This is a genomic window from Pseudarthrobacter sp. TAF60_1, assembly GCF_052113505.1.
Classification (GTDB): domain Bacteria; phylum Actinomycetota; class Actinomycetes; order Actinomycetales; family Micrococcaceae; genus Arthrobacter.
In genome coordinates, this window is the sequence record NZ_JBFRDI010000002.1 from 226,583 (window position 1) to 284,253 (window position 57,671).

The 57,671-nt window shown below is 65.0% G+C and carries 50 protein-coding genes (2 of these 50 running past the window's edge); 37 read left to right on the forward strand and 13 right to left on the reverse strand.

Annotated features, from left to right (window positions below; translation table 11 throughout):
• The 13 genes from pyrR to AB4Y73_RS03380 all read left to right on the forward strand — a co-directional run.
• Positions 1–26, forward strand: partial view of a bifunctional pyr operon transcriptional regulator/uracil phosphoribosyltransferase PyrR gene (pyrR, locus tag AB4Y73_RS03320; RefSeq protein ID WP_441868412.1) — the 3' end only. The gene continues 562 nt to the left of window position 1, outside the view; 26 of the gene's 588 nt are visible here — the last part of the coding sequence; the start codon falls outside the window, past its left edge; the stop codon is at positions 24–26.
• Positions 23–1,063, forward strand: coding sequence for an aspartate carbamoyltransferase catalytic subunit (locus AB4Y73_RS03325; RefSeq protein WP_441868415.1), 1,041 nt, complete (start codon positions 23–25; stop codon positions 1,061–1,063). The genes pyrR and AB4Y73_RS03325 overlap by 4 nt, the downstream gene beginning before the upstream one ends.
• Entirely contained in the window at positions 1,063–2,415 is a 1,353-nt protein-coding gene (locus tag AB4Y73_RS03330) for a dihydroorotase (protein ID WP_441868418.1), read from the forward strand. Before AB4Y73_RS03325 ends, AB4Y73_RS03330 begins: the two co-directional genes overlap by 1 nt.
• Positions 2,415–2,945 (forward strand): PH-like domain-containing protein, encoded by a 531-nt coding sequence (locus tag AB4Y73_RS03335; RefSeq protein WP_441868421.1) that lies wholly within the window; start codon positions 2,415–2,417, stop codon positions 2,943–2,945. Before AB4Y73_RS03330 ends, AB4Y73_RS03335 begins: the two co-directional genes overlap by 1 nt.
• On the forward strand, positions 2,926–4,191 hold the full coding sequence (carA, locus tag AB4Y73_RS03340) for a glutamine-hydrolyzing carbamoyl-phosphate synthase small subunit (protein WP_441868607.1): 1,266 nt from the start codon (positions 2,926–2,928) through the stop codon (positions 4,189–4,191). The genes AB4Y73_RS03335 and carA overlap by 20 nt, the downstream gene beginning before the upstream one ends.
• Complete coding sequence (carB, locus tag AB4Y73_RS03345; protein WP_441868424.1) at positions 4,191–7,514, forward strand: carbamoyl-phosphate synthase large subunit; 3,324 nt, start codon at positions 4,191–4,193, stop codon at positions 7,512–7,514. Before carA ends, carB begins: the two co-directional genes overlap by 1 nt.
• Positions 7,507–8,376 carry an orotidine-5'-phosphate decarboxylase gene (pyrF, locus tag AB4Y73_RS03350; protein WP_441868427.1) on the forward strand — a complete coding sequence of 290 codons (870 nt, stop codon included), beginning with the start codon at positions 7,507–7,509 and terminating at the stop codon, positions 8,374–8,376. Before carB ends, pyrF begins: the two co-directional genes overlap by 8 nt.
• A 142-nt stretch (positions 8,377–8,518) precedes the next feature.
• Positions 8,519–8,836, forward strand: a complete 318-nt coding sequence (gene mihF, locus AB4Y73_RS03355; RefSeq protein WP_441868430.1) for an integration host factor, actinobacterial type — start codon at positions 8,519–8,521, stop codon at positions 8,834–8,836.
• 45 nt (positions 8,837–8,881) lie between these two features.
• A complete protein-coding gene (gmk, locus tag AB4Y73_RS03360) occupies positions 8,882–9,457 on the forward strand; it encodes a guanylate kinase (RefSeq protein WP_441868433.1) in 576 nt (191 codons plus the stop codon).
• A gap of 36 nt (positions 9,458–9,493) precedes the next feature.
• Complete coding sequence (gene rpoZ, locus AB4Y73_RS03365; RefSeq protein ID WP_026264487.1) at positions 9,494–9,754, forward strand: DNA-directed RNA polymerase subunit omega; 261 nt, start codon at positions 9,494–9,496, stop codon at positions 9,752–9,754.
• Positions 9,755–9,781: 27 nt separating this feature from the next.
• Positions 9,782–11,029, forward strand: coding sequence for a bifunctional phosphopantothenoylcysteine decarboxylase/phosphopantothenate--cysteine ligase CoaBC (gene coaBC, locus AB4Y73_RS03370; protein WP_441868436.1), 1,248 nt, complete (start codon positions 9,782–9,784; stop codon positions 11,027–11,029).
• 79 nt (positions 11,030–11,108) lie between these two features.
• The gene (metK, locus tag AB4Y73_RS03375; RefSeq protein WP_441868439.1) at positions 11,109–12,344 is read left to right on the forward strand and encodes a methionine adenosyltransferase; all 1,236 of its coding nucleotides are present in this window, start codon (positions 11,109–11,111) and stop codon (positions 12,342–12,344) included.
• Between the two features lie 88 nt (positions 12,345–12,432).
• Positions 12,433–14,601 carry a primosomal protein N' gene (locus AB4Y73_RS03380; protein WP_441868442.1) on the forward strand — a complete coding sequence of 723 codons (2,169 nt, stop codon included), beginning with the start codon at positions 12,433–12,435 and terminating at the stop codon, positions 14,599–14,601.
• 11 nt (positions 14,602–14,612) lie between these two features.
• Here the strand turns inward: AB4Y73_RS03380 and AB4Y73_RS03385 are convergent, their stop codons facing one another.
• From AB4Y73_RS03385 to AB4Y73_RS03400, 4 genes are read right to left on the reverse strand one after another with little or no spacing between them, the layout of a single operon-like run.
• The gene (locus AB4Y73_RS03385; protein WP_441868445.1) at positions 14,613–15,704 is read right to left on the reverse strand and encodes a glycosyltransferase family 4 protein; all 1,092 of its coding nucleotides are present in this window, start codon (positions 15,702–15,704) and stop codon (positions 14,613–14,615) included.
• On the reverse strand, positions 15,701–16,630 hold the full coding sequence (locus AB4Y73_RS03390; RefSeq protein WP_441868448.1) for an alpha/beta fold hydrolase: 930 nt from the start codon (positions 16,628–16,630) through the stop codon (positions 15,701–15,703). The genes AB4Y73_RS03385 and AB4Y73_RS03390 overlap by 4 nt, the downstream gene beginning before the upstream one ends.
• A gap of 12 nt (positions 16,631–16,642) precedes the next feature.
• On the reverse strand, positions 16,643–17,512 hold the full coding sequence (locus AB4Y73_RS03395; protein WP_441868451.1) for an aldo/keto reductase: 870 nt from the start codon (positions 17,510–17,512) through the stop codon (positions 16,643–16,645).
• 10 nt (positions 17,513–17,522) lie between these two features.
• Entirely contained in the window at positions 17,523–18,497 is a 975-nt protein-coding gene (locus AB4Y73_RS03400) for a sugar-binding transcriptional regulator (protein ID WP_441868453.1), read from the reverse strand.
• A gap of 162 nt (positions 18,498–18,659) precedes the next feature.
• Here AB4Y73_RS03400 and AB4Y73_RS03405 point away from each other — a divergent pair, with 162 nt between their 5' ends.
• The 9 genes from AB4Y73_RS03405 to holA all read left to right on the forward strand — a co-directional run bounded on the left by AB4Y73_RS03405 (position 18,660) and on the right by holA (position 31,673).
• Entirely contained in the window at positions 18,660–20,447 is a 1,788-nt protein-coding gene (locus AB4Y73_RS03405) for a glycerol-3-phosphate dehydrogenase/oxidase (protein ID WP_441868456.1), read from the forward strand.
• 91 nt (positions 20,448–20,538) lie between these two features.
• Positions 20,539–21,288: an MIP/aquaporin family protein gene (locus AB4Y73_RS03410; protein WP_441868459.1), complete on the forward strand. Its 750-nt coding sequence runs from the start codon at positions 20,539–20,541 to the stop codon at positions 21,286–21,288.
• A 42-nt stretch (positions 21,289–21,330) separates the two neighbouring features.
• Entirely contained in the window at positions 21,331–22,845 is a 1,515-nt protein-coding gene (gene glpK / locus AB4Y73_RS03415; protein ID WP_441868462.1) for a glycerol kinase GlpK, read from the forward strand.
• Positions 22,846–23,183: 338 nt separating this feature from the next.
• On the forward strand, positions 23,184–25,715 hold the full coding sequence (gene leuS / locus AB4Y73_RS03420; RefSeq protein ID WP_441868465.1) for a leucine--tRNA ligase: 2,532 nt from the start codon (positions 23,184–23,186) through the stop codon (positions 25,713–25,715).
• 56 nt (positions 25,716–25,771) lie between these two features.
• Positions 25,772–26,773, forward strand: a complete 1,002-nt coding sequence (locus AB4Y73_RS03425; RefSeq protein ID WP_441868468.1) for a DegV family protein — start codon at positions 25,772–25,774, stop codon at positions 26,771–26,773.
• Positions 26,774–26,822: 49 nt separating this feature from the next.
• Entirely contained in the window at positions 26,823–27,710 is an 888-nt protein-coding gene (locus AB4Y73_RS03430; RefSeq protein WP_441868470.1) for a helix-hairpin-helix domain-containing protein, read from the forward strand.
• Between the two features lie 151 nt (positions 27,711–27,861).
• A complete protein-coding gene (locus AB4Y73_RS03435; RefSeq protein ID WP_441868473.1) occupies positions 27,862–29,589 on the forward strand; it encodes a ComEC/Rec2 family competence protein in 1,728 nt (575 codons plus the stop codon).
• A gap of 187 nt (positions 29,590–29,776) precedes the next feature.
• Entirely contained in the window at positions 29,777–30,499 is a 723-nt protein-coding gene (locus AB4Y73_RS03440) for an AI-2E family transporter (RefSeq protein ID WP_441868476.1), read from the forward strand.
• A 157-nt stretch (positions 30,500–30,656) separates the two neighbouring features.
• On the forward strand, positions 30,657–31,673 hold the full coding sequence (holA, locus tag AB4Y73_RS03445) for a DNA polymerase III subunit delta (RefSeq protein ID WP_441868479.1): 1,017 nt from the start codon (positions 30,657–30,659) through the stop codon (positions 31,671–31,673).
• Positions 31,674–31,744: 71 nt separating this feature from the next.
• Here the strand turns inward: holA and rpsT are convergent, their stop codons facing one another.
• Positions 31,745–32,005: a 30S ribosomal protein S20 gene (gene rpsT / locus AB4Y73_RS03450; protein ID WP_255768956.1), complete on the reverse strand. Its 261-nt coding sequence runs from the start codon at positions 32,003–32,005 to the stop codon at positions 31,745–31,747.
• 169 nt (positions 32,006–32,174) lie between these two features.
• Positions 32,175–32,732, reverse strand: coding sequence for a type II toxin-antitoxin system PemK/MazF family toxin (locus AB4Y73_RS03455; protein ID WP_441868482.1), 558 nt, complete (start codon positions 32,730–32,732; stop codon positions 32,175–32,177).
• 172 nt (positions 32,733–32,904) lie between these two features.
• Here AB4Y73_RS03455 and lepA point away from each other — a divergent pair, with 172 nt between their 5' ends.
• Complete coding sequence (gene lepA, locus AB4Y73_RS03460) at positions 32,905–34,758, forward strand: translation elongation factor 4 (RefSeq protein ID WP_441868485.1); 1,854 nt, start codon at positions 32,905–32,907, stop codon at positions 34,756–34,758.
• Between the two features lie 36 nt (positions 34,759–34,794).
• Positions 34,795–36,024 (forward strand): radical SAM family heme chaperone HemW, encoded by a 1,230-nt coding sequence (hemW, locus tag AB4Y73_RS03465; RefSeq protein WP_441868488.1) that lies wholly within the window; start codon positions 34,795–34,797, stop codon positions 36,022–36,024.
• A 3-nt stretch (positions 36,025–36,027) separates the two neighbouring features.
• Here hemW and AB4Y73_RS03470 read toward each other — a convergent pair whose 3' ends face one another.
• Both AB4Y73_RS03470 and AB4Y73_RS03475 read right to left on the reverse strand, forming a co-directional pair.
• Positions 36,028–36,438, reverse strand: a complete 411-nt coding sequence (locus tag AB4Y73_RS03470) for a DUF4870 domain-containing protein (protein ID WP_255768960.1) — start codon at positions 36,436–36,438, stop codon at positions 36,028–36,030.
• Positions 36,439–36,585: 147 nt separating this feature from the next.
• Positions 36,586–37,434 (reverse strand): DUF3097 domain-containing protein, encoded by an 849-nt coding sequence (locus tag AB4Y73_RS03475; protein ID WP_441868491.1) that lies wholly within the window; start codon positions 37,432–37,434, stop codon positions 36,586–36,588.
• A 172-nt stretch (positions 37,435–37,606) separates the two neighbouring features.
• Here AB4Y73_RS03475 and hrcA point away from each other — a divergent pair, with 172 nt between their 5' ends.
• The 3 genes from hrcA (at position 37,607) to AB4Y73_RS03490 (ending at position 40,609) form a co-directional block, all read left to right on the forward strand.
• The gene (hrcA, locus tag AB4Y73_RS03480) at positions 37,607–38,620 is read left to right on the forward strand and encodes a heat-inducible transcriptional repressor HrcA (RefSeq protein ID WP_441868494.1); all 1,014 of its coding nucleotides are present in this window, start codon (positions 37,607–37,609) and stop codon (positions 38,618–38,620) included.
• 73 nt (positions 38,621–38,693) lie between these two features.
• On the forward strand, positions 38,694–39,821 hold the full coding sequence (gene dnaJ / locus AB4Y73_RS03485; RefSeq protein ID WP_441868497.1) for a molecular chaperone DnaJ: 1,128 nt from the start codon (positions 38,694–38,696) through the stop codon (positions 39,819–39,821).
• Between the two features lie 2 nt (positions 39,822–39,823).
• The gene (locus AB4Y73_RS03490) at positions 39,824–40,609 is read left to right on the forward strand and encodes a 16S rRNA (uracil(1498)-N(3))-methyltransferase (RefSeq protein WP_441868500.1); all 786 of its coding nucleotides are present in this window, start codon (positions 39,824–39,826) and stop codon (positions 40,607–40,609) included.
• A 37-nt stretch (positions 40,610–40,646) separates the two neighbouring features.
• Here AB4Y73_RS03490 and AB4Y73_RS03495 read toward each other — a convergent pair whose 3' ends face one another.
• Positions 40,647–41,600 carry a GerMN domain-containing protein gene (locus AB4Y73_RS03495; protein ID WP_441868503.1) on the reverse strand — a complete coding sequence of 318 codons (954 nt, stop codon included), beginning with the start codon at positions 41,598–41,600 and terminating at the stop codon, positions 40,647–40,649.
• Between the two features lie 371 nt (positions 41,601–41,971).
• Here AB4Y73_RS03495 and AB4Y73_RS03500 point away from each other — a divergent pair, with 371 nt between their 5' ends.
• The 5 genes from AB4Y73_RS03500 to AB4Y73_RS03520 all read left to right on the forward strand — a co-directional run bounded on the left by AB4Y73_RS03500 (position 41,972) and on the right by AB4Y73_RS03520 (position 47,476).
• Positions 41,972–43,057, forward strand: coding sequence for a PhoH family protein (locus AB4Y73_RS03500; RefSeq protein WP_441868506.1), 1,086 nt, complete (start codon positions 41,972–41,974; stop codon positions 43,055–43,057).
• Positions 43,054–43,527 carry an rRNA maturation RNase YbeY gene (gene ybeY / locus AB4Y73_RS03505; RefSeq protein WP_441868509.1) on the forward strand — a complete coding sequence of 158 codons (474 nt, stop codon included), beginning with the start codon at positions 43,054–43,056 and terminating at the stop codon, positions 43,525–43,527. The genes AB4Y73_RS03500 and ybeY overlap by 4 nt, the downstream gene beginning before the upstream one ends.
• On the forward strand, positions 43,524–44,855 hold the full coding sequence (locus AB4Y73_RS03510) for a hemolysin family protein (RefSeq protein ID WP_441868512.1): 1,332 nt from the start codon (positions 43,524–43,526) through the stop codon (positions 44,853–44,855). The genes ybeY and AB4Y73_RS03510 overlap by 4 nt, the downstream gene beginning before the upstream one ends.
• A complete protein-coding gene (era, locus tag AB4Y73_RS03515; protein ID WP_441868515.1) occupies positions 44,839–45,813 on the forward strand; it encodes a GTPase Era in 975 nt (324 codons plus the stop codon). The genes AB4Y73_RS03510 and era overlap by 17 nt, the downstream gene beginning before the upstream one ends.
• A gap of 97 nt (positions 45,814–45,910) precedes the next feature.
• Positions 45,911–47,476, forward strand: a complete 1,566-nt coding sequence (locus tag AB4Y73_RS03520) for an LCP family protein (protein ID WP_441868518.1) — start codon at positions 45,911–45,913, stop codon at positions 47,474–47,476.
• A gap of 72 nt (positions 47,477–47,548) precedes the next feature.
• Here the strand turns inward: AB4Y73_RS03520 and AB4Y73_RS03525 are convergent, their stop codons facing one another.
• Entirely contained in the window at positions 47,549–49,501 is a 1,953-nt protein-coding gene (locus tag AB4Y73_RS03525; RefSeq protein WP_441868521.1) for a M13 family metallopeptidase, read from the reverse strand.
• Positions 49,502–49,757: 256 nt separating this feature from the next.
• On the opposite strand from AB4Y73_RS03525, the gene leuA reads away from it, so the two are divergent.
• From leuA to AB4Y73_RS03540, 3 genes are all read left to right on the forward strand, one after another.
• The gene (gene leuA, locus AB4Y73_RS03530; protein ID WP_441868523.1) at positions 49,758–51,500 is read left to right on the forward strand and encodes a 2-isopropylmalate synthase; all 1,743 of its coding nucleotides are present in this window, start codon (positions 49,758–49,760) and stop codon (positions 51,498–51,500) included.
• 83 nt (positions 51,501–51,583) lie between these two features.
• Positions 51,584–52,336, forward strand: coding sequence for a DNA repair protein RecO (recO, locus tag AB4Y73_RS03535; protein WP_441868525.1), 753 nt, complete (start codon positions 51,584–51,586; stop codon positions 52,334–52,336).
• Positions 52,337–52,338: 2 nt separating this feature from the next.
• Positions 52,339–53,163: an isoprenyl transferase gene (locus AB4Y73_RS03540; RefSeq protein WP_441868528.1), complete on the forward strand. Its 825-nt coding sequence runs from the start codon at positions 52,339–52,341 to the stop codon at positions 53,161–53,163.
• On the opposite strand, the gene AB4Y73_RS03545 is transcribed toward AB4Y73_RS03540, so the two are convergent.
• Positions 53,124–54,164 carry an alpha/beta hydrolase gene (locus AB4Y73_RS03545; protein ID WP_441868610.1) on the reverse strand — a complete coding sequence of 347 codons (1,041 nt, stop codon included), beginning with the start codon at positions 54,162–54,164 and terminating at the stop codon, positions 53,124–53,126. The genes AB4Y73_RS03540 and AB4Y73_RS03545 overlap by 40 nt on opposite strands.
• Positions 54,165–54,211: 47 nt before the next feature.
• The gene (locus AB4Y73_RS03550) at positions 54,212–55,249 is read right to left on the reverse strand and encodes an alpha/beta hydrolase (protein WP_441868531.1); all 1,038 of its coding nucleotides are present in this window, start codon (positions 55,247–55,249) and stop codon (positions 54,212–54,214) included.
• 76 nt (positions 55,250–55,325) lie between these two features.
• On the opposite strand from AB4Y73_RS03550, the gene AB4Y73_RS03555 reads away from it, so the two are divergent.
• Positions 55,326–56,396: a quinone-dependent dihydroorotate dehydrogenase gene (locus tag AB4Y73_RS03555; RefSeq protein ID WP_441868534.1), complete on the forward strand. Its 1,071-nt coding sequence runs from the start codon at positions 55,326–55,328 to the stop codon at positions 56,394–56,396.
• Positions 56,397–56,477: 81 nt separating this feature from the next.
• On the opposite strand, the gene AB4Y73_RS03560 is transcribed toward AB4Y73_RS03555, so the two are convergent.
• Entirely contained in the window at positions 56,478–57,080 is a 603-nt protein-coding gene (locus AB4Y73_RS03560) for a DUF3043 domain-containing protein (RefSeq protein WP_441868537.1), read from the reverse strand.
• 53 nt (positions 57,081–57,133) lie between these two features.
• Between AB4Y73_RS03560 and AB4Y73_RS03565 the strand changes: the two genes are divergently transcribed.
• Positions 57,134–57,671, forward strand: partial view of a dipeptidase gene (locus tag AB4Y73_RS03565; protein ID WP_441868540.1) — the beginning only. 923 nt of this gene lie beyond the right edge of the window; the window shows 538 of its 1,461 coding nt (coding positions 1–538); its start codon is at positions 57,134–57,136; the stop codon falls past the right edge of the window.

Sequence of the window (57,671 nt, forward strand, 5' to 3'; positions counted from 1 at the left end):
AAGTGGTCATCGAGGGCGGCTTGTGAAACACCTCCTCTCCACTGAAGACCTCAGCCTCACCAATGCCATCCGTATCCTGGATACCGCCGAAGAGATGGCGGCAGTGGGGGACCGCGAGGTCAAAAAGCTTCCGGCCCTCCGCGGCCGCACGGTAGTGAACCTTTTCTTCGAGGATTCCACCCGCACGCGGATCTCCTTCGAAGCTGCGGCCAAAAGGTTGTCCGCGGACGTCATCAACTTCGCCGCGAAGGGCTCCTCGGTCTCCAAAGGCGAATCCCTCAAGGACACGGCCCAGACGCTGGCAGCGATGGGTGCCGACGCCGTCGTGATCCGCCATTGGGCCTCGGGCGCACCGCACCGGCTGGCGGCTACCGACTGGATCGACGCCGCAGTGATCAATGCCGGCGACGGTACGCACGAGCACCCCACGCAGGCCCTCCTTGACGCCTTCACCATGCGCCGGCACTGGACTAAGCTGTCGGGCCAAAAGTCCATCGGCGCCGACCTCAAGGGCATGCGCGTCGCCATCGCCGGCGACGTCCTGCATTCCCGCGTCGCACGCTCCAACGTCTGGCTGCTCCGAACCCTGGGCGCCAAGGTGACCCTTGTGGCGCCGCCCACCCTGCTGCCCATCGGCGTCGAGCACTGGCCCTGCAAGGTCAGCTACAACATGGACAAGACCCTCGAGAAGGGAGTGGACGCCGTGATGATGCTGCGGGTGCAGGGCGAGCGGATGAACGCGTCCTTCTTCCCGTCCACCCGCGAATACTCGCGCCGGTGGGGCTTCGACGACAACCGGCTCCGGGCACTGGACACCCTCGGGCTGAAAGACACCATCATCATGCACCCGGGCCCCATGAACCGGGGCCTGGAAATTTCCGCAGCCGCCGCCGATTCGCCGCGCTCCACCGTGCTTGCACAGGTGCGCAACGGCGTCTCGGTCCGCATGGCCGCGCTATACCTGCTGCTCTCCGGGGACACCCGCGAACCAGCCACAGTGGGCGGAGCCTCCAACAGCACTGCCCGCACCAACGCAGCACGTTCCACAGAGGAGAGCAACTAATGGCAGACAACAACGGAACGTACCTGATCCGCGGTGCGGCCATCCTGGGCGGCGACGCCGAGGACTTGCTCATCCGTGACGGCGTCATTGCCGCCCGGGGCGCCGGCGCGGCCAGCCACCAGTTCGCCGCTGAAGCCACCGTCATTGAGGCGGCCGGCCTGGTGGCGCTGCCCGGCATGGTGGATGTGCACACCCACCTCCGCGAACCCGGCCGCGAAGACGCCGAAACCGTGGAGACCGGTACCCGTGCCGCCGCGCTGGGCGGCTACACCGCCGTCCACGCCATGGCCAACAGCAACCCGGTGGCGGACACCGCCGGTGTGGTGGAGCAGGTGCACAGCCTGGGCCGCGCAGCCGGCTGGGTGGACGTCCGCCCTGTGGGCGCCGTGACCGTTGGGCTGGCGGGGGAGCAGCTCGCCGAGCTGGGCGCCATGGCTGATTCCCGCGCCCAGGTGCGGATGTTCTCCGACGACGGAATCTGCGTCCACGATCCTGTGCTGATGCGCCGCGCCCTGGAGTACGTCAAAGCGTTCGACGGCGTGGTGGCCCAGCATGCGCAGGAACCCCGCCTCACCGCCGGGGCCCAGATGAACGAGGGCGCCGTCTCCGCAGTCCTGGGACTCACAGGATGGCCCGCAGTCGCCGAAGAAAGCATCATCGCGCGCGATGTGCTGCTGGCACAGCATGTGGACTCGCGCCTGCACGTGTGCCACGTCTCCACCGCCGGTTCGGTGGAGATCATCCGCTGGGCGAAGGAACGCGGCATCAACGTCACGGCCGAGGTCACCCCGCACCACCTCCTGCTGACCGATGACCTGGTCCGCAGCTACAACCCCGTCTACAAGGTCAACCCGCCGCTGCGCACGGACGCCGATGTGCAGGCCCTGCGGGCCGGCCTGGCCGACGGCACCATCGACGTGGTGGGCACCGACCACGCCCCGCACCCCAGCGAGCACAAGGAATGCGAGTGGGCGCAGGCGGCGATGGGCATGACCGGACTGGAAACGGCGCTGTCCGTGGTCCAGCACACCATGATCGAGACCGGTCTCATGACCTGGGCCGACTTCGCCCGCGTGACGTCCACCGCGGCCGCCAAAATCGGCCGGGTCGCAGACCAGGGCCGCCCCTTGGAAACCGGCGAGCCCGCCAACGTCATCCTGGTGGACCCTGCTGCCCGCTGGACCGTTGATCCCGCCACGATGGCAACCATGGGCCGCAACTCCCCGTTTGCCGGCCTGGAGCTGCCGGGCAAGGTGGTGGCCACCTTCTACAAAGGCCACCCCACCGTCCTCGACGGCAAGCTCAACACCCCGTACCGGGAATCGGCGGCGGCTGCGGCAGGCGCCGCCTGATGGACACCCAGACACTCTCGCTTGTCAGCACGGTGGCGATTATCGCCGTCGTACTGGTCCTGATGGGGATCGGCTGGCGGAACCGCCTCAGGCGGCAGGCCGACGTCGACCCCCTACCTCCGGTGCCCGCGGAACCCGGGGCGCCAACCGCCGAAGCGGACGGCCAGTACGTAGCCTCCACCACCGCCGGTGACTGGCTTGACCGGATCGCGGTCCACAGCCTCGGCATCCGGACTAATGCGGTCCTCAGTGTTTACCCCCACGGTGTCCTCCTGGACCGCTCCGGCTCCCCGGCCGTCTACATCCCGGCCGGAAGCCTGACCGCAGTCCGGCAGGAGAGCGGAATGGCCGGTAAGTTCGTGGAAAAGGACGGCCTCCTGGTCCTGACGTGGGACCTCGGGACCCATTCCCTGGACACCGGCTTCCGGACCCGCAGGGCCGCCGACAAGGATGCCCTCTATGACTCCCTTCAGCAATTGATCGCCGCAGCCCCCCAAGAACATTCCCAGGATCCCCAGAGTGGAAAGTAAGACAGTGACAGAAACAGACACCCAGCAGGCAGCGGCACCGGCCGCCACTTCCACCGTGATTCCCACACCCGCCGTATTCGTCCTCGAAGACGGCCGCATGTTCCGCGGCACCAGCTACGGCGCGCAGGGCACCGCCCTGGGCGAAGCAGTATTTGCCACCGGCATGACGGGCTACCAGGAAACCATCACGGACCCCTCCTACGCCCGCCAGCTCGTGGTGCAGACCGCGCCGCACATCGGGAACACCGGCGTAAACAGCGACGACGCCGAGTCACGCCGCATCTGGGTGGCCGGCTACATTGTCCGCGACGCCGCCCGCCGCCCTTCCAACTGGCGTTCCGAGCGCTCCCTGGACGAGGAGCTCGTTGACCAGGGGATCGTGGGAATCCAGGGCGTGGACACCCGCGCCATCACCCGGCACCTGCGCGAACACAAGACCATGCGCGCCGGAATCTTTTCAGGCGACGCCGCCAAAGCCTCGGACAAGGAACTCGTCGACGCCGTCCTGGCCAGCGCCCCGATGGAAGGCGCCCGGCTGGCTGAGGAAGTCAGCGTTGACAAGGCGTACGTGGTGGACCCCAAGGACCACGGCTGGGACGGCGACGCCCGCTTCAGCATCGCGGCGATCGACCTTGGCATCAAGGCCATGACCCCGGTCCGCTTCGCCGAACGTGGCGTCCGGGTGCATGTGCTGCCCGCCACCGCCACCCTTGAAGACGTCAAGGCCATCCATCCGGACGGTTTCTTTATGTCCAACGGCCCCGGCGACCCCGCCACCGCCGACGCCCAGGTCAAGCTGCTGCGCTCCGTCCTGGACGAGAAACTGCCGTACTTCGGCATCTGCTTCGGGAACCAGATCCTGGGCCGTGCGCTCGGCTTCGGTACCTACAAGCTCCGCTACGGCCACCGCGGCATCAACCAGCCCGTGATGGACCGCCGCACAGGCAAGGTGGAGATCACGTCCCAGAACCACGGCTTCGCCGTGGACGCCCCGCTCGACGGCGCCACCCAGGCCCCTGAGGAGCGGTACGGCCGCGTTGAAGTAAGCCACATCAGCCTTAACGACAACGTCGTGGAGGGCCTCGCGTGCCTGGACATCCCTGCTTTCTCGGTCCAGTACCACCCGGAAGCTGCCGCCGGCCCGCACGACGCCGCCTACCTGTTCGACCGTTTCATCGACCTGATGGCGGAAACGAAAAATGGCGCAAAGAACACCACCGATTCCAAGACTGAGGACAAGAAGTAATGCCGAAACGTACAGATCTCAAGAGCGTCCTCGTCATTGGTTCCGGCCCGATCGTCATCGGCCAGGCCGCGGAATTCGACTACTCCGGCACCCAGGCACTGCGTGTCCTCAAAGAGGAGGGCCTCCGGGTCATCCTGGTGAACTCCAACCCGGCCACCATCATGACGGACCCCGAGTTCGCCGACGCCACCTACGTCGAGCCCATCACCCCGGAGGTGGTGGAGAAGATCATCGCCAAGGAGCGTCCCGACGCCATTCTGCCCACCCTCGGCGGCCAGACCGCCCTGAATACCGCCATCGCCTTGGACAAGAACGGTGTGCTGGAGAAGTACAACGTGGAGCTTATCGGCGCCAACATCGCGGCCATTGAGCTCGGCGAGGACCGGGAGAAGTTCAAGGGCGTCGTGGAACGTTGCGGTGCGGAATCGGCCCGCAGCCACATCATCCACACCATTGACGAGGCCCTCAAAGCAGCCGAAGACCTCGGCTACCCGATGGTGGTCCGGCCCTCCTTCACCATGGGCGGGCTCGGCTCCGGCCTGGCCTACGACGAGGGCGACCTCCGCCGGATCGTCGGCCAGGGCCTGCAGTACAGCCCCACCAGCGAGGTGCTGCTTGAAGAGAGCATCCTCGGCTGGAAGGAGTACGAGCTTGAGATGATGCGCGACAAGAACGACAACGTCGTGGTCGTCTGCTCCATCGAGAACTTCGACCCCGTCGGCGTCCACACCGGCGACTCCATCACCGTGGCACCCGCGCTCACCCTCACCGACCGCGAATACCAGCGGCTGCGCGACATCTCCATCGCCGTCATCCGTGAAGTAGGCGTGGACACCGGCGGCTGCAACATCCAGTTCGCCGTCGAGCCGGACACCGGCCGTGTGGTGGTCATCGAAATGAACCCGCGCGTTTCCCGCTCCTCGGCACTCGCCTCAAAGGCCACGGGGTTTGCGATTGCCAAGATCGCCACGAAGCTCTCCCTCGGCTACACCCTGGACGAGATCCCGAACGACATCACGCAGAAGACCCCCGCGTCCTTCGAACCCACCCTGGACTACGTGGTGGTGAAGGTCCCGCGGTTCGCTTTCGAGAAGTTCCCGGCGGCGGACGACACCCTGACCACCACCATGAAGTCGGTCGGCGAAGCGATGGCCATGGGCCGCAACTTCACCGAAGCCCTGCAGAAAGCTCTCCGCTCCCTGGAGCAGAAGGGCTCGCAGCTGGACTTCAGCTCCGTCCCGGAATGGGAAGTCCCGGAGCTCATCGAAAAGGCCAAGCGGCCCACCACCGAGCGCCTGCACCAGGTCCAGCGTGCCCTGCTTGGCGGCGCCACCGTCGAACAGCTCTTCGAGGCCACCAAGATTGATCCCTGGTACCTTGACCAGCTCCAGCTGCTCAACGAAATCTCCCGCGAGATCCGCACTGCCGGTTCACTGACTGTGGACATGCTCCGGCGCGCCAAGCGCCATGGCTTCTCGGACGAGCAGATCGGTACCCTGACGCACAACTCCGAGGCTGTGGTCCGCGGTGTCCGCCAGGCCCTCGGCATCCGCCCCGTCTACAAGACCGTGGACACTTGCGCCGCCGAGTTTGCCGCCTACACCCCGTACCACTACTCGTCCTACGACGAGGAGGACGAGATTGCGCTGCACGCCAAGCCGTCAATCCTGATCCTCGGCTCCGGGCCCAACCGCATCGGCCAGGGCATCGAGTTCGATTACTCCTGCGTGCACGCCTCCATGGCGCTGCGGAAGGCCGGCTACGAGACCGTGATGGTCAACTGCAACCCGGAGACGGTCTCCACCGACTACGACATCTCCACGCGCCTGTACTTCGAGCCGCTGACCCTCGAAGACGTCCTGGAGGTCATTGCCGCTGAAGAGCGCACCGGGGGCGTCATGGGAGTGTTTGTGCAGCTGGGCGGCCAGACCCCGCTCAAGCTGGCGCAGCAGTTGGCCGACGCCGGCGTGCCCATCCTGGGCACCTCGCCGGAAGCGATCGACCTCGCCGAGCACCGCGGCGAATTCTCCCGCGTCCTCGATAACGCCGGGCTGATCGCCCCGAAGAACGGCACCGCCGTGTCCTTCGAGGACGCCAAGAAGATCGCTGACGAAATCGGCTACCCGGTCCTGGTCCGCCCGTCCTACGTTCTGGGCGGCCGCGGCATGGAAATCGTCTATGACGAGCCCAACCTCTCCCGCTACATCGCCAATGCCACCGAAATCACCCCGGACCACCCGGTACTGATCGACCGGTTCCTCGAAGACGCCGTTGAAATCGACGTCGACGCCCTCTTCGACGGCACGGACATGTACCTGGGCGGCATCATGGAGCACATCGAGGAGGCCGGCATCCACTCCGGTGACTCCGCCTGCGTGCTGCCCCCGATCACCCTGGGCAACAACGTGCTCGAGCGCGTCCGCACCGCAACCCGGGCCATCGCCGAGGGCGTGGGCGTCCGTGGCCTGATCAACATCCAGTTCGCGCTGGCTTCGGACGTGCTCTACGTCCTGGAAGCGAACCCGCGTGCTTCCCGGACCGTGCCGTTCGTCTCCAAGGCCACCGGCGTGCAGATGGCAAAGGCCGCGGCCCTGATCGGCACCGGAGTCACCATCAACCAGCTGCGCGGCGCCTACAAGATGCTGCCTGAGACCGGCGACGGTTCCACTCTGCCGCTCGACGCACCGGTTTCAGTCAAGGAAGCAGTGCTGCCGTTCAGCCGCTTCCGCACGCCTGAAGGCAAGGTGGTGGACTCCCTGCTCGGGCCGGAAATGCGTTCCACCGGCGAAGTCATGGGCATTGACAAGCACTTCGACACCGCCTTCGCCAAGAGCCAGGCAGCCGCGAACAACGCCCTGCCCACCGAAGGCAAAATCTTCGTGTCCGTGGCCAACCGCGACAAGCGTGCCGTCATCATGGCGATCAAGCGCCTGTCTGATCTTGGCTTCGAAATTGTGTCCACCGGCGGCACCGCCGATGTCCTGCGCCGCAACGGCATCCAGGCCAGCACCGTGCGCAAGGTGGCCGAGGGCAGCAGCGCCGAAGGCGAAGGCACCATCGCGGACCTGGTCATTGCCGGCGAGATCGACATGGTGTTCAACACGCCCTCCGGCGGGGAAGCCCGCAGCGACGGTTATGCCCTGCGTGCCGCCGCAACATCCATCGGCATTCCCTGCATCACCACGGTGGCCGAAATCAACGCCGCGGTGCAGGCCATCGAGGCGATGCGCACCTACGAGTGGTCGGTGACCAGCCTGCAGGAGCACGCCGCCGCACTGGTGGCGTCCCAGGCCGCTGCCGCGCTGGTTGCGCAGCATGCCTGAGTCCGGCTCCGCACCTTCGGGCGCCCCCGGCCGGGAGTCCTTCGGCTCCCGGCTGGGGGCGGCCATGGCTGCCCGCGGCCCGCTGTGTGTCGGTATTGACCCGCACCCCGCACTGCTGAAGAGCTGGGGACTGGCCGACGACGCCGCCGGACTGAGGCGGTTTTCGCTGACCGTCCTGGAGGCAGTAGGTTCGTTCGCTGCCGCGGTGAAGCCGCAAGTGGCGCTTTACGAACGCCACGGCTCGGCCGGCATGGCGGTGCTGGAGGAAGTACTGGCCTCGGCCCAAGGCCAGGTGCTCACTATCGCGGATGCCAAACGGGGCGACATCGGCTCCACCATGGCCGCCTACGCTGACGCGTGGCTCCGGGACGGCTCAGCGCTGGCCGCTGATTCGGTGACACTGAGCCCTTACCTCGGGTTTGAGTCTCTCCGGCCGGCACTGGACCTGGCGGCTGAATACGGACGGGGCGTCTTCGTCCTCGCCCTGACCTCCAACCCGGAGGGCGCCTCTGTCCAGCACGTTGGCGGCAGCGATTCGGTAGCGCGCAGGATCACCGAAGCAGCCGCAGCGGAGAACGGCCGTTATGAAGGACCCCTGGGCTCAGTCGGACTGGTAGTCGGCGCCACAGTGGGCTCAGCACTGATTGACCTTCAGCTGGACCTTGAGGCCGTCCACGGCCCCATCCTTGCCCCGGGGCTGGGCGCGCAGGGCGCAACCCCGGCCGATCTTCGCCGGACGTTCGGCGCAGCGTACCCGCAAGTGCTCGGAACATCGAGCCGGGACATCCTCGCTGCCGGCCCCGGTGTCCAGGGGCTGCAGGATGCGGCCCAGCGAACGCTGGACGGACTTCGGGAAAGTTGACCTGGGGTTTGGCGGTTTCACCCCTTCGCCGTACCGGATAATACCGGCGTCCATTGATTCAAGGGGCACCAAAGGGTAGTTTCAGGACAAGTCCAATGGCGGCCGCCATGGATGCATCTGAAAATTCCCGGGGGTGTCCTCCATGAGCCTGCGACCCTTATCCGCGTCAGAACGCGCTGATGCCCTGCAGAAGGCCGCCGCCGCCCGGGCAGCCCGTGCCGCGGTTAAGGAACGGCTCAAGAACGGCGAGACGTCGGCGGCAGACATCATCAGTTCGGCGGCCGGAGACGATGCCCTGGCGCGGATGCGGGTGGCCGAGCTGCTGGAGGCCCTGCCCGGCATCGGCAAAGTCAGGGCAGCGGCCATCATGGAACAGTTGGGCATCGCGGCTTCCCGGCGGGTCCGCGGCCTGGGCATCCACCAGCGCCAGGCGCTGGTAGATTTTATAGACGAGAAATAGGGCGAACCACTCTTCGTCGATCCATACACCGCCGCAAAGGAATACGTGAGCAAGAAACCGGGACTGACAGTCCTCGCAGGTCCGACGGCTGTTGGCAAAGGCACCGTGTCCACTTACATCCGGGATAACTACCCCGAAGTCTGGCTTTCCGTTTCGGCCACCACCCGCGCTCCGCGCCCCGGTGAGCAGGACGGCGTGCACTACTTCTTTAAGACCAAGGATGAGTTCGAAGCGCTCGTGGCAGCCGGCGAGCTGCTGGAGTGGGCCGTTGTGCACGGTCAGAACACGTATGGCACGCTCAAAAGCACCGTGAACCAGGCCATCGCAGACGGAAGGTCCGTGCTCCTGGAGATTGACCTGCAGGGCGCCCGCCAGGTGAAGGAGGCCGTGCCGGACGCCCAGTTCGTCTTCCTGGCACCGCCCACCTGGGACGAAATGGTTCGCCGGTTGGTGGGCCGCGGCACAGAAAGTGCCCAGGAGCAGCAGCGACGCTTGGAAACCGCTAAACTGGAACTTGCCGCTGAACCGGAGTTTGACCACACTGTCATTAATGATGACATTCGCCGGGCAGCGGACGAGCTTGTTTCACTCATGGGGCTGACCCCGCACCCGCATCAGTAGCCGGTATCAGCCAGCCCGTTAGAATTTGGAGAATTCGTGTCCACGAACCTTGAAGGCATCATCAACCCGCCGATCGACGATCTGCTGAAGGTAGCTGATTCCAAGTACGGCCTGGTGATCTTCGGTGCCAAGCGTGCACGTCAGATCAACGCTTACTACGCCCAGCTGCATGAGGGCCTGTTCGAATACGTCGGCCCGCTCGTCGACACCAAGCTGAACGAGAAGTCGCTGTCCATCGCCCTGCGCGAGATCAACGAAGGCAAGCTCGTTTCCACGCCGATCGAAGCTGCAGAGTAACAACAGACGGCTGTTGACGGAGGTCACGTGCGCATAGTCCTCGGAGTCGGGGGAGGGATTGCGGCCTACAAGGTCGCATCGCTCCTCCGGCTTTTTACTGAAGCCGGCCACAACGTCACGGTGATTCCCACCGAGGCGGCCACCCGCTTTGTGGGTGTTGCCACTTGGGAGGCCCTGTCCGGCAACCCGGTTAGCAACAGCGTCTTTGATGACGTCCAACAGGTCAACCACGTCCGGCTGGGCCATGAGGCGGACCTGATCGTGGTGGCACCGGCGACTGCCGACCTGCTGGCCCGCGCGGCCACGGGACTAGCCAGCGACCTCCTCACCAACACGCTGTTGATGGCCCGCGGGCCCGTCCTCTTCGCGCCGGCCATGCATACGGAGATGTGGCAGCACGCAGCCACTCGCGCCAACGTCGAGACACTGCGCAGCAGGGGCGTTGCCGTACTCGAACCGGCCAGTGGGCGGCTCACCGGCGCCGACTCCGGTCCGGGCCGGCTGCCGGAGCCGGAGGCGATCTTCGCCGCCGCCATGGCCCTTGCCCAGGGCCCGTCCGATTACCAGCTTCCGCTGGCCGGGCGGACGGTGACCATCAGCGCCGGCGGCACCAGGGAACCCTTGGATCCCGTCAGGTTCCTGGGAAACCGGTCCTCCGGAAAACAGGGCGTCGCGCTGGCCGTTGCGGCACGCAATGCGGGCGCCACTGTCCGGCTGATTGCCGCCCACATGGACGTCCCGGCCCCGGCCGGCGTTGAAGTGGTCACAGTAGAAACTGCGCTGCAGCTGCGGGAAGCCGCGCTGGCAGCGGCAGCCGATTCCGACGTCGTCATTATGGCCGCGGCAGTGGCGGACTTCCGTCCCGCTGAGATCTCCGGCACAAAGATCAAAAAACGCGATGACACGGCGGACCCGGTCATCACCCTGGTCCGCAACCCGGACATTCTGCTCGAATTGGTAGAGGCCCGCAGGGCTCCTGACACCGAGGCTGCCCGGCGCCACCAACTGATCGTCGGCTTCGCCGCGGAAACAGGAGATGGCCAGGGAGATGTTCTGGCCTACGCCGAGGCGAAGCTCAAGCGCAAGGGCTGCGACCTCCTGGTGGTCAACCACGTGGGAACGGACAAGGTTTTTGGGCAGGACACCAACTCGGTAGTCATCCTGGCCCGTTCCGGCGCCGAACCACAACTGGCTGCCGGCTCCAAAACTGAGGTTTCGGCCGCCGTGATCACGCGGGTCGGCCAGGAGCTGAGCCACGTTTCACCCCGCGCCTGACCCACAGCCGAACAACGTCTCCCTTAGCACGGGGACACACGCGGCAGGACGTCCGATTCCCAACCAGTAAGGTAGTTGAGTGACTTTACCGCTGCACATTCCCCACACCCACGGGGCCACGCCCTCCGCACTCCGGCTCTTCACGTCCGAGTCCGTCACCGAAGGCCACCCGGACAAAATCTGCGACCAGATCAGTGACGCCATCCTGGACGCGCTGCTCGCCGTCGATCCTGAATCACGCGTTGCCGTGGAAACCATGGCCACCACTGGCCTGGTCCACGTTGCCGGTGAGGTCACCACCGACGCCTACGTGGAAATCCCGCAGATCGTCCGGGAGACCATCCTGGGCATCGGCTACGACTCCTCGGCCAACGGTTTCGACGGCGCCCGTTGCGGCGTTTCAGTGTCCATTGGCCAGCAGTCCAATGACATTGCCGGGGGCGTCTTCAACTCGCTGGAAGCCCGCGAAGGCCGCCAGGAGGACGATTACGACCTCCAAGGCGCCGGGGACCAGGGCCTGATGTTCGGCTACGCGAGCGACGAAACCCCGTCCTACATGCCGACGCCGATCTGGCTGGCGCACCGCCTCTCCGAACGGCTCACTGAAGTACGCAAGTCCGGCGAACTGTCCTACCTTCGTCCCGACGGCAAGACCCAGGTCACGGTGGGCTACGACAAAGACCAGCCGGTTTCCGTGGAAACGGTGGTCATTTCGAGCCAGCACGCCGAAGGCACGAGCCTTGACCGCCTACGCGCCGATCTCGCCTCCTTCGTCATTGCCCCGGTGCTGGCCGCCGCCAACCTGGACATCTCCCGGGCTGCAAACATCCTCAACCCTGCCGGCGAGTTCGTCATCGGTGGACCCGTGGGTGACGCCGGTCTGACCGGACGTAAAATCATCGTGGACACCTACGGCGGCATGGCCCGCCACGGCGGCGGTGCCTTCTCGGGCAAGGACCCGTCGAAGGTGGACCGGTCCGCGGCGTACGCCATGCGCTGGGTGGCGAAGAACGTGGTGGCTGCGGGCCTGGCCAAGCGCGCCGAGATCCAGATTGCCTACGCCATCGGCCAGGCCCGCCCCGTGGGCACCTACGTGGAAACGTTTGGCACTGAAACGGTGGACCCGGAGCAGATCAGCGCAGCCATCGCGGAGATCTTCGACCTCCGCCCGCGCGCCATCATCGATGCCCTGGACCTGAAGCGTCCCATCTACGCGAAGACGGCCGCGCACGGCCACTTTGGCCGCGACGATCCTGATTTCACGTGGGAGCGGCTGGACCGCGTGGATGACCTGAAGGCCTTCTTCAACGCGTAGCCTGCCGTCAACGCCCAGCCAATCACTTGACCCGGCTGAAATTGTCGGGGGCACGTGGTTGGCTGGTTTGTGAAAGGGGGTGGCGGCCATGGCAGCACCTGAGACGGTCCACACCGGGCCTGGCCTCCCCGGTGCCGTGCAGCCTTCCCTGCTCCAGGGGTTTCCTTCCAACGTCAGGTCGACGGGACCGCCTTTGGCCGGGCACTTGCCCGTGGCCAGGGTGCACGTGGAAACGCCCTTGCCCCACTTGGACCGGCCTTTTGACTACAGTGTCCCGGTAGACCTCGATGAGGCCGCCCAGGCAGGGGTCCGCGTCAAAGTTCGTTTCAACGGCCAGGAACTCACCGGGTTCATCATGGAACGCACTGCGGAGTCCGACGCCGGCCATACCCTGGTGCCGCTGCAGAAAGTGATCTCCCCGGTCGCCGTTCTCACGCCCGCAGTGCGCGACCTCGTGTCCGCCGTCGCTGCCCGGTATGCCGGAACTGTCAGCGACGTGCTGCGAGTGGCTGTCCCGCCGCGGATGGCACGGCTGGAAAAGGATTTCCTCGCCGATGCTGCAACGGAAGCCGGCGCACCTCCGTCCGGTCCGGAAACAGCCGGAACGGACCCCCATGCCGCGTCGGGGGACTCCGCGGCCGGGCCTGGATCCATAGGGGACGGCTGGGCGGGCTACCGCAACGGTCCCGCCTTCGTCCGCCACCTACAGGACGGCGGATCCCCGCGTGCGGTCTTCAGCCCACTCCAGGGCTATGGCCAGGCTGCGTGGCCGCGGTTAATTGCCGAGGCTGTGGCCGCTGTCCGTGCCTCCGGCCGCGGGGCAGTGGTGGTGGTGCCTGACTACCGTGATCTGAACCAGCTGGAGAAGGCGTTGCTGGAGGTGCTGCCCGCAGCCGACATCGCCCGCTTGACCGCCGATGACGGACCAACTCCCCGCTACCGCAATTTCCTGCGCCTCCTGGCCGGGTCCGCGCGGGTGGCCATCGGGACGCGGTCCGCAGCCTTCGCGCCCGTTCAGGACCTCGGCCTCGTGGCCTGCTGGGATGACGGCAACGACCTCCACATCGAACAGCGCGCCCCGTACGCCCATGCCCGTGAGGTCTTGCTTCTGCGTGCGGACCAGGCCGGCACAGCCTGCCTGATGGCGGGCCATGCCAGAAGTACAGAACTGCAGCGGCTCGTCGAGGCGGGCTGGGCCATGCCCGTCGAAGCGGAGCGGGCGTTTGTCCGCCGCACGGTTCCCCGCGTCCTGAACACTGCGGACAGCTTTGAACAGGAACGCGACCCCCTCGCCCTGGTGGCACGGCTTCCGGGTGCGGCGTGGCGGGCCGCCAAGGAAGGGCTGGAACGGGGGCCGGTGTTGGTCCAGGTGGCCAGGGCCGGCTATGCGCCGTCGCTGGTGTGCGAAACGTGCCGCGAGCCGTCCCGCTGCCAGTCCTGCCAGGGTCCTTTGGCCCTGGCAGGAGCCAGCGGCAGCTCGGCCATTCCGCAATGCCGCTGGTGCTCGACGCCGGCTCCCGACTGGCAGTGTGTCCACTGCTCCGGGCGGAAACTTCGGAAGGGCGCCACCGGAGTCCTGCGGACAGCGGAGGAGCTGGGCCGGGCCTTTCCCGGCAAGGCTGTCATTACGTCCTCCGGCGGCCACGTCAAGGCTGAAGTGGGCGGCGCGCATGCCCTGGTGGTGGCCACCATCGGCGCCGAACCGGTCGCCGACGGCGGCTACGCAGCGGCGCTCCTGCTCGACGGCGACTCACTGCTGCGCCGGGAAAACCTCCGCGCCGGGGAGGACACCGTCCGCCGCTGGTTCAATGCCGCCGCGCTGGTGCGTCCCGCGTCCGACGGCGGCCTGGTGGTCATCACCGCGACGGAAAGCGTTGCCGTTGGTGCCCTGCTGCGGTGGGATCCGGCCGGATACGCCCGGCGCGAGCTGGAACTCCGCATGCAACTCCAACTGCCCCCTGCTGTCCGGATTGCGTCGGTAACCGGCCCCCGGTCCGCCGTGGTGCACTTCACCGCGGCCGTGGAGGCCGAGCTGGCGACATCCGGCTTAGCACTGCGCACCGCGGGTCCTGCCCCTGTGGTACTTGCGGGCCCCGCGGCCGCCACACACGGCGATGACGTCCGCACCCTGCTGTTCTTCCCCTACGGACAGGCCGGCGCCGTGACCCGGGTACTGCGGTCAACCAAGGCTGCTGCTGCCGCCAAGCGAACGGAAGAACCGGTGCAGGTCAGGCTCGACGGCGTGGACGTCCTATAGGCGGTAGCCCTTTACTGCCCGCGCTTCTCGCGGGAGCGAGCGGCCACAATGTCGTGGGCTGCGGCCACGAGCTGCCGGGCGGATTCGTCCCAGTTGAATTCCGCCGCCCGGGCCACGGAGCGGCGCGAAACGTCCTGCCAGTGCTCCTCGTCCCGCAGTTTCTGCACTGCAGCGGCGAATTCCGTGGCTGAGTCGGGTGCGACATACGAGGCGGCGTCGCCGCCCACTTCCCGGAAAATGGGAATGTCGCTGGCAATCACCGGTGTGCCCACGGACATGGCTTCCACCAGCGGCAGCCCGTACCCTTCGGCGCGGGAGAGGCTTACCAGGGCCGTGGCGCGTTTGAGCAGGACCGCGTATTCATCGTCGGTGACGCCGTTATGGAAGACCACTTTGGCGCCGTTAGGGACCATGGTCTCCAGCTCGGCACGCCGTTCCGGTGTGACCCTGCTCAGCAGGTGCAGGGTGAAGTCCGCCAGCCCGGACATCCCGGCAACCAGTGTCTCCACGTTCTTGTAGGGCATGAACGAACCCATGTAGACCAGCGTATGGTCAGATCCCGCAGCAGGATCCCGCGGTTCCTGGGCTGGCTGCGGTGCGTTGCTGATGATCCTTACGGGCCGGTTGGTCAGCCGGTACTTGGCCATGAGCGCTTCAGTGGTCCTGCTGATGGTGGCCACCATGTCCGCGCGGTTCAAGAGGAGTCGCTGGGGCCAGAAGGCCTTGTGGTACATCCGCCAGAGGATGCGCACCGGCGCCGGCAGGAACCCCGGCGGTGCAGGGTGTTCGTAATAGATGAGATCGTGCAGGGTGAGAATTAGGCCGTACTGGCGTCCCCAGCTGCCCATGGTCTGCATCGGGCAGACCACCACATCCGCTCCGATCGGGTTGACCCTACGGGCCACAAACAGCTCTGTCGGGGACAATGGACTGTTGATCAGCGTGTAGGGAACGTCCGGGAGCAGGGCGAGTTGCCGGGTATCGCTGATCAGCATGGAGACGTCGGCGATCTTGGCTGTGGCCGCAATCAGGCTCGCGCCATAGCGGCTGATGCCGTCGTGGTGGTCGTTCCGGGTGAACCGTGCATCGATGACAATCTTCATGCGGGGTGGTCCTTAAGGAAGCTGCGGATGAAGCCGGCGGCCGGTACGGGCGTTTCGTAGTGGATGAGGTGGCCGACGCCGGGGATGACGTTGAGTTCCCCGTCCGGCAGGAGCGCGGCAAGGCGGTGCTGGTCCGGCAGCGTGGCGATCTCGTCTTTTTCGCCGGCCACGAGCAGCACCGGCAATGTCAGCTTGTTAGCGACCTCCGCAACGTGGGCGCTGACCGAGGCAGTGAACGACTGGAGGAGGCTTTCCCGGTCCGCGAAGGAACTGAAGTAGGCGTGGTGCTGGCCGTGGATAAAGCGGCGGAGGTCCCTGTCGCCGGTCTTGGCCATGGCCTCGCTCATCACCCGGACGATCACCGGGTTGCGCAGCAGTGAGAGTCCAAGCGGCCGGGGGAGGCGCGCGGCGAGCCGGTAGTAGAGGACGGCCAGCTTGGTCATGATGCCCTTGGGGCCTTCCAGGGCCGGCCCGGCGATGGGATTGATGAGGATCAGCGGGGTGACTTTCCCGGGGTGCGTGGCCACAAAATGGGACGCGATGATCGAGCCGAATGAGTGTCCCAGCAGCACGGTGTCCGGTCCCAGGCCGAGGGCGGCCATGAAGGAGTTGATAAAGGCCCCGTACCGCTCCACCGAATGCTCGCCGGCAGCGAACGCGGCTGAGCTGCCGAACCCGGGGAGGTCAGGCATGATGATCCGCATTTCCGGCAGCTGGTCCGCTACCCGGAGCAGGCCGTGGTGGTCGCCTCGGAACCCGTGGATGACCAGGATGGTGCGGGTTTCGGCCGTGGCCTGGACAGGTTCGTATGTCCAGTACGCCACGGGGCTGCCGTTGAGTTCGATTTCCGCGGCGTGGGTGCGGGCTGCCAGCCCCGCGCTGAAGAAGGACGGCACGGCGGATGACTGATGGGAAGCGGTCTTCATGGGGTTCCCGTCCTAGTTGACGTTGTCAGGGTGGGAGCCGGTGCGCTGCCCGCGCTCAAGCTCCGCAAGGACCGCCATGTCGCGGCCCGACAGGACAAAGCCGAAAACGTCCAGGTTTTCCCGGATGCGGGCCTCCGAACTTGCCTTGGGGATGGCAATGTTCCCCAGCTGGACATGCCACCGCAAAATGATCTGGGCGGGTGTCCGGCCATGTTCGGCGGCAAGGGCCATCACCACGGGGTCTTCCAGAATGTGCCCGCGGCCCAGCGGGCTCCACGCCTCCGTCAGGATTCCCAGGGCGTGGTGCTTCTCCCTGAGCTCCGCCTGCTGCAGCCAGGGGTGCAGTTCAATCTGGTTCACCGCCGGCACCACTTCGGCGGCTTCGAGCAGGCGGTCCAGGTGGGCGGCCTGGAAGTTGCAGACACCGATGGCGCGCACTTTGCCTTCGCGGTAAAGGGTCTCCAAGGCGCGGTAGGTTTCGGTGAAGAGACCCCGTCGGGCACAGGGCCAGTGGATAAGGTACATGTCCACGTAGTCCAGGCCGAGGTTGACCATGGATGTGTCAAACGCCCGCAGCGTTTTGTCATACCCCTGATCGTCGTTCCAGACCTTCGTGGTGACAAAGACGTCTTCGCGCCGGAGCCCGGGCGAGGATTCGCCGGAACCGCCGCTCCCGCCGTCGGAATCAACAGCCGCGCCGAGGGCCCGTGCCACTCCGGCCTCGTTGCCGTACATAGCGGCTGTGTCGAAGTGTCGGTAGCCGCTGCCCAAGGCCATGGCCACCAGCGATGATGCATCCGCCACCGGAACCTTGTAAAGCCCAAACCCCAACTGATCGATCAGCACACCGTTGTTGAGACTAAGCCGGGGAGAACGTTTCATAGGACTGACTTTACCCATTCGCCGGGGCCACGCCTTCAAAGCCCACCAGGCGGCGCGCGGTGGCTTCGTCAAGAATCAGGTCCGTGGCGAGGCCTGCGGTAAGGGCACCGCGCAGGCCGTTGATCTTGGACGCCCCTGACACCACGCAGATCCGGCGGCGGACCTGGCGCAACTGCGAGAGGGCCGGGCCTGTGGAACGCTCGTTCAACACAATGCCGTCAGACGAGCCGTCCCGGCGGAAGAAGACTGTGGCAACATCGCCCACCACATCGGAATGGGCGAGCATCCTGAGATCGTTTTCGTCCAGGTAGCCGCCGGCATAAACATGGCTCGGATAATCGGCTTCGACTGATCCGACGCCAAAAATGGCGATGCTCATCCGGGCCTGCAGATCCAGGATGCGTTGCACGCTGCGCTCATTCCACATGGCAGCTTTGGTGGCCGCATGATCAAAGAACGCGGGCACCGGGAACTGCTCCACCCGGGCACCGTAGGCGCTGCCAAAGCGGCGCATGATGTCGCTCGCGTACGTGATGCCGGTGGTGTGCATGTTTCCGGCCCCATTGAGTTGGACCACCACCGTGTCGTGGGTGATCTTGCGGGTCAGGTGCCTGCTGACGGCGCTGAGGGTGGAGCCCCAAGCGACGCCGAGGATTGCGTTGGAATCCACCAAGGGCCCGATGGTGCGCGCTGCCTGCAAAGCAACGCGGTCCAGGGTTTCAGCCTCGTTGAGTGACTCGAGCACCGGAACAACGTGAACGTCCACGTTGTACTCCCGCCTGATCATGCCCTCGAGCTCCGGACCGGTGTCCAGCGGGTTGCGAATCTGGATTTGGACCAGACCGGATTCCCTGGCTGCGGAAAGGAGCCTCGACACAGTGGACCGGGACGTCCGGAGCTCCCGGGCGATCGCGTCCATGGTCAGGTCCTGGAGGTAATACATCTGTGCAGCCCGCAGCGCGTCTGAGTGGCGGGAGGGCATCATGGGGCATCCATTCTGCACGTTTGTGCATAGAGGTTGACTAGATTTTCCATTAGTCCAAAGAATAGTTGAAGAAGGGCGGCTGACCTGCGATGGTAGGCCCCAAGGACTAAACCCAAGGAGCATTTTTTGGGACTCAAGGACTCATCTGGCCATCCTCGCACCATGTCCGCGAAGTCGTCGGTGCCCCGCGCCGCCGCGGAGGCCCTGCGGGAACGGCCACAAGCGAGGGTGCTGGTCATCGGCGGTGGCATTAACGGCGTGGGCACGTTCCGGGACCTGGCCCTCCAGGGTGTGGATGTTGCCCTGGTGGAACGCGGCGACTACTGCCAGGGTGCCAGCGGCGCATCCTCACACATGATTCACGGCGGCATCCGGTACCTCGAAAACGGCGAGTTCCGCCTGGTCCGGGAGTCTGTGGTTGAGCGCAACCGGCTTCTGCGAATCGCACCCCATTACGTCAAGCCGCTCCAGACCACCATTCCTATTTTCAGCACCTTCTCCGGCGTGCTGTCCGCCCCCTTGAGGTTTCTGACCCACAAGCAGCAGGGCAAGCCGAAAGAACGCGGCGCGTTCCTGATCAAGCTTGGCCTGAGCATGTACGACTCATTCTCGCGCGACGGGGGCTCCGTTCCGCGGCACCAGTTCCGAGGCCGTAAGCGGGCGCTGGCGGAGCTTCCACGCCTCCACCCCGGCATCAAGTATGCCGCCACCTACTTTGACGCCTCGGTGCACAATCCCGAACGTCTGACCCTGGACGTACTCCAGGACGGTGAAAAAGCCGGCATGCTGAACGCGGGGCCGGCAGGCGGCACGGCCCGGGCCAGCAACTACGTCTCGCTCCAATCGATGGGCCGCGGGGTTCCTGACGGAAACGGCAGCCCGGCCGGAAACGCAACTACCGGCAGCACTGTTCAGTTACGCGACGAATTGACGGGGGAGGTCTTTGACTTCACGGCCGATGTCATCGTGAACACCACCGGGGCCTGGGTGGACCTGACCAACGAGGCGATGGGTGCAGCTTCACGCTTTATGGGTGGCACCAAGGGATCGCACATCGTGCTTGACCACCCGGACCTGCTCGAGGCCTGCAAGGGCCGGGAGATCTTCTTTGAACACACCGACGGCCGGATCGTCCTGATTTACCCCATGGGGGACAGGGTCCTGGTGGGAACAACGGATGTGGACGCCGACATGGCCCAGGACGCGGTGTGCACGGACGGGGAGATCGACTACTTCCTGGAGCTGATCGGGCATGTCTTCCCCGACATCCCCGTTGACCGCGGGCAGATCGTCTACACGTTCTCCGGCGTTCGCCCGCTGCCCCGCCACGACGCAACCCAGCCGGGATTTGTTTCCCGGGACTACCGGATTGAACGGCAGGCCGGCGGCCCGGGCGCCGTCGTCTTTAGCCTGGTGGGCGGCAAGTGGACAACGTTCCGGGCGCTGGCCGAGCATCTGGCCAACGATGTACTTGCCGAACTGGGCATGGAGCGCCAGGTGTCGACGGCGAAGCTCGCCATCGGCGGCGGTGCCGGTTTCCCGGCGGACGAGCAGAACGTCCAGGCCTGGATCAAGGCGCATGTGTCCGCAACTCGCGGTGCCGACCGGACGGCACTCCTGCTCACCCGCTATGGCACCAGGGCAGAGGAGGTCATCCGCTTCCTCGACGCCGGTCCGGACCGGCTGTTGCGCTCAACCCGCGAACTCAGTGTCCGCGAGCTTGAATTCATGGCCCGCAATGAGCAGATCGGGCACCTGACCGATGTACTCATCCGCCGGACCTCCCTCGCCTTCCGGGGGCTGGTTACCGGCGAACTGCTGAACGAGGTGTCGGAGGTAATCGCCGGTCCGCTGGGCTGGGACGCCGCAGCACGGGCCCGTGAGATCCACAACGCCGAGGAGGTATTGGGACGGTTGCACCGCGTGCAGGTCCACAGCCTGGTCGCCTAGCCGGCCAGGCTGCAGCCGGAGCGTCAACTCGCTCCGGCTCAACGGTCCTTCAACCCGCGAGGGACCGACAACAAAAAATAAGGAGTCAATGATGTCTCTTGGAATAGTTTTTCTTTCCGAAGTCTTCGGAACCGCGATGCTCACCCTTCTGGGTTGCGGCGTCGTGGCCAACGTGGCCCTGAAGGGCACGAAAGGTAACAGTGGCGGGTTCCTGATGGTCACGTGGGGGTGGGGCATCGCCGTCTTTTGCGGCGTGTTTGTTGCGGCCAAATCGGGCGCTCACCTCAATCCCGCCGTGACCCTGGGCCTGCTGGTGAACGGCAAAGCCGAGTTCGCCCCCGGCGTCAAGGTGGATGTGGCGTCCACGCTGACGTACTTCGGCGGCGAACTGCTGGGCGCCTTCCTCGGCGCAGTTGTCTGCTGGCTGGCCTACAAACAGCACTTTGATGACGAGCCGGCGCAGGCATCCAAACTGGGAGTCTTCTCCACCGGCCCTGCCATCCGCTCCAATCCGTGGAACCTGATTACCGAGATCATCGGCACCTTCGTCCTGGTCTTCGTGATCCTCACCTTGGGCGGAACCCCCTCCGGGCTGGGCCCGCTGGCGGTAGCACTCTTGGTGGTTGGCATCGGCGTTTCGCTGGGCGGTCCGACCGGCTACGCCATCAACCCCGCCCGCGACCTCGGCCCGCGTATTGCCCACGCCCTGCTGCCCATCAAGGGCAAAGGAAGCAGCGACTGGGCATACTCCTGGATTCCGGTAGTGGGCCCGCTGGTTGGCGGAGCCCTGGGCGGAATTCTCGCCAAGGTTGTTCCCATCATCATCACCGCAGCATCCTGACCGTTCAGCCAACAAACCCCGCATACAGACAAGGACGTCAACATGAACCAGTACGTAATCGCCATCGATCAGGGCACCACCAGCTCCCGCGCCATCATTTTCGACCACAGCGGCAACATCGTTTCATCCGGTCAGATGGAGCACGAGCAGATCTTCCCGCAGGCCGGCTGGGTGGAGCACAACCCCGCCGAAATCTGGAACAACACCCGCGAGGTCATCGGTTCGGCGCTCTCCAAGGCGAACCTGACGCGTCACGATATTGCCGCCGTCGGAATTACCAACCAGCGCGAAACAGCCGTGGTGTGGGATAAGACCACCGGAGAAGCCGTCTACAACGCGATTGTCTGGCAGGACACCCGCACGCAGAACATCGTGGATGAGCTGGCGAAGGATGGCGGCCCGGAACGGTTCAAGCAGAAGGTCGGTCTCCCGCTGGCCACGTACTTCTCCGGCACCAAGATCAAGTGGATCCTGGACAACGTCGAGGGCGCCCGGGCCAAGGCGGAGGCGGGTGACCTGGTCTTCGGGAACACGGACTCGTGGGTCCTCTGGAACCTGACCGGCGGGGTGGACGGCGGAGTTCACGTCACGGACGCCACCAATGCCTCCCGCACCCTGTTCATGGACCTCGACACCCTGACCTGGGATGAGGAAATCCTGGGAATCTTCGGGGTTCCGTTGAGCATGATGCCCACGATCAAATCCTCCTCCGAGGTTTACGGCACGGTGCACACTTCCCAACTGCTCCGGGAAGTACCCGTGGCCGGCATCCTCGGTGACCAGCAGGCGGCCACGTTCGGCCAGGCCGCCTTCCAGACCGGTGAAGCCAAGAACACCTACGGCACCGGCTGCTTCCTGATCTTCAACACCGGCGAAGAGATTGTCCACTCGAAGAACGGCCTGCTGACCACCGTGGGGTACAAGCTCGGTGATGCTCCGACGCACTATGCACTGGAAGGCTCCATCGCGGTCACCGGATCCCTGATCCAATGGCTGCGCGACAACCTGGGCATGATCAGCAGTGCCCCGGAAGTGGAAACCCTTGCGGCCTCGGTCAAGGACAACGGCGGGGTGTACATCGTGCCGGCATTCTCGGGCCTCTTCGCGCCGTACTGGCGCTCCGACGCCCGCGGCGCCATCGTGGGCCTCACCCGGTTCGTGAACAAGAGCCACATCGCCCGTGCCGCCCTCGAGTCCACAGCGTTCCAGACCCGCGAAGTGCTGGACGCTGTCAATGCGGACTCCGGTGTGCCGCTCACAGAACTGAAGGTCGACGGCGGCATGGTGGCCAACGATGCACTCATGCAGTTCCAGGCAGACATCCTGGGTGTTCCGGTGATCCGCCCCAAGGTCGTTGAAACGACGGCCCTGGGTGCAGCGTACGCCGCTGGCCTCGCCGTCGGATTCTGGAAGGACCTCGGCGAGCTCTCCGCCAACTGGTCCGAAGACAAGCGGTGGGAGCCGCAAATGGAGCAGGCTGAGCAGGACCGCCAAATGCGGCTGTGGAAGAAGGCAGTCACGAAGTCCATGGACTGGGTCGACGAGGACGTGAAGTAGGTCGATTCCGTCGTTGACGGGGGTCGCGCCTGCCCCGCCCGCTTCGCGGTGCCCACCACACCCGGGCGAGGTGCGACCCCCGTCAATTCATCTGCGCGCTTCAGCCGCTCGTGGCGACTGACGTTTAGGTGGCGGACGTGTGCGCTAAAGTAGTCCTATGCGTGCGATCCTTCTGCTTAGCTAGCCGCCCGGTATCCGGAACAACCGGAATGTCGAGCGGCCGCCCCTCCCTGTAGAGGGGCTTTTGTGTGTCCGGGCAAGATTGCCGGGCCGGCAGCAGGAGGGATCAGAGAAGTTGGGGCAGCACAGATGCCGCAACAGAACAGAAGAGGGCAGCAGTGAGCGTTCAGCCGGAGACAGAGACCGGAACAACAGCAGCGGCGGCGGATACACCCGAAGAGGGTGCCTACAGCTTCGCGGCGATGGAAGCCAAGTGGCCGCAGGTGTGGGAGGACCTCAAGGTCTTCACCCCCGTCGATGACGGTTCCCGCGAGCGCCGCTACGTGCTGGACATGTTCCCGTACCCTTCGGGCGACCTCCACATGGGCCACGCCGAGGCTTTCGCCATGGGCGATGTTGTGGCCAGGTATCTCCGGCAGCAGGGCTTCGACGTCCTGCACCCGATCGGCTGGGACTCCTTCGGCCTGCCCGCGGAGAACGCCGCCATCAAGCGCAACGCCCACCCCAGCGAGTGGACGTACGCCAACATCGACACCCAGGCGGCGTCCTTCAAGCGGTACGCCATCTCCGCCGACTGGTCGCGCCGGCTGCACACCTCCGATCCCGGGTACTACCGCTGGACGCAGTGGCTGTTCAAGCGCTTCTACGAGCGCGGCCTGGCCTACCGCAAGGATTCGCCGGTCAACTGGTGCCCCAAAGACCAGACCGTGCTGGCCAACGAACAGGTGGTCAACGGTGCCTGCGAACGCTGCGGCACCCCGGTCACCAAGAAGTCCCTGAACCAGTGGTACTTCAAAATCACCGAGTACGCTGACCGGCTGCTCGACGACATGGATGAGCTGCGCGGCCACTGGCCCGAGCGTGTCCTCGCCATGCAGAAGAACTGGATTGGCCGCTCCGAAGGTGCGCACGTCAACTTTGTGATCGAGGCCGACGGCGGCAAGCCCGCCAAGGACGTCACCGTCTTCACCACGCGCCCGGACACCCTCTACGGCGCAACATTCTTCGTCGTCGCCGCTGACGCGCCGATCGCCGTCGAACTCGTCACCGACGAACACGCGGCTGCCCTGGACGCCTACCGCGAGCAGGTCAAAGCACTCAGCGAAATCGAGCGCCAGTCCAACGAACGGGAAAAGACCGGTGTGTTCACCGGCCGGTACGCCATCAACCCGCTGAACGGCGAGAAGCTGCAGGTCTGGGCCGCGGACTACGTCCTGGCCGACTACGGCACGGGCGCCATCATGGCGGTCCCGGCGCACGACCAGCGCGACCTCGACTTCGCGAAGACCTTCGACCTGCCCGTCCGCGCGGTGCTGGACACCGGTGAGGAAGATCCGGCTGTTTCCGGCAAGGCGACGGCGGGGGAGGGAACCCTTATCAATTCCGGGAAGCTGGACGGTCTGCCGAAGGCCGAGGCCATCCCGGCCGCCATCAGGATCCTGGAAGAGCAGGGCACGGGCGAAAAGTTCGTCAACTTCCGCCTCCGTGACTGGCTGCTCAGCCGCCAGCGGTTCTGGGGCACCCCCATCCCGATCATCCACTGCCCCGCCTGCGGCGAGGTGCCCGTCCCGGACGAGCAACTGCCCGTGACCCTGCCCGCCGACCTGCGCGGCGAAGACCTGTCCCCGAAGGGCACGTCCCCGCTGGCGGCCGCCGAGGCCTGGGTCAATGTGGAGTGCCCCACCTGCCACGGCCCTGCCAAGCGCGACACCGACACCATGGACACGTTCGTGGACTCGTCGTGGTACTTCCTGCGCTTCGTCTCGCCGCAGTTCACCGAGGGTCCCTTTGATCCCGAAAAGATCAACGAATGGATGCCGGTTGGCCAGTACGTGGGCGGCGTTGAGCACGCCATCCTGCACCTGCTGTACGCGCGGTTCTTCACCAAGGTCATCCACGACCTCGGCATGCTTGACGCCGATGAACCGTTCAGTGCACTGCTGAACCAAGGCCAGGTCCTCAACGGTGGCAAGGCGATGAGTAAGTCGCTGGGCAATGGCGTGGACCTCGGCGAGCAGCTCGACAAGTACGGCGTGGATGCTGTCCGGCTGACCATGATCTTCGCCTCCCCGCCCGAGGATGACGTGGACTGGGCGGACGTTTCGCCGTCGGGATCCGCTAAGTTCCTCGCCCGCGCCTGGCGTCTGGCACAGGACGTCAGCAGCGAGCCAGGTACTGACGCCGCGTGCGGTGACCGCGCACTGAGGACTGTGACCCACCGCACCATCGCCGACGCCGCCGCGCTGCTGGATAACAACAAGTTTAACGTGGTGGTGGCCAAGTTGATGGAGCTGGTCAACGCGACCCGCAAGACCATAGATGCAGCCGACGGTGCAGGCGGGTCCGACCCCGCCGTCCGGGAAGCCGCGGAAGCCGTCGCGGTCATCCTGAGCCTCTTTGCGCCCTACACTGCGGAGGACATGTGGAACGTCCTGGGCCACCCCGCCTCGGTGGCGAACGCCGGATGGCCCGCCCACGATGAAGCGCTCCTGGTCCAGGAGACCGTCACCGCTGTGGTCCAGGTGCAGGGCAAGGTCCGCGACCGGCTCGAAGTTTCCCCGAACATCGGCGAGGACGAGCTGCGCGAACTGGCCCTGGGCAGCGAAAACGTGCAGCGTGCCATGGACGGCCGCGGCATCCGCACGGTGATCGTCCGGGCGCCTAAACTGGTGAACATCGTCCCGGCCTAGCCGGGCACACCGGCCGCCGGATCCACCCGGCGGCCGGCCTGAAACCAGGAGGCACCTTGCCCGAGCGTGACGCCGCAGCATGGCTCTGGCTCCGGGAGCGGCTTGCTGCCCTCCGCCCCGCGGCACGCCCTGCCGTCCCCGCAGAAGGGCCTGCCGCCGTCGTCCGCACCGCTGTGGTGACAGACTCCGCGTCGGCTCTCCCGGCCGACTGGGTCTCGGCCTGTGCCTCGGCTGGTCTCCTGACAGTGATACCGATGCCGGTGATGGTGGGCGAAGAAATCTACGGTGAGGGCGAGGACGACATCACCGAAACGATCGCACTGGCCCTCGCCGCCGGCAAGTCCGTCAAGACGTCCCGTCCCTCACCCGGCCAGTTTGAACAGGCCTTCCTTGCCGCTGAGCGTGGCGGCTACGAGGCGGTCGTCAGTATCCACATTTCCGGAGGCCTTTCCGGCACCGCGGATGCCGCAAGGCTTGCCGCGGGACGCGTGAAGATTCCCGTGGAGGTTGTGGACTCCGGCACCGTGGGCATGGCGCTGGGGATGGGCGTCCAAAGCGCCGTGGCCGCCGCAGCCGCCGGATTGGAGGCGGCAGCCATCACAACTGCCGCGACGGATCGAATGGCACGGACCAAGGTCTACTTCTACGTTCCCAGCCTCGAGCAGCTGCGCCGGGGCGGACGGATCGGCGCCGCTGCCTCACTGCTGGGGACGATGTTCGCCATCAAACCCATTCTGGCGGTCGACGGCGGAAAGATCGTTCCGCTGGAGAAGGTCAGGTCAGCAGCCAAAGCCATCGCCCGGCTCGAGGAGATCGCCGCCGCAGACGCCGTGTCCCGTCCGGCGGGCCTGGCCCGGCTGGCCGTCCACCATTTTGGGAATCCTGCGGAGGCTGAAGGGCTGGCAGCCAGGCTGGCCTCGGCACTCCCCGGCTGCCCTCCCGCCCAGATCAGCTCTCTGCCCGCCGTCCTGGCCGCCCACGCCGGGCTTGGCGTGCTGGCGGTCATCGTTGGTGAAATTGCCCCACCTCCCGTGGAGCCAGTGCTGCTTTCCACATAGGGCAGGCCCGGGCTGTCGCACGCGGTGTTGATTCCCTAGCGTTGGGAGCATGTCACGCCGGGACGCTGGAGCACGCCAGTCGGCGCGGCATGCCCGGGAGAGGCTACATGCCAGCCTGGGTGGCAGCGCGGGGCTCCTGACCAGCGACGGCGGAAAGATTTTCGAGTACGACGGCGGCCCCCACGGCAGTGCGGATGCCGTTCCCGAATCGGTTATCCAGGACGCCCCCGGCGAGGGCGTGGCCGGTCCGGCACTGAGGTGGCGGGTGGGCCTGCCCGTAGCCCTGTTCATTGCTGTCCTCGCGGTGCTGGGCGGCGCCTGGTTCTGGGTACAGGTTGCTGCCGGTCAACCGGAAGTGCTCCCGCTTAGCGATATCTCGTCCCAACAGAGTGCGGCTGCTGGTGATGGCGAAACCCCGGGGCAGGGGACGGTCCGGGCAGGGCCCCCGGAAAATCCCCAGGCGGGTGCGGTCATTATCCATGTGGCCGGTGCCGTGGCCGTACCTGGAGTGGTGCAATTGCCAGCAGGCAGCCGGGTGCACCAAGCTATCGCCGAGGCGGGCGGCGCCACGCCGTCAGCGGACCTCAACCGGCTCAACCTTGCCGCTGTGCTGGCGGACGGACAAAAACTGTATGTACCGCTGCCCGGGGAAAGCATCCCTGCGGAACTATCCGGCAGCGCGGCAGCGGGCGAGGTCCCTGGCTCCGGCTCCGAGGCCGGGAGTGCCGGTGCAGGTGCAGGTGCAGGGAAAGTCAACCTCAATACAGCCGGCGTCGAAGAACTGGACGCCCTGCCGAAAGTGGGCCCCGTGTTGGCGCAACGGATCGTGGACTGGCGCAACGAGCATGGGCCGTTCAAGTCCGTCGAGGAACTCGACGCCGTGGACGGCGTGGGACCCAAGATGCTTGAAACTCTCCTCCCGCTGGTGGGTGTCTGAGATGGCGGGGACCAGCCCGTGGAGTCGCTTTGTTGACTCGGCAGTTCAGAAGTCGGCAGTCCAGCCGCCGGGACTTCCGGGACCGGGAGGTCAGCGACCTCCCGGGGGACAGGGCGTGGTGCGGCTGCGTGCTGCACCTCGGAAGGGTGCCATGCTGGCCGATCATGTCCGGAAGAAGCTGCGCGGCCGGGAACAGGAGACCGCACCGGCCGAAAAGCGCCGCCGGCGGACAGACGTCAGGCTGGCGCTGCCTGCGCTGCTTGTTTGGGGTGCCGCAGTGGCCGGAGCGTGGCTGACACCTTTAATGCTGGCGTTGCTGTGCAGCGGATTGCTGGTTCTGGCAGTCGTCCTGTTGGCCCGGGCGGCACGCTGCAAAAAATTCGTTGCCCAGCGCAGGAGCTTCCTGACCACCACGGCCGTGGCGTTGGTCCTGGCCGCAAGCGCGGCTGCACATTCTGCGGTGTTATCCTCGCAGCGCCACGATGGACCACTGGCGGAAGCTGTCGCAGCAGGGGATTCGGTGGTCGCGATTGTGGAAATTGCCGGCTCCCCGCACGCCCTGACGCTCCCGGGACAGGCGGGAACACCTGAGCGGTGGTCGGTGGCTGCCCGGACGGAAGAAGTGACTGCCAACGGCAACGTCATCAGTACCCGGGCTGAGCTTGTGGTGATGGGCGGCCGCGGCTGGGACAACGTGGTCCCGGGGCAACTGGTCCGGACCGCCGGTAAGCTGAGGCCCCCTGAGCCGGGCCAACAGGAGACCGCCGTTCTGGCAGCGTCGATGGCACCAGGCGCTGCTGCCGCGGACGGCGTTGGAGCCGATGCGGCCCCGGCCGGGGAGGTGATGGCCAAGGAGCTAAGGGGAAGGTATGTGGCTGCAGCATCGTTTTTGGCGGCCGATCCCCGCGGGCTCCTGCCGGGCATGGTCACCGGTGACACGTCGGCCCTGGACGAAGGGCTCAACACAGCCATGAAGACGGTGGGCATGACCCATTTGACTGCAGTGAGCGGCGCCAACTGCAGCCTCGTCCTGGGCGCACTCCTGATGGCGGCGCGCAGCCTGAGGGTCCCCAGGATCCCTGCGGCCGCCATGGCGCTGGCTGGCTTGGGGATGTTTGTAGTTCTCGTTGGTCCTGACGCCAGCGTCCTGCGCGCTGCATTGATGGGTTCGATCGCCATTGCCTCGCTGGCTGGCGGCCGCATTGGCCGGGGACTCAGCTTCCTTTGCCTTGCTGTGATGGGCCTGCTGCTGATCGATCCAGGGCTCGCAACGAGCTTCGGCTTTCTGCTTTCGGTGCTGGCGACACTGGGAATCATTGTCCTTGGTTCCCGGATCGTGGACTGGACCCCTGCGATCATTCCTCGCTGGGCCGCGGCGGCCTTGGCCGTACCGCTCTCGGCGCAGCTGCTGTGCGGCCCTGTCATCGTGTTGCTGCAGCCCCAGTTCTCGACGTACTCCCTGCTGGCGAACGTGATAGCCGCACCGCTGGTGGCACCGGTGACCCTGCTGGGAACGGCTGCTGTGCCATTAGTTGCCTGGGTACCTTGGCTGGCCACCGCCCTGATCGCTGTCGCGGGAACGTTCAGCGGGGGCGTAGCCGGTACAGCCCGGACCGCTGCAGGACTGCCGGGCGCTTCCTTACCCTGGCCCGAAGGAGCGTTCGGCGTCCTGACGATGGTGCTGTTGTCCGGGCTTAGCCTCGCCGCGCTGTGGGGAGCCGTCCGGCCACGTCAACTACTGCGGCTGATCCTGGGGGTCCATGCCCGAACCGTATCTCTGCTGGACACCGCGGACAATCGCCTGTGGGCTTTTACGAAGCCTCCCAGGCAACACGAACCTGGCCAACGCCGTCGAACGTTGCCTCCCGGCGGGACGTAAGCCCGCCCAGGATCAGCCCCGGTAACCTGTGTGATGAGGTCTGGGTGATTTTCGGGTGCGAACCGAAGGTCACATCTGCAGCACGAGCCAGGCATGTCCTTAGGTGGGACAAGGATCTTTCACTCTGTTGTGTTCTGAAAGCGAGATACCATGGCTGATCTTCCCTCAGGCTTGCCGCCGATTTTGGTTGTCGAGGGACCTCACTGCCAAAGCATTTACCGGCATCGATCGCCTTCACGAATTTCTGAATGCGGGGCCCATTCCGGTCAGTGACGCTCAGATCAACGCCACACGGGACGCTGTCCAGCACCTCTTCACTTCCAGTTCCTTCGGTACGGAGGCGCTCACAGGGGCACGTACCCTCGGCGAGTTCCTCATCGGTTTCCTGCCGGCTACGCGCCGCGGAAAAGCGCACCATGCGGCCGACCGGAGCGCAGTCGTTTTGGGAGGCTACGTTCGTGGAACGGCTATTGTCGCCGCCGCTGATGGGCTCATCGTTGGAGTTGCGCTGGCCATACTGGGTGTTCCGCTGGCACTACCCTTGGGTGTATTCGTCTTCATCGGCGGTTTCATCCCCATCGTTGGGGCCACGGCGGCAGGCACCCTGGCCGTCGCCGTTGCCCTCATCTCGAATGGACCAGTGACGGCTTTGATCGTCCTCGCTGTGGTCATCGGCGCTAACCAGCTCGAACACCATTTCCTGCAACCGGTCCTGATGGGCAGGGTCCTCAGCATTCACGGGTTGGCGATCCTGCTGGCCCTGGCTGCGGGCACTATGACCGCCGGCATTATCGGCGCGCTGCTGGCAGTCCCCGTCACCGCCGTCGGATGGACCATTTTCAAAACACTCTCCGGCCCGGACCCTCACACCGAGCCGCCCGCACAGGTGCTGGAACCGGTAACGGACTAACGCACGGTCGGGCTGGTCATGCCGGGACTGCCGGTCATGACGAAGGGCTGCACGGTTCCCGGCTTCCCTGTGCGGCCACGGCCCTCGCGGCTTGGAGGCGGGGGTTCCCCATGGCAGGCTTAGACACTGCACCAGAATTTTCCGGGAGGAATCCACCATGGCCGCAGCCCAAAGCACACGAACCAGGACGACGCCGTCGAATGTTGCCTCCTGGCGGGACGTAAGCCCCGCCGGAATCGTCCTGGTGGGCGGACCCGAGGAGTACCTCGGCATCCGCGCCATGGACCACATCCGGGCCCAAGTAAGGGCCGCGTTTCCCGACGTTGAGGTCAGCCGTCTGGCGGCTGGCAGCTACGAAGCCGGCACCCTCGCGATGAATGTCAGCCCCTCCCTCTTCGGGGAACACAAACTCATTGAAGTCGAAGGCGTGGAAAGCATGAATGACGCCTTCCTCGCCGACGCCCTGGCGTACGTCAAGCATCCGGAAGCAGACGCGGTGCTGGTCCTGCGCCATGGCGGGGGAGTGCGCGGCAAAAAGCTTCTCGACGCCGTCAAGGCTGGCGGTTGGCCGGTGGTCGACTGCCAGCCCCTGAAAAAAGACGCGGACAAGGCCGCCTTTGTGGCGGCCGAGTTCCGGGCCGCCGGACGGAAGATCACCTCTGACGGGGTGCAGACTCTGGTCAACGCCGTCGGCGCCAACCTCTCGGAGCTGGCAGCCGCCTGCAGCCAGCTGATCGCCGATGCCACGGGCGCTGTAACTCCGGAACTGGTGGACCGCTACTACGGCGGCAGGATCGAAGCCACGGCGTTCAAAGTTGCTGATGCGGCCATGGCAGGAAACGGTCCTCTGGCACTGTCCACCCTGCGCCACGCCCTGGCCACAGGGGCTGACCCCGTCCCGTTGGTTGCCGCCTTGGCAGCGAAGCTACGGACGGTGGCAAAAGTGGCCGGCGCCCAGGGTTCCTCGGCGCAGATAGCCAGGGATCTGGGCATGCAGCCGTGGCTGGTGGAGCAGGCCCAGCGTGATGTGCGGCGCTGGACTCCTGACGGGCTGGTCCGGGCCATCCAGGCCACAGCCGAGGCCGATGCCCAAGTGAAGGGGCTCTCCCGGGACCCGGTCTATGCCGTTGAACATGCCGTGACCGTCATTGCCACATCCGCGAAGGGGCACTGACCGCTTAAAGAGTTGAGGCCGGCACCCGTCGGGAGCCGGCCTCAATCATCAGTTCTGACGAACTGGAAACCTTACAGTGCGTTGACCTTCTTGGAGATCGCCGACTTGCGGTTCGCTGCGTTGTTCTTGTGCAGAACACCCTTGCTGACAGCCTTGTCCAGCTTGCGGCTGGCGGCAACCAGGGCAGCAGTAGCTGCATCCTTGTCGGTGGACTCAACGGCGGTGTTGACGGCGCGGATGGCCGTCTTCAGCTCAGACTTGACTGCGTTGTTGCGCAGGCGTGCCTTCTCGTTGGTGAGGATACGCTTCTTCTGGGACTTGATATTAGCCACGTGTGAACTCTCTTTTTAATGCGGAAATGGTCTAGAGGGCTTTCAGATTGGCCATTGACTGAGCGGCGTGGGGATACCTATGGCGGCCAACCATCAGTGGCCGTCGACCTGCACGGACACACAGCTATAAAGAATAGCAGACCCGGCGGAAGGCTGGCCATTTGGCGGCCTATTCCCAGCCGTGTCGTGCGCGGAGCTCCGCCGCCACCGCATCGAAGCGCTTCCGGTCCAGCACGGCACCTTCACGCCGGATACTGTCGGGGGCGATCTGCAGGATCCGTTCAAGGTTCGCTTCGCTGGGCCGCCGTTGACGGTCCCACGGCCCGGTTCCGATGTCTATATAGTCCTCCGCGCGGCGACCGTCCTGGTCATGGTCCTTACTGGTGAGCATCACTGCGAGCAGGTACCGGCCGTTCTTGCCCACGAGCAGGACTGGGCGGTCCTTCCCCCGCGAGTAGTCCTCTTCGAACGGCACCCAGGACCAGACGATCTCGCCGGGGTCGGGGCTGCCGTCAGGCCGGGGAGCGTAGCGGACGGTTGAGACGCCTGTGAAGTCCCCCGGATAGCCCGAGAGGGGGGCGCCCGGAACCGGTGCCGCCGGGGCCGTCTGGCGGCCAACTTTCGGCGCGGGCTTTACCGTTGGCGCGGCGGCGCCAGACCGTAGTTTTTGGAGGACTCTGACTGTTGTCCGGACCGCGCTGGCCAGGGATCGGAAGTTGATAGGCATGGGAAAACAATATCGCCGAGTTGTAGCGCGGCTTTGGCGCTGGATGCACTGCGTGGCGCCCGGACGTGGGACACTGGAGGTTCCAAATGTGCGGTCCGGCCGCAGGGTGCCTTCGGGGCGTCCTGCCCGATCGCCGAAAGCCATCAGTGAATGCCAACAGTAAGGACCCTGCGTGTCTCCCATGGCCCGCACCGCCCCGGTGCCCGCCGCGACAGATCCGGCCATTATTCGGAATTTCTGCATCATCGCGCATATTGACCACGGTAAGTCCACCTTGGCCGACCGGATGCTGCAGTTGACCGGGGTGGTTCAGCCTCGCGATATGAAGGCCCAGTACCTGGATCGCATGGACATCGAACGCGAGCGCGGCATCACCATCAAGTCCCAGGCCGTTCGTATGCCCTGGGAACTCGATGGCAGCAGCTACGCCTTGAACATGATCGACACTCCCGGCCACGTGGACTTCACGTACGAGGTCTCCCGCTCCTTGGCAGCCTGCGAAGGCGCAATCCTGCTCGTGGACGCGGCCCAGGGCATAGAGGCGCAGACCCTCGCCAACCTCTACCTGGCGATGGAAAACAACCTCACCATCATTCCGGTGCTGAACAAGATCGATCTTCCGGCTGCCCAGCCCGAGAAGTACGCGGCGGAGCTCGCCAGCCTGATCGGCGGCGATCCTGAAGACGTCCTCCGTGTTTCCGGAAAAACAGGCATGGGCGTCGAGGCGCTGCTGGACAAGATCGTCCGCGATCTGCCGGCCCCGGTTGGAGACCCCAACGCCCCCGCCCGCGCCATGATTTTCGACTCGGTTTACGACACCTACCGCGGCGTGGTCACCTACGTCCGAGTGGTCGACGGAATGCTGCATCCCCGCGAGCGCATCCAGATGATGTCCACCCGGGCCACCCACGAACTCCTCGAGATCGGCGTGAGCTCGCCGGAACCCACCCCGTCCAAGGGCCTGGGTGTGGGCGAAGTGGGTTACCTCATCACCGGTGTGAAGGACGTGCGCCTGTCCAAGGTTGGCGATACTGTCACCAACCTTGCCAAGCCGGCCGCTGACTCCCTCCCCGGCTATGCCGATGCCAAGCCCATGGTCTTCTCCGGCCTGTATCCCCTCGACGGCACGGACTACCCGGTGCTGCGAGATGCCCTCGAGAAACTGATGCTCAACGACGCCGCCCTGGTGTATGAGCCGGAAACGTCGGCCGCGCTGGGCTTCGGCTTCCGCGTGGGCTTCCTGGGCCTGCTCCACCTGGAAATCACCCGCGAACGTCTCGAACGCGAATATAACCTTGACCTCATTTCCACAGCCCCCAACGTGGAGTACGAGGTCACGCTGGAGGACAAGAAGGTGGTCCATGTGACCAACCCCAGCGAGTACCCCTCCGGCAAGATCGCCGAAGTCCGCGAGCCGATGGTGTCCGCCACCATCCTGGCGCCCAACGAATTCGTCGGCGCCATCATGGAACTCTGCCAGAGCCGGCGCGGCGTCATGGGCGGCATGGACTATCTCTCCGAGGACCGCGTGGAAATCCGGTACCGCCTCCCGCTGGCCGAAATTGTCTTCGACTTCTTCGACATCCTCAAATCCAAAACCCGCGGCTACGGCTCGCTGGACTGGAAGGCCGACGGCGATCAGGTGGCCGATCTGGTGAAGGTGGACATCATGCTCCAGGGCGAACAGGTGGATGCCTTCTCCGCCATCACGCACCGCGACAAGGCATATTCCTACGGTGTGATGATGACTACCAAGCTGCGCGAACTGATTCCCCGCCAGCAGTTCGAGGTGCCCATCCAGGCCGCGATCGGCTCACGGATCATCGCCCGTGAAAGCATCCGCGCCATCCGCAAGGATGTGCTTGCCAAGTGCTACGGCGGTGACATCTCCCGGAAGCGCAAACTGCTGGAAAAGCAGAAGGAAGGCAAGAAGCGCATGAAGATGGTGGGCCGCGTAGAGGTACCCCAGGAAGCCTTCATCGCTGCGCTGACCACGGACGAGTCCAAGGACAAGGCCAAAAAGTAGTGATGACACTGGCCCGAACCACGCGAGGCCACCGCAATGCCTAGCGTTCTTCCCCTTGGTGACCCGGCGCCGTCGGACGGTCTGCTGCCTGACCAGGCAGCGGACGGTGCAGAGCGCCGGGCCTTCGGACTGTATGTGCACATCCCGTTCTGCGCTGTCCGCTGCGGGTACTGCGATTTCAACACGTACACAGCCACCGAACTGGGCGGCGGGGCGTCGCAGGACGCCTACGCGGACACAGCCATCTCCGAAGTCCGGCTTGCAGCAAAGGTCCTCACGAAGTCAGGTATCCCTGCCCGGCCCATGAGTACAGTATTCTTCGGCGGCGGCACCCCCACGCTGCTCCCGGCCGAAGACCTCGCCCGGATCCTGGTCGCGGCCGTGGAGGAATGGGGCCTGGAGGACGGTGCCGAAGTCACCACCGAAGCGAATCCCGATTCCGTCACCCCGGAGTCCCTGGCGCTGCTGAAGAACGCAGGCTTCACCCGCGTTTCCTTCGGTATGCAGTCAGCCGTCCCGCACGTTCTCAAAGTCCTGGACCGCACGCACACGCCCAGCAGGGTGCCCCAGGTGGTGCAGTGGGCGCGCGAGGCCGGACTGGCCGTGAGTCTGGACCTGATCTACGGAACACCGGGCGAATCCCTCGATGACTGGCGGTTCTCCCTGGAGACTGCACTGTCCTACGAGCCGGACCATATCAGTGCCTACGCGCTGATCGTGGAGGACGGCACCAAGCTGGCCGCCCAGATCCGCCGGGGCGAAGTTCCGGGAATCGACGACGACGACCACGCCGACAAGTACGAACTCGCCGACCAACTCATCGGCGAAGCAGGGCTCAGCTGGTATGAGGTGAGCAACTGGTCGCGGACGCCGCAGCAGGCGTGCCGGCACAATCTCGCTTACTGGCGCGGGGACGACTGGTGGGGCATCGGTCCGGGAGCGCACTCGCACGTGGGCGGTGTGCGCTGGTGGAACGTCAAGCATCCCACCGCCTACGCCGGACGGCTGGTCCAAGGGCTCTCGCCGGCTGCGGGCAGGGAAACGCTCGACGCCGAAACGCTGGACGTGGAGCGCGTCATGCTTGAGGCACGCCTAGTTTCGGGGCTCGCCATCGCGACGCTGGGGGAGTCAGGCCGCCATGCTGTGGCCGGGCTGATGGCCGAGGGCCTCGTGGACGCGCAAGCTGCCATCCAGGGAACCCTGGTGCTGACGCTCAAGGGCCGCCTGCTTGCGGACGCCGTGGTCCGCAGAATCCTCCCGGACTAGCCCTTACTTAATCCAGCGCAAGTTGTACTGGTAGCGGTGGGGCTGGCCTTTGTTGACGTGGATGCCAGCCGATACCGAGAAGCAGGTCAACGCAATCCAGATGAGGGTGGCGATGACGGCAAAGATGTTCCCAACCACCGGGATGAAGACCAGGAGGTTGGCCACCAGCGCGGCGATGGTGGGCGGCAGGCTGAAGTTCAGCGCTTCCTTGGATTCCTGCGCAGTGAACGGTCCACGCTCACGGAAGATCAGGTAGATCAGCAGGGACGGTACACAACCGAGAATCCCGCCGAAGTGTGCCAGCGTGGCCCATTGACGGTCTTCGCTGGCCGTGAGGGGCAACGCGTTTGCGGGAACGCCCTGGTACTCGGAACGACCTTGGTCGTCCCGGTGCTCGCGTGCGTTTTGTGCCACGGTTTCATCCTTCGAAAGTACAATCGTGCTGGTTTGGAGAATGCCGGGCTGGTGCAACAACAGCCTCCGCACTACCAAGAATACTTGTTATGCCGCCAAATGCTGCCGTCGACCGAACGGACCGGGACCGGAGGGGTCCCGCAGAACTTACGGCGCCGTCAGGAAATCGATGACCTCCTCCACCCGCCCGAGCAATGACGCTTCCAGGTCCGCGTAGCTGCGGACAGCACCCAACAGCTTCTGCCAGCCAAGGCCAATGTCCTCCTTGGTGGCGTGCGGCCAGCCAAAGGCCGCCAGAATGCCGGTCTTCCAATCCTGTCCACGGGGTACTACGGGCCACTGTTCGATGCCGAGCACGGCCGGACGGATGGCCTGCCACACGTCAACGTAGGGGTGCCCGACAATGAGCACGTTCCCGGCGGCGCCCGGGGAGGCCATGACCCCGGCGGCGATGCGCCACTCCTTGGAGTCCGGCACGAGGTGGTCCACCAGGATCCCCAGCCGCCGGGTAGGCCCGGGACCGAATGCGGCCACCGCCCCGGCGAGGTCATCGATGCCATGCAAAGGCTCCACGACGATGCCTTCCACCCGAAGATCGTCACCCCAGACTTTTTCCACGAGTTCGGCGTCGTGCTTGCCCTCCACCCAGATCCTGCTGGCCTTGGCCACCTGGGCACGCTGGCCCGCCACGCGGACGGAGCCGGATGCCGTCCGGCCAACGGGCACGGCGGCGTTCTGCCTGGGCGCCGGGGGCATCAGCCTGATGGGCTGCCCTTCCAACAGGAACCCGAAGCCAAGCTTGAACGAACGCGACTTGCCCCGGCGATCCTCGAGGGCAACCACATGCATGCCACCGGACTTCTCCACCCGGGTCACTGCTCCGACCCAGCCGGACTGGGCGTCTTCGAGGACCATGCCGCGTTCCACCGGAACCTCGGGGAGTTCGTTCCGGACAGGCGCGGTGATCTCCTGAGGACCCCAGTTCTGGTAATGCATGGATTGATTCCGCCTTGCGCTAGATCGTGCCCCGGAATGTTCGCCCGGAGCGGTACCAATGCTAACAACGGGGTGAGTCATATTAGACTGTTAGCACTTAGGCATGTCGAGTGCTAACGAACCGCGACCAGTGGCCTGACTATTGAGGCGCAACCATGGATGGAGGTGGAGGGTGAGCGAGCCGCGCAAGCTTGAAGTATTGCGGGCCATTGTGGAGGACTACGTGCATTCCCGCGAGCCTGTGGGTTCCAAGGCCCTGGTTGAACGCCACCACCTCGGCGTTTCCAGCGCCACCATCCGCAATGACATGGCCGCTCTGGAAGACGAGGGCTTGATCACCGCTCCGCATACCAGCGCGGGCCGGATCCCCACTGACAAGGGCTACCGGCTGTTTGTGGATCAAATTTCGGCCGTTAAGCCTCTCTCCCCGGCAGAGAAGAAGGCCATCCAGTCACTTCTTGAGGGCGCGGATGACTTGGACGATGCCCTGGACAGGACGGTCAGGCTGCTTTCCCAGCTGACCAACCAGGTTGCCGTGGTGCAGTACCCGCACCTGAGCCGGGCCACTATCCGCCACATCGAATTTGTCCTGCTGGCGCCTCGCCAGGTCCTGCTGGTGCTCATCGCCACTACTGGCAAGGTGGAACAGCGCGTCATTGACGTCGGTCAGGACCTGGGTGAGGACGCGGTCGCCGCTCTGCGGACACATTTCCTCGGCACGCTGGCGGGCCTGCCGCTGAGCCGGTTGGCCCACTCCCTGCCAGGCGTGGTCTCCTCCGTTGCGCCTGGCCAGCGGTCAGCTGCCCAAGCGTTGGCCCACGGGCTGGAAACGCTCGCCCACAGCAGCCGCGAGGACCGCATGGTGATGGCCGGCACTGCGAACCTGGCCAGGTCCAACGTGGATTTCCCCCTCAGCATCGGTCCTGTGCTTGAGGCGCTGGAGGAACAGGTGGTCCTGCTCCGCCTGCTCAGTGACATGGCGCAGGACCCCCGGGGCGTGACCGTGAGCATCGGCCGCGAAAACCCCTACGACGGGCTGGCTGAAGCCTCGGTGGTGGCTACAGCCTACGGACCGGACAGCACAGCCAAGGTTGGCGTCCTGGGCCCCACCCGCATGGACTATCCCACCACCATGGCCGCAGTCAGGGCAGTAGCCCGTTATCTGTCAAGAATTCTGGGCCCATAACAGCCGGTCCAGGCACCAAGAGCAGTGCCGGAAGCATCGCTGCCGGCAGTACAACAGGGAAGAGATACGAACTTTGAGCAGCCACTACGACGTCCTCGGAGTCTCGCCGGAAGCCACCGGAGAAGAGATCAAGAAGGCCTACCGCAAGCTGGCCCGCACCCTTCACCCGGACGTAAACCCCGGGGACGATGCGTCGGACCGCTTCAAGGCCGTTACCCATGCCTACGAGGTCCTTTCGGACCCCCAGAAGCGCCGTGTCTATGACACCACCGGCAACGAGAACGGCACCGACAACGGCTTCGGCGGCGGCGGATACGCGGGCCAGGGGTTCGCGTTCCAGGACATCTTCGATACCTTCTTCGGGGCTGGCGGATCTTCAGGTCCCGCGTCCCGGGTCCGCCGCGGCCAGGACGCCCTCATCAGCGTCCGGATCGAACTGAAGGACGCAGTGTTCGGCGTCAACCGCAAGCTCGAGGTGGACACCGCCGTCACCTGCCCCACCTGCAACGGTTCGTGCTGCCGCGAAGGCAGCCACCCGGAGCGCTGCGATATCTGCGGTGGCAGCGGCCAGGTCCAGCGGGCTGTGCGCTCCATCCTTGGCCAGGTCATGACTGCTGCCCCGTGCGGCAGTTGCGAAGGCTTCGGAACTGTCATTAAGGATCCTTGCAACGAGTGCAACGGCCAGGGGCGTATCCGCAGCCGCCGGTCACTCACCATCAAGGTGCCCGCCGGCGTCGCAACGGGTACCCGGATCCAGCTGTCCGGGCAGGGCGAGGCCGGGCCCGCCGGCGGACCTTCCGGTGACCTCTACGTCGAGATCCGGGTTAACAACGATCCCACCTATGTCCGGGACGGCGATGACCTGCACGCGACGCTCCACATTCCTATGACTGCAGCTGCCCTGGGTACCGAAGTGTCCCTGGAAACCTTCGATGGAATGCAGGAAATCGATGTCAAAGCCGGCACCCAGGCCGGAGAGGTCATCACGCTCCGCGGGCTGGGCGTGACGCACCTTCGTGGCTATGGCCGCGGTGACCTGCTGGTCCACTTGCAAGTGGAGACGCCTGCGAAACTTGATGCCGCGCAGGAGGACCTCCTCCGGCAGTTGGCCAAGTTGCGCGGAGAACAGTTCACCGAGGGCAAGCTGACGGCCAGCAGCGGGGTCTTCGCCAAGCTGCGGGACCGGTTCGGTAACCTGTAGCGGTGAGCAACCCTGTCTTCTTCAGCGGCGCCGGGTCACTGGACCAGCTGGTTCCGGGGGCCCGGTACACCCTTCAGGGCCCTGAAGCGCGCCACGCTGTAACAGTCAAGCGGTTGGCACCGGGGGAGTCGGTGGACATTGCCGACGGCGCAGGTAAGCGCCTGACCGGGACGGTTGTTGCGGCCTCACCTGCCGAACTCACCGTAGAATGCGCCGAACTGGCTGTGGAACACCAGCCCGACATCCGGCTGGTCCTGGTCCAGGCCTTGGCCAAGGGCGACCGCGATGAACTCGCCGTGGAAACCGCCACGGAATTGGGGATCGACGCCGTTATTCCCTGGCAGTCTGAACGTTCCATTGTGCGCTGGAAGGGTGAGCGTGCCGCGAAAGCCCACGCCAAATGGCAGTCCGTGGTCACGGCCGCCGCCAAGCAAGCACGGCGCGCCTGGATTCCGGAGGTTCGCGCCGCCGTCGAAACCCCCGGTCTGGTGGCCGCCGTGGCAGCAGCGGACCTTGCCGTGATCCTCCACGAAAATGCCGTCCGGCCGTTACGGTCTGTGCTCGAGGCCTGGCAGGCCGCCGCGCCGGCGGCCGGGCCCCCCCGCGAAATCCTGCTCATCGTCGGCCCGGAAGGTGGAATCAGCCCCCGCGAAGTCACCAGGCTCTGTGATGCCGGTGCCGTGACGGCACTCCTGGGCAACCACGTTCTGAGGTCCTCCACTGCGGGACCCGCCGCCGTCGTGCTTGCGAGCGATGTGCTGGGACGCTGGAGCGCCGCCCGGGCCTAAGCTAACGGGCCTCGTGAACTGACGTGGGAGGCGTCAACTAGTTGACGTTAAACTTCCGGGTGTCCACGTTCAGTCCTTCGCCGCTTCCGCCATCCGATTGCGAGACGCGGAGCTCGTAGCTCCCGGACGAGAGGCTGAGCGCCAGCGTGAACAGTCCGGACTGGGCGGAGTCTGCGCCGGCCGTAGTCTCGCCGGTCAGGTACGGCGTCTTGTCTCCGTTCCCCGCAGTCCGCAGGATCTGCCACTTCAGCTTGCCTCCCGGGACCGTGCTGCGGCCGGTGATCTTGACGCTGCCGCCGGCAACATCTGTACCCTCCTGTGGATCAATGATCCAAACCGGTGCCACCATCCCGGCTGCCCGTGACATGGGGGCACCCAGCTGGACGTGGCCGAAGGCCAGGTAATCGGTGTGGCTGTCCACCAGGACCCGGACCTGAATCTGCTGGCCCGAGTCGATGAGCCCGGAGCTGGCCGCGGCCGCCGTGGCGGTGAAGATCAGCTGCTGGATGGCACGAACTGCCATGTCGGCGTCGAGATTGCTGTTGAAGGCATCTGCGGAGACGTCGACGGTAATGACATTCTTTCCGGAGATCGAGGTTGCCAGCTCCGTGGGGCTCTGCCACGGCGTGAAGTAATCGGGGTCCAGCGGCTTGTCGGACATCATGGCCCGTAGCGCACGGGTCACCGGGTTCTCCTGCTCCGGGACATCCCGGAACTCGCGGTAAAGATAGACGTTGCCATTGCTGCGGCCGATCCAGTACACGGGCGCTTTGTTCGAGGACTGCGTGGTTTCCAGCGGTGCGCTGGTGGCGGCCGCACCGGGGGAGCCGGAAGCCGCCACGGTGGAGTTCGCCGACAAGGTGGGCTCCGGGCCGGGATCGGCAATACATCCGGTCAGCAGGAGGAGGGCCGGAAAAAGAGCCAGTACGCCCCGCACACGGAACGGTCGCGCGGCACCTTTGGCCGAGCGTGGGGCGGGCGTTTCCGGCACTCTGATGGCCCTGTCCTTCCTGGCTGTGAATGATGGGGCCTGACGCCCCGCAAGCCGGTCCCCGGACGGCCTGAAATCCAAGCATGGCATAGTGCGGCACCACGAAAGGGCCCAAAAGAGCGCCCGGGCCCAACTGCAACGGGAACGATATGCGCCCGATATGAAGTTGATATCTAATGTCGGCGGTCACCGGACCGTCATGCGCCTGAAAACGCCAGTTGCGCGGCGCCCAGGTCGCCGCGTCGAAGGCCCTGCTGGCGTAAGATGGAAGGAACCGCTGGCTCCGGCGTGCTCGGCAACAGACCGCCCACGCAGCATCCGGCGGTATTAAGTTCGAACTGGAGGAGACCACAGGCCCGCGGGCCAGCACCATGACTGAATCAACGAACGGGAAGCGCCGGCTGAACACTGAGCGCGCCGCCGGAGAATTCCCCCATTCACTTCCCGGTGTCCGGACGGAGGTGGTTCTCTTTGACAACTCCGATCAGATGGTTCAATCGCTGGGCAGCCATGACGAGGCCCTGCGGTACATCGAAGAACAGTTCCCGGCAGTCAACTTCCACGTCCGCGGAAACGAACTTTCCATCAGCGGCCCCGCGGACGAAGTGCCCCACATCATGCGCCTGCTGCATGAAGTCCGCGGCCTTGTGGCCCGCGGCACCGTTATCAGCCCCGCTGTCCTGCAGCAGCTCGTGGCGTTGCTGCGTAGCCAGTCCCTGCAAAACCCCGTGGATGTCCTCACTCATGACATCCTGTCCAGCCGGGGAAAGACTATCCGGCCCAAGACGCTGAACCAGAAAAACTATGTTGACGCGATCGACGCCAACACCGTGATCTTCGGTATCGGCCCCGCCGGTACCGGCAAGACATTCCTGGCCATGGCGAAGGCTGTCCAGGCGCTCCAGCAGAAAGAAGTCAGCCGGATCATTCTGACCCGGCCCGCCGTCGAAGCCGGCGAGCGGCTGGGGTTCCTGCCCGGCACGCTCAGTGACAAGATCGACCCCTATCTGCGCCCGCTCTATGATGCGCTCCACGACATGATGGACCCCGAATCGATCCCGCGCCTCATGGCCGCCGGGACCATCGAGGTTGCGCCCCTCGCGTATATGCGCGGACGCACCCTGAACGACGCTTTCATCATCCTGGACGAGGCCCAGAACACCACTCCTGAACAGATGAAGATGTTCCTGACCCGCCTCGGTTTCGGATCGAAAATGGTGGTCACCGGCGACGTCACCCAAGTCGACCTTCCCTTCGGCACGCGTTCGGGGTTGCGCATCGTGGAGGAGATCCTGCACGGCATCGAAGACGTCAACTTCTCGGTGCTGGACTCCTCGGATGTGGTCCGCCACCGCCTGGTTGGTGACATCGTCCGGGCCTACAGCATTTGGGATGACGTCCAACGGAACAAGGTCAAACACTCAGTAAGCCGTGAGAAGCGGACGGAACGCGCATGAGCATCGAAGTGAACAACGAATCCGGCATCCAGGTCGACGAAGCTGAGCTCGTGGCTTTGTCCCGGTACGTTTTCGAACAGCTGTACATCCACCCCCAGGCTGAACTTTCCATCCTGCTGGTTGACGAACCCGCCATGGAAAAGCTCCACATCGAACTCATGGACGAGCCTGGATCAACAGACGTGCTCTCGGTTCCCATGGATGAGCTCACGCCGGGGACGCCGGACCGGCCCACGCCACAGGGGATGCTAGGGGACATTGCCGTGTGCCCCCAGGTCGCGCAGGTCCAGGCCGCCAACGCCGGGCACGCCCTGCAGGATGAGATGCTGCTTCTGACGACGCACGGAATTCTGCATCTGCTGGGCTATGACCATGCGGAGCCTGAGGAGAAGGAAGAAATGTTCGGCCTCCAGCGCCAGCTTCTCTCCGGGTTCACTGGCAAAGAAGCACCCGCCGAGACTACGCAGTGACGCCCCTGCTCCTTGTTGGCATGGCCCTGGTTTTCCTCAGCACCGCCGCCCTCCTCACTGCTGCCGATGCCGCATTCACCTTCCTTCCCCGGCACGATGCCGAGGAGGCGCTCATCAAGGGCAGAGGCAACGCCATGCGCCGCATCCTTGCCCAGCCGGTGGCCCACATCAGGGCGCTGCGGTTTTGGCGGATCTGGTTCGAGATGGCGTCGGCCGTGGCCGTCGCCGTCCTGCTGCACAGCCTGCTGGACAACGTGTGGCTGGCAGGTTTGGCCGCCACAGGGATCATGGCCCTGTTGGGGTTCGTCATCGTCGGGGTTTCCCCCCGCCAGATCGGCAGGCTGCATTCGGGCGCCGTCGTCCGGTACACGGCGCCGCTGATCCGGTTCCTGACGTGGGTCCTGGGCCCCATCCCGCGGTGGCTCGTGGCGCTCGGCAGCGCAGCCGCACCGGGTGCACCGGCGGGAGATGATGCCTTCTTCAGTGAGCAGGAATTCCGCGAACTCGTGGACCGCGCTTCGGAGTCGGACATGATCGAAGACAACGAAGCGGAAATGATCCAGTCCGTGTTTGATTTCGGCGATACGCTGGTGCGCGCTGTTATGGTCCCCAGGACGGACATCCTCAGCATCGACGCCGGCTCCAGCCTTCGGCGGGCAATGTCGCTGTTCCTGCGTTCGGGCTATTCGCGCATCCCCGTGATCGGCGACAGTACGGACCAGATCCTGGGAATCGTCTACCTCAAGGATGTGGCTGCCACGCTCCACGAGCTGGGCCCCGACGACGAACAGCCGCCGGTTGAAGCGCTGGCCCGCGAAGTCCGGTACGTTCCGGAGTCCAAACCGGTCAGCGAGCTGCTGCGGGAACTCCAAAAGGAATCGACGCACGTGGCCATTGTCATCGACGAGTATGGCGGCACGGCCGGCCTGGTGACACTGGAGGACCTCATCGAGGAAATTGTCGGCGAAATCGTGGACGAATATGACACTGAAAGCGCCGAAGCCGTAGCCCTCGGCGGCGGCGCCTACCGCGTCAGTGCACGCATGAGCATCGATGACCTCGGTGAGCTGTTCGACATCGAGCTCGACGACGACGAGGTGGACACTGTCGGTGGCCTCCTGGCCAAGGCCCTGGGCCGGGTGCCAATCGTTGGCAGCCATGTGGAAGTGCACGGCATCTCCTTGCGCGCAGAACGGCTCGAAGGCAGGCGCAACCGGGTCAGCCACATCATTGCGGCGGCTGTTCCAAAGATAGACACTGACCTTGAAGACCTCTTTGACGAGGCGGAAGCAACCCAGCAGGGAGTTCCACGTGAGCAAGAAAAATAACCGTCCGGCCAGCCATGGCTCCGACACACCGGACTACGGAGGTTACCGGGCCGGCTTTTCCGTCCTGGTGGGCCGCCCCAACGCGGGAAAGTCGACCCTGACCAATGCCCTGGTGGGGCAAAAGGTGGCCATCACTTCCGCCAAGCCGCAGACCACGCGGCACACCATTCGGGGCATCGTCCACCGGGAGGACGCCCAGTTGGTCCTCGTCGATACTCCGGGCCTGCACCGTCCCCGCACCCTGCTGGGCAAACGGCTCAATGACCTGGTGGCCGACACGCTGGCCGAAGTCGACGCGATCGGCTTCTGCCTCCCAGCCAACGAGAAAATCGGCCCCGGCGACAAATATATCGCCGCCCAACTGGCGCAGCTTGGCGGCAAGCCCCTTATTGCCATTGTGACCAAGGCAGACCTGGTGGACCGGCAGGCCCTCACCGAACAGCTTCTTGCCGTTGCCGCGCTGGGCCGGGAAGTCCTTGGTGAGGATGGCTGGAAGGACATCGTTCCGGTCTCCGCCGCGGACGGCTTCCAGGTGGACACCCTGGCTGATGTGCTCATCAGCCACATGCCGCCGTCGCCGCCGCTGTACCCGGACGGGCATCTGACGGACGAACCGGAAGCCGTAATGATCGCCGAACTCATCCGGGAGGCCGCCCTCGAAGGCGTCCGCGACGAATTACCGCACTCCCTTGCCGTCGTCGTCGATGAAATAGTGCCGCGTGAAGGCCGTCCAGAGGATCGGCCGTTCCTGGATGTCCGGGTCAATCTCTATGTGGAGCGTCCTTCGCAGAAGGCCATCATCATCGGCAAGGGCGGAGCCAGGCTCCGCGAGGTCGGCACCAACGCACGGAAAGCGATTGAAGCGCTGCTGGGTGCCCGCATCTACCTTGACCTGCATGTGAAGGTCGCCAAGGACTGGCAACGTGACCCCAAACAGCTGGTCAAGCTGGGTTTCTAAGCCAGCAGCTCGCCCCGCCCCGGCCTGTCCCCCGGGAAGTTCCCAGAAATGGCGACTAAAATGGGGCGGATTGAAATTTTCGAGGAAGGTACACCACATGGGGCAAGGCCGCGACAATCGCGAGTACGGAGCTGACGCGTCTGCCGGCGGCCCGGTTTCCCGGCACGCGGACGCCAGCGCCGTCGGCGTAGCCCGGCACTTCGGTGGACAGCGCCGCCGTATGCCTGGCTGGTTGAAGGTGACCACAGCTGTCCTGACCATCGCGCTGCTCGGCGGCCTCGGCTTCGCCGGTTACTGGTACTTCCGTCTCCAGTCCAACATCACCACCGCACCTCTCAGTGCCGGGGACGACGCGGCAAACGTAGCGAACGATTCCACCGGCAGGATGCAGATCCTGATCCTGGGCTCCGATACCCGGGACGGCAAAAACGCCGAGTATGGCTCGGTGGAGGAGTCCAAGGGTTACGGCAAGTCCGACGTCATGATGCTGATGGACATTTCCGCCGATAACAAGCGCGTCAGCGTGATCAGCTTCCCACGGGACCTGCTGGTGGATATCCCGCAGTGCACCGACCAGAAAACCAAAATGTCCTATCCCGCACTGAGCGGCGTCATGATCAACGAGGCAATGTCGCTGGCCGGCATCGGCTGCGCTGTGGATACAGTCAACAAGCTGACGGGGATGAAGATCGATCACTTCATGATGGCTGATTTCAACGCAGTCAAGGAACTCTCCAACACCGTGGGTGGCGTGGACGTCTGCATCAGCGACGCCGTCTATGACCCGGATTCCCACCTCAGGCTCCCGGCGGGCACGTCTTCCGTGCAGGGGGAAATGGCACTCGCGTTCCTGCGCACCCGGCACGCCTTTGCCGACGGCGGTGACCTCGGCCGCATTAGGGCCCAGCAGGGATTCCTCTCATCCCTCACGCGCAAGATCAAAGACGACGGCACCCTGTCCAACCCGGCGAAAATGCTGAACATCGCGGACACCGTCACCCAGAACCTCACCGTGGATGACGGGCTCGCCTCCGTGCCGTCGCTGCTCACCATCGGCAACCGGCTCAAGGACATTGACATCAGCAAGGTGGCCTTCGTAGCGGTGCCCACCACCCCGGCACTCTCTGACCCCAACCGTCTCCAGATTGCCGAACCGGCGGGCTCCCAATTGTTCTCTGCCCTTCAGAAGGATATTGATCTCACCAATCCGACGGCGCCATCGGAACCGGCTGCGCCGTCAGCGGCGCCCACAGAAACCGCACCGCCCATACCGTCCTACAACAAGGCGATCCAGCCTGTCACCGTGGCCAACGGCAGTGGCGTGCCGGGCCGGGCCCAGGAAATCGTGCAGGCACTCGTGACCGGCGGCTTCACACAGACCGGCCAGTTCGCTGCCACGCCAGTAAAGCAAAGCGTGGTGTACTACGGGACGGGCTTTGAGGACGTCGCCGCGGATGTGGCCGCACTCCTAGGCATTCCGGCCGCGCAAGTACAGTCTGCCCCGCGCGTAGTGGGGGTGCAGGCCTATCTGGGGACCGACTTTACTTCCGGTGCCACCTACGGGGCCGGCGGCGGCCCCGTAGCCCTGCCGGAGAACATCGTCAGCCAGACCGCGGGGGACAAGAGCTGCCAGCAGGCGAATCCATACCTGATCGTTCGCTGACCTAACGTAATAAGAGAAGAGGCGGGGCCAAGGCCCCGCCTCTTCTTGCATGATTCGTCTGGCAGGTTTGGACTACCAGATACTGACGCGTGCCTCCTGCGACATCCACATGCCGTCCTCTTCGGTCACGCCGAAAGCCTCATGGAAGGCATCAAGGTTCTTGGCGATGGCATTGGTCCGGAACTCGTTGGGGGAGTGGGGATCGGTGGCCAGCCTTCGGATGGCTTCCTCGGGCCGGATCACCTGGCGCCAGCCCGCAGCCCAGGAGGCAAAGAAGCGCTGCTGTCCGGTGAGGCCGTCCAGTACCTCCGGTTCCCTTCCGTCCAGGCTGAGGAGGTAGGCCTTGTAAGCGATGGTCAGGCCGCCCAGGTCGCCGATATTTTCACCCAAAGTGAGCTTGCCGTTGACGTTGTGCCCGGGCGCCGCGTAGGGGGACAGGGCATCGTATTGGGCCACCAGCTTGGCGGTCAGTAGCTCGAAGGCCTTGCGGTCATCCTCGGACCACCAGTTCCGCAGTGCCCCGCCGCCGTCGAACTGTGACCCCTGGTCGTCAAAACCATGGCCGATCTCGTGGCCGATCACCGCCCCGATTCCGCCGTAGTTGACAGCGTCGTCGGCGTCCGCCGTAAAGAACGGTGGCTGCAGGATGGCTGCGGGGAAGACGATCTCGTTAAGCATCGGATGGTAGTAAGCGTTCACCGTTTGCGGTGTCATGAGCCATTTGTCATGGTCCACCGGCTTACCCACCTCATCGAGGTGACGGTCGACGTCGGCGTTATGGGCCCGCTCCACATTGCCGAGGAGATCGGCGGGATCGATTTCCACTGCTGAGTAATCGATCCATTTATCCGGGTAGCCGATCTTGGCGCGGAAGGCTTCCAGCTTGCGGAGCGCCTCGGCCTTGGTCTCCTCGCCCATCCAGTCCAGTCCAGTGATGCTCTGCCGGTAGGCCTCGATCAGGTTGGCCACGAGGGTCTGCATGCGCGCCTTGTGCGATTCGGGGAAGTGCTTGGACACGTAAATCTGTCCGACGGCCTCCCCAAGTGCGGCTTCGACGACGGCGACAGCACGCTTCCAGCGGTCCTTGTTGCGGGGCGTGCCACTGATGGTTGTTCCGTAGAAGGCGAAGTTGGCATTCACGAACTCGGCCGACAGATACGGTGCGGCCGCGTTGATGACCCGCAACGCCAGCCATTCCTGCCACACCTGCAGTGGCTCGGATTCCAGCAGGGCCGCGGCCCCACTGAAGAAGTCAGGCGTACTCACGACGATCTCGGTCCGTTTGGCGGCGTCGATCCCGGCAGCGTCGAACCAGGTGTTCAGCAGCGGGAACAGGGCGGCCGCCTCGTCGGACGACTTCAGGTTGTAGGTCTTCTGCGGGTCCCGCAGCGTGACGTTGTCCCAGTGGTGGGACGCCAGGCTGGTTTCGAGGGCGACCACCCGGCCGGCCGCTGACTCGGCGTCTTCCACTGCGGCCAAGGCAAGCATGTTCCGGACATACTCCTGGTACGCCGAGACAATGGGAGCGAACTTTTCCTCGCGGTAGTAGGACTCATCGGGCAAGCCCAGGCCACCCTGGCCGGTGTAGAGCAGTACGCGGTCCGGATTGCCCGCGTCCGGTGCCGGGTAGATGTAGAAAAGACCCGACACGTCAGAGCGGAAAAGCCTACCGGCAAGCGCTACAAGATCGGACACCGAGCTGGTGGCGAATACTTCGGCCAGCCGGGCACGGATGGGATCCATGCCCTTGGCCTCCACCGTGGCCTCATCCATGAAGCTGTTGTACAGCTCCCCGACTTTCCGCTCTATCCCGGTGGCGGCTTCGCCCTTGGCTGCCGCGTCCTCGATGATGTCCCGGACCGCGATCTCCGACCCATCGCGCAGGGCCGTGAATGTTCCCTCGAGTGGCCGGTCATCCGGAATTTCGGTGGCCTTGAGCCAGGTCCCGTTCACGTGCTGGTACAAGTCATCCTGCGGCCTGACGCTGTGGTCAATATTGGACAGATCGATCCCCGAGATGGGCACAGATGCTCCTTCGTGTGACGTGCCTCAGCCGGCGCTGGCACCGGCTGAGGCGTCTGCATGGTGGACGTTGCGCGAGGTGTTGCTCCTTCATCTTACGCACGCGTGTTACTCTCAAATGGTGCGCGCAGAACTGCTTCTTCTTAGCTGCCGCGGCGAGGCCTCAGACGCGATCTAGCGCAAGGCCCATCCTCGTCGCGGAGTTTGTGTTGCCCGGCCACCCTTTCACATATGAACCACAGAAAAGGCCCCGATAGTAATGCGAAACGCACAGAAGCCCTCTGGAATGCCCGCCCACCGGTACCTGCCCTTCCAGGACCAGATCTCCGTTGAACTGCCTGACCGCACCTGGCCGGACAAGGTCATCACCAAAGCCCCGCGCTGGTGCGCTGTGGATTTGCGTGACGGCAACCAGGCCCTGATTGATCCCATGAGCCCGGCGCGCAAGATGAAGATGTTCGACCTGCTGGTCCGCATGGGCTACAAGGAGATCGAGGTGGGCTTCCCGTCCGCCTCGCAGACCGACTTCGACTTTGTCCGCCAGCTCATCGAGGGCAACCACATCCCGGACGACGTCACCATCCAGGTCCTGACCCAGGCCCGCGAGCAGCTGATCGAGCGCACCTACGAGTCGCTGGTGGGCGCCAAGCAGGCCATCGTCCACCTGTACAACTCGACGTCCGTGCTGCAGCGCCGCGTGGTGTTCAACCAGGACGAGGACGGAATCCTGGACATCGCGCTGCAGGGCGCCCGGCTGTGCAAGAAGTACGAGGAAACCCTCGTTGACACGCACATCACCTATGAATACTCACCTGAGTCCTTCACCGGCACGGAATTGGAGTACGCCGTCCGGGTCTGCAACGCCATCGCTGACGTGTTTGAGGCCTCCGCTGACCGCCAGGTCATTATCAACCTGCCCGCCACGGTGGAAATGGCCACCCCGAACGTCTATGCGGATTCCATCGAGTGGATGCACCGCCATCTGCACCCCCGCGAAGGCATCATCCTTTCCCTGCACCCGCACAACGACCGCGGCACCGGCGTTGCCGCGGCCGAGCTGGGTTATCTGGCCGGCGCGGACCGGATCGAAGGCTGCCTGTTCGGCAACGGCGAGCGCACGGGCAACGTTGACTTGGTGACCCTGGGACTGAACATGTTCGTCCAGGGCATCGATCCCATGATCGATTTCTCCAACATCGACGAAGTCCGGCGGACCGTGGAGTACTGCAACCAGCTGCCGGTGGCCGAGCGGACCCCGTACGGCGGGGACCTGGTGTTCACGGCATTTTCCGGCTCCCACCAGGACGCCATCAAGAAGGGCTTCGAAGCCTTGGAGCGGGACGCCGCGGCCGCCGGCAAGGCCCTGGAGGACTTCACTTGGGCCGTCCCGTATCTGCCTGTCGACCCGAAGGATCTGGGCCGCAGCTACGAAGCAGTCATCCGCGTGAACTCCCAGTCCGGCAAGGGAGGCGTGGCCTACCTGCTGAAGAACGAGCACAGCCTGGACCTGCCACGTCGCGCCCAGATCGAATTCTCCGGCGTGATCCAGAAGCGCACCGACACCGTGGGCGGCGAGGTCACCGGCTCCCAGCTCTGGCAGATATTCCAGGACGAGTACCTGCCCTCCAGCCAGGCGGACACCCAGTGGGGCCGTTACTCGCTGGGATCCTTCAGCACCGAAACCGATGACGACGGCGGCCTGACCACCCTCCACGCGTCCCTCACCATTGATGGTGCTCCAGTGCGCCGCACCGGCACCGGGAATGGTCCGATTGCCGCGTTGCTGAGCATCCTGCACGACGACGGGGTGGATGTCCGGGTTCTGGACTACAGCGAACACGCACTCTCCGAAGGCGGAAACGCTACTGCCGCCGCCTACGTCGAGTGCGCGGTAGGGGAGCGGGTCCTGTGGGGCGTCGGCATGGACGCCAACACCAGTACCTCTTCGCTGAAGGCAGTCATTTCCGCGGTCAACCGGGCCATCCGGGATTCGCGCGACTGATCCGGAATGGCGTTGCGCGCCGAACTTCGGGGCGCAACGCACCGGCATTGCCGGCTTTCCGGGAGACAGTGCGAAGATTAACCGTGGTCCAACAATCCTTTGCTGCGCGGTCCTACCGCGATGACGCCGTCGTATTGCGCACCCATAAGCTGGGCGAAGCTGACCGCATCATCACCCTCCTGACCAAGCACCACGGCCAAATCCGGGCCGTGGCGAAGGGCGTCCGGCGCACCAGCAGCAAGTTCGGTGCCCGGCTGGAACCTTTCATGGTCGCGGACCTGCAGCTCGTCTCGGGAAGAACGCTGGACATCGTCACTCAGGCTGTTGCCAAAGGCGTCTACGGGGGCAACATCGCCGCGGACTATGGACGGTACACCGTTGCGGCGGCCATGACGGAAACGGCCGAGAAACTTACCGACGTCGATGGCGAAGCGGGCACCGCGCAGTACAACCTGCTGGTGGGGGCCCTGGCATCCCTCAGCCGAGGAGACCATGCACCGGGGCTGATCCTGGACTCATATCTGTTGCGGGCCCTTGCAACGGGCGGATGGGCGCCGAGCTTTACGGATTGCGCACGGTGCGGGGTGCCGGGGCCGCACACAGCTTTTTCCGCCCCCCTCGGCGGGATGGTCTGCGCTGACTGCCGGCCGCCCGGCTCGCCGGCGCCTGCGGCGGAAACCGTGATGCTGTTGGCCGCCCTCCTGACGGGGGACTGGACGACGGCGGACGGTTCGGAAGTGCCACACCGACGGGAAGCCGCCGGGCTGGTGGCCGCATACCTGCAGTGGCACCTGGAACGTGTCCTGAAATCCCTCAAACATGTGGAGCGTGGCTGACAGTGGCGTTGGGAAAAAAGAAGAACCCCTCACGGACGCGGACGGCCCCCGTGGTGGCGCCCTACCCGCATCCTTCCGGCGCGGTTGCGCCGAGCATCCCGGCCGAGTTCATCCCCCGCCATGTGGCCATCGTGATGGACGGCAACGGCCGCTGGGCTAACCAGCGTGGCCTACCGCGGATCGAGGGTCACAAAGCCGGCGAGCCCGCCTTGCTTGATGTGATGGCCGGCGCCATCGAACTCGGCATTGAGTATGTGAGTGTCTATGCGTTTTCCACGGAAAACTGGCGCCGCTCTCCGGAAGAAGTCCGCTTCCTGATGGGCTTTAACAAGGATGTGCTTCGCAGGCAACGGAACCAATTGGACGACTGGGGTGTCCGTGTCCGATGGTCCGGACGCCGGCCCAAACTGTGGGGTTCGGTCATCCGCGAACTCGAAGAAGCCGAGGAGTTCACCGCCGGGAACAGCACATGCACGTTGACCATGTGTGTTAATTACGGCGGCCGGGCCGAAATCACGGATGCGGTGTCGGCCATTGCCGAAGAGGTGGCGGCGGGGCGGCTCAAGCCTGGCGCAATTTCGGAGAAAACGATTCAGAGGTTCCTGGACGAACCTGACTTGCCCGATGTTGACCTGTTTCTGCGCAGCTCCGGGGAACAGCGGCTCTCGAACTTCCTGCTGTGGCAGTCGGCATACGCCGAGTTCGTCTTTATGGACACCCTGTGGCCGGATGTGGACCGCCGGACGCTCTGGAAAGCCGTGGAGATCTACGCCGAACGCGACAGGCGCTACGGGGGCGCTGTGGACGCAGCCTCACCGCAAGGGTAGGACTCCACCCAGCAGCCGACGTCACGGTAGGCCTCCTCCCGGATGCGTCGCTGCGAAAGAAAGATGTCGTGAATCGCACCAGGATAACGAAAGACTGTAACCCGCCGCCCAAGCCGGAGAGCCCGAGTGGCGGTTTCTTCGACGTCGATCACGGCATCGGCGTGCATCAGCTCCTCGGTCCACTCAGCCTGGATCCTGGTCCGGTCTGAGAGCAGCACGAGTACCGGCGCTGTGATGTTCAGTCCTCTGGCGACGGCGGCGTGGCCCGCCAGGACCGCCTTCACCCAGCCAGCCCTGATGGGAAACGAAGTGACCGGCCGCCAAACGGGATGGAGCTGCCACTCGCCATGTGCTTCGCTGCTGACGCTTTGCCAATAGCCGGGCATCTCCGGCAAGAGGAAGGGACGCCTCGGGTCTGCCCGCGCTACCGGCTCCACCAGGCGCGTGGCCAGGTTCCGGACCAGGCTGCTGCCCTGTAGTTCCAGCCATGGGGCATTGAGAGTGAGCGTGGCCAGTTCCCCAGGATGGCGGTCCGCCCACAGCGCTGCGATGAGGCCGCCGAAGGAATGAGCCAGAACGTGCACTGCGGGAGACCCGTCCGGCCCAGTCAGATGCGATAGGTCGGCCTTGATCGCCGCTAGTGCAGCGCCCAGGTCTTCATCATAAATCCGGAGATCTGTCGCGTAGCCGGGGGTCTGCCCCTCCCTCAGGCTCCGCCCGAACTTTCGGAGATCCAGCGCGTAAAAGCGGAAGCCCTCTGCCGAGAGATGCTCGGCCAGTTCGGCCTGGAGAAAATAGTCTGCCCAGCCATGCAGGTAAAGCACCACCTTCACTGGGGACCCAACAGTGTTGGCAGCCCCCGGTGCCCCGGCGTAACGGATGAGGGTGGCAACCACGTCCCCTTCGTCGTCGGGCATTAACAACAACGGGCGGAACTGAAAGGAGGGGCCCAGGAAATCTTCGGCCCAGGGACTTGCGCCAGGTTCCGGAAGCGCCGTCATTGCCGGTTCGGGAGCAGCCATCCGCTCTGTGTTAGACATGGGCCCCCTCATCCACCTGGTCCAATGCCGCCGGGGCCAGGCGCCACGGTGCCGTAGCCCCGCAACCAGCGGGCGAGCCGGGCATAGGCGTCTGCCCGCACGTCAACAGGTGAGAGGAAGACGTCATGGAGTGCGCCTTCAATGCGCTCCACAGTGACCGTCCGCCCCAAGGTGAGCGCCCGGAGGGCGATGATGTTCACGTCCAGCACGGCATCGGTCCGCCGCATTTCCTCGGTCCAGAACGGACCGTTGGCACTGCCTCGCGAGAGCAGCACCAAAATAGGGATATCGATGCCTAGCCCCCGCGCCACCTGGGCATGACCGGACAGGACGGCACTCAGCCAACCGGCGCGGAGTGGGAAAGCCATCGGCGGCCGGAACCTGTCATCAAGGGCCCACTCGCCATCCGCCGCATTGCTGATAGTCCGCCAGTAGAACCCCCGTTCGGGCAGTCTCAGGATGGCCTCGGGACGGAAGCGCGCCACCGGCCGCACCATCGTGGAGGCTGCCCGGCGTACCAGTGAGCTGCCATGCATCTCCAGCCACGGGCTGTTCAGTATCAGGTGCGAGACTTCTCCCGGGTGGCGGCTGACCCACAAGGCCGCCACGAGGCCGCCGGTGGAATGGCCCATAAGAGTCAGTTCCTGTTCCGTGCCGCCTGAATCGGCCCGGATCATGGCCACGGCTTGGCCGATTTCGGCGTCGTAGTTTGCAAGGTCCGCCACGTAGCCGCCCGGCGCCTCCGGGCGCAGGCTGCGGCCGTGATTGTGCATGTCCAGGGCATAGAACTCGTATCCGCTGCGCGTCCAGAAGTCCGCAAGGTCAACGTTGAAGAAATAGTCGCTCCAGCCGTGCAGGAACAGCACGGTCCGCCGAAGGGGCTGCTGTGTGCCACGGTGCTGGGTGACTCGCCGAGCTGTGTCGGGTTCGCCGGCTCCGGGGCGATACCGAACCAGGGTCGCGGTCCGCCGGACGCCGTCGGCTCCCGATGCTTCGAATGTGCATGCTTCGAAGCCCGCACCGAGGATGTCAGGCTGCCACTCCATGGCTTCATCGTAGCCGGGCAACGAGCTATGACGTGCCCGGTTTGGTCTGGACCGCCCAAGGCGGAAAACTAGAGCCATGCGCGTATATCCGACTTTCTTTAAGCTGGCCTTTTCATGGATGGACGCCGAACGCGCCCACAAGATCGGATTCAAAGGGGTCAAGCTTGCCCACACCTCTGGTGCAGGCCGGTTGATTCATCGGTTTACGGCTCCAGCGCCGTCCCTGCAGACCACTGCCTTTGGCGTCACCTTCCCGTCACCGTTCGGCCTTGCAGCCGGTTTCGACAAGGAAGGGCTGGGCATCGAAGCCCTGACGGAGCTCGGCTTCGGCCACGTCGAGGTGGGCACCATCACCGGCCAGGCCCAGCCCGGTAATGAGAAACCGCGCCTTTTCCGCCTGGTTGAAGACCGCGCTGTGATCAACCGGATGGGTTTCAACAACGACGGCGCGGCCGCCGTCGAGCCGCGCCTCAAAGCTGCCCGGGCAGCGCTTCAGCGTAAGCACCCGAACGTTCGCCCCATGATTGGCGTGAATATCGGCAAAAGCAAGGTCGTCGAGCTGGACGACGCCGTGGCCGACTACCTCATCAGTGCCCGGAGCCTGGCCCCGGCGGCCGACTACCTGGTGGTCAATGTCAGCTCGCCCAACACCCCCGGGCTTCGCCTCCTGCAGGATGTCCAGACGCTCCGCCCGCTGCTCGCTGCGGTGGGGGAGGAGGCGGACAAAGCAGCCGGCCGCCATGTCCCGCTGCTCGTGAAAATTGCCCCCGACCTCAGTGACGAGGACATCGACGACGTTGCGCGGCTCGCGCTGGACCTGAAGTTGGACGGAATCATTGCCACCAACACCACCATCGGGCGCTCCGGCCTTAAGTCGACGCCAGCGAAAGTGGAGGCATGCGGGGCCGGTGGCTTGTCCGGGGCACCGCTGAAGCGGCGGTCACTTGAGGTCCTGCGCCGGCTCAAGGAAGCCACCGGGGGCGCCGTCACCCTCGTGGCCGTAGGCGGCGTCGAAAGCGCGAAGGATGTCCAGGAACGGCTGGATGCCGGGGCAACCCTGGTCCAGGGGTACACAGCGTTCCTCTACGAAGGCCCTTTCTGGGCAGCGCGGATCAACCGTGAGCTCGCCAAAATGCAGAGGTCATAAGGACCGAACGGCAGAAAAAATCCCCGGCGGTCGGACCGCCGGGGATTTTTTGTCACGAGGACCTGATCGGTCAGGCGCCGATCAGGAGGGGTACTGACCGCGCTTGACGAGGGGCTTGGGCAGCCGCAGTTTGCGGAACTGCATCGAACGCATTGAGCCGTACCAGACGGTACCGCGCTCAGCTTCACCGAACTTTGCCGTCAGTTTCTTGCGGAGCTGGCGGGACAGAATGAACACGTCGACAAAAACGGCCAGGAACATTACCCAGAAGCCGCCCAGGACATAAACCATCTGCTCGCTGGAGGCGGGCACAATCAGGGAGATGATCACAAACACCAGTGCGCCGAACATCAGGTATTCGCCGAGGCTGAAGCGCGCATCAACGTAGTCGCGGGCATAGCGTTTCTGCGGACCTTTGTCACGCAACGGGAGGAATTTCTCGTCACCGGTATCCAGGGCCTGGCGCATTTTGGCTCGCTGGTCCTGGACCGCCTGCCGTTCAGCAGCCTTGGACGCCTTCCGGTCCTCCGGCACCAGGGGCCTCTTTCGGGCCGCTTCCTGAGCTTTGCGCTTGGGAGTGGGCGCACCCTTGCCCAACGCGGCATCCTGCCGGGCGGCCGCTTCAGCGGCCTGCTGGTCTATTGATTCCTGCGCCGTAGGCGCTTCCTTTTTACGTCCGAACACTTGAACAGAATACCTTGCGGCCTAATGGATTCTGCGCGGGTAGTGTGATCGCCATGACACCCAATCCAGCGCAAACGCCCCCTGACGCCAGAACTCCCGACGTCGGTACCCCCGGCTCCACCCCCTCCTTGCGACCCATCGATGGGGCGGGGCTGCGGCAGGCCGTAGCCCGTTCCTTCGATGTCACCCTGAGCCGGCTCAAAGATCTGGTATCCATACCCGGGATCGCGTGGCCAAGTTTCGATCCGGCGCCTTTGGACGCCAGCGCGGCTGCCGTGGCTGACTTGCTCCGCGCCGCAGGGCTCGACGAAGTCCAGGTCCTGCGCAGCCACAAGGAAGACGGCAGTCCGGGAGGGCCCGCCGTCGTCGCACGGCGGCCGGCCGCCGCAGGGAAGCCGACCATTCTGCTCTACGCCCACCATGACGTACAGCCCCCCGGGGATCCCGCGCTGTGGGAGTCCGAGCCGTTTGCCGCCGTCGAACGCAATGGAAGGCTCTACGGGCGCGGCGCTGCTGACGACAAGGCCGGAATCATGGCCCATGTGGCGGCCTACACTGCGGTGTCCGATGTTCTGGGCGAGGAGTTCGGCC

Bases quoted from the DNA above. Each gene is read 5' to 3' on its own strand.
- AB4Y73_RS03545 (WP_441868610.1), bottom strand. From the start codon at position 54,164: ATGACGGCGCTTCCGGAACCTGGCGCAAGTCCCTGGGCCGAAGATTTC.
- AB4Y73_RS03400 (WP_441868453.1), bottom strand. From the start codon at position 18,497: ATGATGCCCTCCCGCCACTCAGACGCGCTGCGGGCTGCACAGATGTAT.
- AB4Y73_RS03520 (WP_441868518.1), top strand. From the start codon at position 45,911: ATGGGGCAAGGCCGCGACAATCGCGAGTACGGAGCTGACGCGTCTGCC.
- AB4Y73_RS03500 (WP_441868506.1), top strand. From the start codon at position 41,972: ATGACTGAATCAACGAACGGGAAGCGCCGGCTGAACACTGAGCGCGCC.
- AB4Y73_RS03410 (WP_441868459.1), top strand. From the start codon at position 20,539: ATGTCTCTTGGAATAGTTTTTCTTTCCGAAGTCTTCGGAACCGCGATG.
- pyrF (WP_441868427.1), top strand. From the start codon at position 7,507: ATGCCTGAGTCCGGCTCCGCACCTTCGGGCGCCCCCGGCCGGGAGTCC.
- AB4Y73_RS03555 (WP_441868534.1), top strand. From the start codon at position 55,326: ATGCGCGTATATCCGACTTTCTTTAAGCTGGCCTTTTCATGGATGGAC.
- AB4Y73_RS03395 (WP_441868451.1), bottom strand. From the start codon at position 17,512: ATGAAACGTTCTCCCCGGCTTAGTCTCAACAACGGTGTGCTGATCGAT.
- leuA (WP_441868523.1), top strand. From the start codon at position 49,758: ATGCGAAACGCACAGAAGCCCTCTGGAATGCCCGCCCACCGGTACCTG.
- mihF (WP_441868430.1), top strand. From the start codon at position 8,519: ATGAGCCTGCGACCCTTATCCGCGTCAGAACGCGCTGATGCCCTGCAG.
- glpK (WP_441868462.1), top strand. From the start codon at position 21,331: ATGAACCAGTACGTAATCGCCATCGATCAGGGCACCACCAGCTCCCGC.
- hemW (WP_441868488.1), top strand. From the start codon at position 34,795: ATGCCTAGCGTTCTTCCCCTTGGTGACCCGGCGCCGTCGGACGGTCTG.
- AB4Y73_RS03435 (WP_441868473.1), top strand. From the start codon at position 27,862: ATGCTGGCCGATCATGTCCGGAAGAAGCTGCGCGGCCGGGAACAGGAG.
- AB4Y73_RS03430 (WP_441868470.1), top strand. From the start codon at position 26,823: ATGTCACGCCGGGACGCTGGAGCACGCCAGTCGGCGCGGCATGCCCGG.
- AB4Y73_RS03475 (WP_441868491.1), bottom strand. From the start codon at position 37,434: ATGCATTACCAGAACTGGGGTCCTCAGGAGATCACCGCGCCTGTCCGG.
- AB4Y73_RS03380 (WP_441868442.1), top strand. From the start codon at position 12,433: ATGGCAGCACCTGAGACGGTCCACACCGGGCCTGGCCTCCCCGGTGCC.
- AB4Y73_RS03405 (WP_441868456.1), top strand. From the start codon at position 18,660: ATGTCCGCGAAGTCGTCGGTGCCCCGCGCCGCCGCGGAGGCCCTGCGG.
- AB4Y73_RS03335 (WP_441868421.1), top strand. From the start codon at position 2,415: ATGGACACCCAGACACTCTCGCTTGTCAGCACGGTGGCGATTATCGCC.
- AB4Y73_RS03330 (WP_441868418.1), top strand. From the start codon at position 1,063: ATGGCAGACAACAACGGAACGTACCTGATCCGCGGTGCGGCCATCCTG.
- carB (WP_441868424.1), top strand. From the start codon at position 4,191: ATGCCGAAACGTACAGATCTCAAGAGCGTCCTCGTCATTGGTTCCGGC.
- AB4Y73_RS03390 (WP_441868448.1), bottom strand. From the start codon at position 16,630: ATGAAGACCGCTTCCCATCAGTCATCCGCCGTGCCGTCCTTCTTCAGC.
- AB4Y73_RS03385 (WP_441868445.1), bottom strand. From the start codon at position 15,704: ATGAAGATTGTCATCGATGCACGGTTCACCCGGAACGACCACCACGAC.
- holA (WP_441868479.1), top strand. From the start codon at position 30,657: ATGGCCGCAGCCCAAAGCACACGAACCAGGACGACGCCGTCGAATGTT.
- ybeY (WP_441868509.1), top strand. From the start codon at position 43,054: ATGAGCATCGAAGTGAACAACGAATCCGGCATCCAGGTCGACGAAGCT.
- AB4Y73_RS03455 (WP_441868482.1), bottom strand. From the start codon at position 32,732: ATGCCTATCAACTTCCGATCCCTGGCCAGCGCGGTCCGGACAACAGTC.
- AB4Y73_RS03550 (WP_441868531.1), bottom strand. From the start codon at position 55,249: ATGGAGTGGCAGCCTGACATCCTCGGTGCGGGCTTCGAAGCATGCACA.